Below are 41,363 nucleotides of genomic sequence, written 5' to 3' on the forward strand. Positions count from 1 at the left end.
CCACGAGCTTTCTCAGGTGGGCTTGGGTGGCTCCATCCAGTTTTCGGGCATCAGGTTTTGTCTTCATGCCCATATAACGCACCACGCACTATTTGGTGCACACGTCAGTAAAAGGGGGAGAGGTGCACTGCGTCCCGACCTTTAAGTCGCGCCCCATAGCGGCCATGGAGCACAGGGCCAGCAGTCCTGCAAACAACAATTTCGCCTTCTTCATCGCGTTTCCAATCCTTGATATGTGACTACGTGGCTACAAAACACTTTCCAAAAACCTTCGGCAACGCTCGCTCCGTGGGTTGCCGAACACGTCGGCGGGTGCCCCTCGTTCCTCGATCTTTCCCTTGTGCAGGAATGCGATTTCGGACGAAACCTCGCGCGCGAATGCCATCTCATGAGTGACCATCACCATGGTCCTGCCCTCCTCGGCCAGCAGGCGAATCACCCTCAGCACCTCACCCACGAGTTCGGGGTCGAGCGCGGAAGTGGGCTCGTCGAACAGCAGCAGCTTGGGCTCCATGGCCAAGGCGCGGGCAATCGCGCAGCGCTGCTGCTGCCCGCCCGAGATGTGGGCCGGATAGTGCTGCAGCCGGTCACCCAGTCCGACCTTCGCCAGCAGCGCACCGGCACGCTCCGTCGCCTCTTGGCGCGACAGACCCAGCACCTTCATGGGCGGCATGACCACGTTCTCCAGCACGGTCATGTGGCTCCACAGATTGAAGTTCTGGAACACCATGCCGATGCCCGCGCGCAGTCTGTTCACCTGGCGCTTGCTGGCAGGGCTCGCCTGCCCTGCTGACAACCGGTGCATGCGGATCTCTTCGCCATCGATGGCGACGGTGCCGGCATCGGGAACTTCCAGCAGGTTGAGGCAGCGCAGGAAGGTACTCTTGCCCGAGCCGCTGGCGCCAATGAGAGTGACCACGTCGTGCTCGTGTGCGCACAAATCGATGCCGCGCAAGACATCCAGTGCGCCGAAGCGCTTCTCGATGCCGACGGCGGAGACGATCTCTCTGCCCTGAAGTCGTTGAGGGTTGCTCAAGTGCGTTTCCTTTTTTAAAGTGCGAGCGCGTCAGATACTGCGCAATCTGTTGCCGCAGCGCTGAGTCGCCAGAGGGGCTGGACGTAAAAGGTCCGTTTCCGTTCGAGCGCATCGATCGCGGCGCTACAGATCTCGCCCGGCATCTCGACGTCAGGCTCGCCAAACCAGAGCGGCAAGACGTCCGCACGATCCATGGCGGCGTTGGCGACCTCGCGGATTTTTGAGGATCGGAGTGACTGGACTTCCATTCGCGCTCTGGTCGGCAGCGTGCGGGATGGGACGGTGTATTGCATCCGTACGGGTCTCAGTGTCCGAAGATGTAAGGTTTTGTCGCGATAGACGATGTGACCGAGGCTGATCGCTACCGGCAGCGGAGGGGCTCGACGAGGTCGCCACCTATCGCGGGAGGCAAGTGCAGTTGCTGCGTCTGCGCAGGCCCGACGAACAGCCCGGCCACCGAAGGTGCAATCGCACCGTTCGCCTGCCCCACCAGCATGCACGCCATACCCAGCCGCGCGGCGCCCGCTGCGTCGGTCAGCGGGTTGTCACCGATCACCACGGTGTCTTCGGCGCGCGCACCGATGCAGCGCAGGCCTTCTTCGAACAACAGCGGCTCGGGCTTACCGACCACGCGCCAAGGCTTCACACCGCTGGCCTCGACCACGGCGGCGAGTAGCGCACCGGTCTCGGGCACCACGCGGCCTTCTGGCCCGGGGTGGATGGCATCCACGTTGCTCACGACCAGGCGCGCACCGCGCAGCAGCTCGTTTACCACCACCGCCAGCCGCGCATAGCTGAAATGCATGTCCAGCGCGAGCAATACAAAGTCTGCGCCGGCTTGCACCTGCCGGCAGCCCAGCGAGCGCGCGTAACGTTGCAGAGCCGGGCTCGCGACCAACAGCACGCGTGCGTCCGGGTGCTCGCGCACCAACTGCCGTACGGCCAGTTCGCCAGCCAACACGATGCGCCCGGGTGCTACACGCAACCCTAGTCGGTGCAGGCGTTGCGCCAAGCCCGGCGCGGTGTGCGTGGAGTTGTTCGAGACGATCGCATAGCGCCCTTCGAAATGCGTCAGCAGCTCAACCGCGCCCGCAATGAGATCTTGCTGGCGCACCAGCGTGCCGTCGAGGTCAACCAGCAGGTGGCGGGTACGCGCCAAGCGGGCATCGGCAAGCACGCGACTCGGGCCGTAGTGGCCTGTGGTGGCCCCATGTGGGTGGATGATTTTGCTCATGGCTGCCGATTATATTGAGCACCGCTCAGTGAACTATGAATTTTTCATGAAACGATTTCATTCAGGTGTTCGCCTGGCCGCGTTTTCCTCTATCCTTACCCCTCTTTTTGCTTTTGCCCGCTTTAAGAGACCTTCCATGAACACCCCAACCCGTCGCGATTCCTCTGGTGAATCAGCGAGCACCGTTGACACCGCCTCTGCCGCGACGATCCTGTTGTCCGCGATTCGAAAGGCGCTTGCCGTCGAGGCCGCGGTCGATACCGGCACCATCGAAGACGTCAAGCACATCGTCATCTTGATGCAGGAGAACCGTAGCTTCGACCACTACTTTGGCACCTTGCGCGGCGTGCGCGGCTTCGGCGACCGCTTCCCGATACCGCTGGCCAGCGACAAGCCGGTGTACTACCAGCCCAGTCCCACCGGTGGACCGGATATCCAGCCCTTCCGTCGTGATTCGACAGTCGCCCAGGCACTGATCGGATCGGGCACGCCGCACGCTTTCCCTGACCAGCAAGCGGCGTGGAACCAGGGAAAAATGGACCGCTGGATAGAGTTCAAGAGCCAGGCGACGATGGGCTTTTTCACGCGCGAAGACATTCCGTTCCAGTTCGCGCTGGCCGAAGCCTTCACGGTCTGCGACGGCTATCACTGCTCCATCCTGACCGGCACCGACCCGAACCGCATCATCTTCTGGTCAGGTTCGAACTTCAATCCAGAATTGCGCAAGAAGGGCATCAACAGCACGGACGCCGACTCCGAACCAGTCAACTCACGCTGCTGGCCCAGCCCATACAAGTGGGTCGCTGGCAGGGCGCAGGAGGCGGACGGCTCCGGTCAGAAGGACCCAAGCACGGGCGTCTACAACTACAAGTACGCCGACACCCCCTTCAAGTGGGACACGTTGCCCGACGTTCTGCAAAAAGCTGGCATCAGCTGGCACATCTACCAGAACATGAACAACAATTGGGCAGGTGCCATGAACGGCTGCCTGGCCTTCGAGAGCTTCCGCACCGCGCAGCCGGGCTCGCCGATCTATGAGCACGGTCTGACGGGGGGGCCCGAGATGACCGACGGCGCTGTCAACTTCCTCGCCCAGCTCAAGCAGGACGTGATGAACGGCACGCTTGCGCAGGTCTCGTGGATACTGCCCACACAAGCCCTGGCCGAGCATCCCAGCAGCAGCGAAGGTGTGGCTGGCGCCGCCAACTTCATTTCGGATGTGCTGGGAGCGCTGACGTCCAACCCCGCGGTCTGGAGCAAGACGGCACTGTTCGTGACGTTCGACGAGAACGACGGCTTCTTCGACCACATGGCGATGCCAGCCGTGCCGTCGTACGATGCCAGTGGTAACCTGATGGGCAAGTCCACCGTGCCGCTGGATGGCGAGTACTTCCATGTCGCCGACGGCAGAGAGTATTTCGATCCCAACATCGGTGACGAGCCTTCCGATGTCCCCGTCAGCGATAAGCCGGCTGATGCCTCCGTCGGCAAGGAGCCTTCCGAGGCCCGCGTCGACAGCTACCTGAATGCCACCGATACCACCAGCGGCAGGATCCGCCCGTGGGGGTTGAGCTCCCGAGTGCCGATGTACGTGGTGTCGCCGTGGAGCAAGGGTGGATGGGTCAACTCTCAAGTGTTCGACCACACCTCGATGGGCCAATTTTTGGAGAAGCGTTTTGGCATCACGGTGGATGCCATCAGCCCGTGGCATCGTGCGGTATGCGGCGACCTCACCTCCTGCTTCGACTTCGTCAACCCGAACGATCCGGTCGTGCCCAAGCTGCCTGACATGAGCGACTATCGCGCGATCAACGCAGCGCAAAAGCTCCTGCCCACGGGTCCCGTCACTAACGCGCCCGCCACGCCACAGCCGCTGTTCCAGGAGACCGGCACGCGCCTCTCACGCGCGCTGCCCTACGAACTGCACACTAGCGCGCGCGTGGAGCCCCGCGGCCTGGTATCGCTGACCTTCAGCAACACCGGCGCCCAGGGCGCGGTATTCCACGTCTACGACAAACTGCATCTGGACCGCATTCCACGCCGCTACACCGTGGAAGCTGGCAAACAGCTCTCCGACGACTGGGACGCTGGCGCCACCGACAGCGGCAATTACGAGTTGTGGGTCTACAGCAGCAACGGGTTCGTGCGCAGCTTCAAGGGTGACGCCCTCGCCGCGGACGCCGCGGCCTTCAGGCCCGAGGCGGAGGTCTGCTACGAGCCGTCAACTGGGCAGGTCTGCCTGAAAGTGCGCAACTCCGGCACGGCGGCGGGCACAGTCACGGTAAAGACCAACGCCTACCGCCTCGACGGTCCCTGGTCGTTGGACGTGGCCGCGAGTGGTACCGGCATGCTGCACTGGAACCTGGAAGACAGCGGTCACTGGTACGACTTCACCGTGACCGGCCCGAACTTCGCGCTTCGCTATGCAGGTCGCCTCGAGACGGGTAAGCCCGGCGTGAGCGACCCCGCGATGGCGCTGCACCTCCCCCACGCGTCAGATAGTTTTCGCCCCGATACAAACAAGAATTCGGAAGCGGAGATTCAGGACGAGTGCCTCGATTAAGTACGACCATTCAAGGACAGAACGGCGGTGGAGCGGCTGCCGCAAATGTCCTTGTTGAATGAAAAGGTCTTTCCCGTTACGAACCAGGCACCGCTCATGTGGACGCCTCCCAGATAGCAAGCGGGTTTTGCCTCGGCCGGGCGCAAGTCCGACAAACAGAATCGATGGGCAGTCGCTTTGGCAGAGCGTCGCAGGTATTGGCGCGATCGCTGCTATCGCAACCAGGAACGCTCGCCATGGCATGGGCCATGTTGTAACAAGGCGAGACGTTTCTCATGCCCACGTGAAGACACAGGCTGCGTCGACCACGCGCCAGCCGAGGAGATGCATCGAATCAATTTCCTCCGCCGATTGCTGGCTTGTGTTGATCAAGCAAGGTTGGACCCGCGGGGAAGTGGCCGTTTCCATCGCGGAGGCGTTTGACGACGTCCACGACAATTGAAAGTTTAAAGGTTCCCCCATGTGCGTCTTTCATCAGGGTCCGCGGGCAATGAATCCTGCATCGATCACCGTGTGTAGTCTCGCCAGCCGTCGACGCCGCGTCGCCCAGCTCGTCCCAGCGCCGCAAACGAGCGTTGCTTGTGTCGAACAACATCTCGTAACCTGATTGAGATAAGCTCCTACTCATGAAGCGAAACACCACTCCCAGATCTGTCGACGGAAAGGCTTCGACAGCCGGCGGCAAGACTTCGACGGCGCCTGTTCTTCCCCGTACCGAAGTGCCTGACGGCCAAGTCTCTGCCGTTTTGGCCCGTATCAAGACTCTGTGGCCTTCGCTGGGCCCAGTGGGCCAACGCATCGCCGACTTCATCGTGAAGAATTCGCATGAGGTGGTGTACATGTCGGTCAGCGAAGTGGCTGAGCGCACAGGCTCCAGCGAAGGCAGCATCGTCGGCCTCTGCAAGAACCTGGGCGCCACCGGATTCCAACAGATCAAGATCGCACTGGCGCAGGAGCTGGTGCAGCCGGTGCAGTTCATCCATGAAGACCTGGACCCGCAGGACAACGCCGCGCAGGTGATCCGGAAGATCTTCCAGAGCGACGTCCAGACGCTGCACGACACCGAAGCCACGCTCGACGCGAAGGAGATGGAGCGCGCGGTAAAACTGTTCCGCAAGGCCGAGCGCATCGAGATCTACGGCATCGGTAGCTCGGCCACCATCGCAGAGGACGCGCACTACCGCATGCTGCGCATTGGCTTGAACGTGAAGCTGGCGGTCGATTCGCACGTGCAGGCTATTAGCGCCTCACTCACCGATGCGAAGACGGCGGTGCTCACCATCTCGCATTCGGGCAGCTCGCACGAAACTGTGACTGCCACGCGCCTGGCCAAGGAAGCGGGCGCATCCACGGTGTGCATCACCAACTTTGGCAAGTCGCCGATCCAGGCCTACTCCGACGTGCTGCTGTTCACCATGGCACGCGAGACCAATTTTCGCACCGAGGCGATGACGAGCCGGCTAGCGCAACTGGCAATCATCGATGTGCTGATTGCCTGCCTCGCGCTGTCGGACTATGACACTTCGGTGCGCACGTTGCGCCAGACCTTCGACGTGCTGTCGCTCAAGCGGTACTGAGGGTTCTGAAGCAACGAGAAAATTCGGCAGATTCTGACCACTATAGGTAACGCAGGGAACTGACAAGTTCACTACCTATTCGATCACGCTCACAATCGGCGTGCCAGCGAATGCAGCGTCCCGTAGATGCGAATGCCAGTGTTGAAGGCGTTGGTACCGTCGATCGGGTCGAGCACCCAGACGTACTCGCCTGCGCCGGGATACCACTGCCATGGTATTGGTCGTAGCAGACTTCAACCTGGCGCTCAACTCATCATCGGACACCCTTCGGCTGCTGCCCAGCCGAGTCCTGTCAGGCTTGCCTGGACAGCGAACTTCGACACGGCTCCGACACTGATACCAATGGCCCGGCTGATCTGCCGGTGGGTCACGCCACATGCCCACTTCAGTAGCAGGACTTCCTTCAATTTGCGCATGCTCATCCGAGGTGTCGGCATCAGCCCTTCTCCCGCAAAGAAGGGAGCAGGCAAACGCCGCCGTTGAATAGATGTGCAACACCATCGCCAGGTTAAAACCCGGCTTACCTTCCGGTCCCGTGATCGCTCGTTCCGGCAACGCGTGATCAGCGATCACGATCATTCGGAATCCGTGATCACGTTTGCCGAAATACGCAATCAGATGGCTTGCGCAGCCGAAGTACACGCTCGAACCCCTCCAGAAGACGCCGCAGACTATCGCCTTCCCTCCAACGGGCAAACGCGGCCCAGAGTCGAATGAGATCACATCACAAAAGATTCATCATAGACTGAGATAAGCTCAATATAATCGGCAGGCATGAGCAAAAACATCCACCTACATGGGGCCGCCGCAGGCCACGACAGCCGGAGCCGCGTGGCTACCGATGGATCACCGCTTTGACATCGAGCTCCGCTCACCAGTTTGACCATTCGAAATATGGCCTGAAGCCCCTGCACTGAGAGTGCTGCACAAGACGAATTTGTGATGCCACCGCTCAACGAAGAGCGTCGAGCGTCTCGAATCAAACCAAGTTACAAGAGTTCGTATTCATCTGTCTCATCGATAGATGCTGTGAATGGCAGCACATAGATTGTTTGTAAGGTTGTTACTAAATTCATTTCATATATTTTGGATAACTAAATAACATGAAGGAAAAGAAAAGTTTTGTGGCGCTTGCTGTCATGGGAACACTCTCCAGTGTTTCCCACGCTCAGAGCAGTGTGACGCTGTATGGCATCGTTGATGCTGGACTTCTCTATACGAGCAATGTGAACACTGCGGAGGGTGGGAAGCCTCTCGTACAACTCGCAAATAGCAATTTGAGCGGGTCACGCTGGGGCTTGCAGGGCTCGGAAGATCTGGGAGGGGGGGTGAGCGCCATCTTTCGGCTTGAAAATGGCTTCAGTTTGACCAACGGGACGCTCGCTCAGGGCGGTCGCCTGTTTGGCCGTCAGGCGTACGCCGGGTTTGCCAGCAATGCGTATGGCACCTTGACCATGGGTCGTCAATATAACGCACTCCAGGACTACGTCGCGCCTCTCCAGCTGGTGGGGCCGCTTACCCAGTTTTCGACGCATCCCTATGATAATGATGCCCTGAACAACACCTACCGGACCGACAATACGGTGAAATACGCGACGCCGAAGCTCGCGGGCTTTCAGGCTGAGGCGCTGTACGGTTTTTCGAACTCGACAAACTTCGCGAACAACCGCGCCTATAGCTTCGGTGCCCGCTACAGTAACGGTTCGCTGAATCTCGGGGCGGGTTACGCGCGGTCACAGAATCCGGGTGCGATTGGCGGTGCAATTATCGGAACTCCGTCGTCAACCACGCCGTCGAATCCGCTTCTGAATACATCGCGCGTGGACCAATGGGGCGTGACCGGTACGTATGCGCTGGGGTCATTGACCCTGGGCGTACTTTACAGCGGATCGCTCTTTACCGATTCGTCCTACCCCTTGGCCGCCGCGAGCGGCACCCTTCACTTCCAGAACTACGAAGGCAGTGTTCGCTATCAAGTGACTCCGCAATTGTTGCTGGTTCTGGGTGAGACATACACCAGCGTGCATCAATCCGGCGTATCGGGTCACTATCTGCAAACAAGCACCGGTGCTGACTACTTCCTGTCGAAGAGCACGGATCTCTATCTGAACGCGTTCTATCAGAAGGCATCGTCGAACCTTCATGCGGCGATCGACGGCGCCGGCGGTGCAGCTAGTGGCTCATCACAGACTGTTGTCGTCGCAGGTATTCGCCACAAGTTTTGAGCGATCGCGCGGGTCGTCGCTGGCGAGGCTCGCAGAGTTGGCCGGATCAATCGACTCCGATCTTCGACCTGATACCCGTGGGTCTTCTGAGCGTGAGAGACATGCCTGACTATTCGCGTGAAACTTGCAGTCGTTTCGTCCTTTTTTGCGAAGGAGCGACCGCCAAAGTGGTCGCTGACCAGCGAAACAATTCGGGACATGTATTGAGCGGATCTGGTGCAAATGGGATCGGCGAATCAGTTAGAGTTGTCGGAACAAAACGAACCGATGCTGCACGATGAGCATGCTGAAGAGTCTGGAGGCGTTGTTCGGCGGACGCCATTTTGATCGGGAGATCATCATTCTGTGTGTTCGCTGGTACCTGCGGTACAAGCTCAGTCTACGCGATCTGGTCGAGATGATCGCCGAACGGGGTTTGTCTCTGGCTCACACGACGATCCTGCGCTGGGTGAGGCGTTATACACCCGAGTTTGTCAAACGATGGAACCGCTTTGCTACACCTGCGGGTCGTTCTTGGCGTGTCGACGAGACGTACCTGAAGATTCGTGGCAGGTGGGCCTACCTGTACTGTACGGTGGATCGGGCTGGCCAAACGGTGGACTTCATGCTCAGGGCGAGGCACGATGTGGCCGCAGCCAAAGCCTTTTTCGGCAAGGCCATCAGGCATCAAGGCCAGTCGCCGGAGACCATCATGCTCGATGGGTATGCTGCCTCGCACCGCGCGGTGCGCGAGATGAAGGCTGATGGTCTGCTGCCCGAAGACTCGAAGGTCCGATCGTCAAATATTTAAACAACGTGATCGAACAGGACCATCGCCACATCAAATTCAGAACAAACGTGATGCTCGGCTTCAAACGGTTCAGGAGCGCCGCGACGACGATTTCAGGTATCGAGTTGGCGCACCGCATTCGCAAGAGACAGTTCGATCTCGCGAAGCTCGGCCTGAAGGATGTCGCTGCGCGTTCCGCATGGAATGCTGCCCTATCCAATCGATAAGGTATCCTGTCTATATGGATACTTCTCAACCAGCATACCTATTTGCACCAGAACCCTTCGCTCTACCGCAAACAGCTCGCTGCGCGATTGCGACGTGGCGTGAATTTGTCGAATTCACCCGCAATCCGTCTGCTGCATGAGCGAAGACTTGTCTCACGCCCTTACGCGACGGTCATAACTCAACGTGACAACGCCCGCCCGACGAAGGTGTTCGGACTGCATCGGGCATAAGGTGCGGCGATGGTATTCCGCGAGCCAACTCGAGTAGGCCGCGCTGATGCCGGGCACACCTCGCGCACCGAATGGGGATCTCGGGGCGGTCGATTTCCGGCTCCTGCCACCGCTGCTGCTGCCACGACGGAGGTGCGCGCGAGACATGGAATACTATGCGCCGCCAATCGTTTACGGCTTGCCGCAGTCACGCAGGAACCGTCTCTGCCACGACGCAGCGTCCCGCATGCGGCTTTCATAATGCGTGGTCGTGCGGTGATACTGCCGCCGCGCCTATAAAAGGACTGAAAACATGAACAAAACTCTGTTGTGCATCATGGCTTGCGCTCTGCCAGTCGCGTCGTCATTCGCCGAGACGCCAAAGATTTCGAACGGGATGGTGGTCGACGACGACGGAATGACGCTCTACGCGTTCGACAAGGATACTGTGCCAGGCAAAAGCGCCTGCGTTGGCGCCTGCGCCGCGCTGTGGCCTGCTGCCGTCGCAGATTCATACGACAAGACGAGCGGCGACTGGGGGTTCATCGCTGCCGGTGAGGGCAAGCATCAGTGGACGTACAAGGGACGCCCCCTGTATCGGTTCGCAAATGATAAACAACCCGGCCAAATGAACGGTGACGGATTCAAGGGTATATGGCATATCGTGAAGCCTTGAAACCCGTCCGGGCACTATCTCGCCGGGCTGACCCCCTCTTGTCGGGACGGTCCATGCGGATCGTTATCTCCGCATCGATGTTTAACGGGCTTGTCAGAACACCCTCAGCCCGTTGAACTGCCCGGCAAGCGAAGGCATCAGATCGCCCGCGGTGCGGGCGATCCCGCGTCTGCGATGACGGAATTCTCCCCCGACCCTTCTGCGCTCCGGCGTGGCCACGGCACCCAGGCGACGCGCAGTCGAAGATATGTCGTTGCTTCCGGACAGGACCTGACATTGGGAGAGCCGCGGGTGAGCAACGCACTGGGTCCAGTGAGGGCCCGGTGTCAACCGGGGTAGTTCAATGCCCGTGGTGGCAAACCAGATCATCGACGATCTTCCGCGCAGCGCTATATCCACCCATCAGCGCGTCGGCTTCCGTAGCGACGGGGCGGGTTCTGTCGGGTAGTTCGGGCGCCCCGTTCTGGAACCCGGCTTCTTCTATGCAGACCGTGTCAAAGTGGTGCCCATCAGATCGGAAATGATGGGCATCACTTTGATGTCTCCCTCAGCCACCGTCTATAACTGCCGGCGCCGCTTGCGTTATACATGCCGTACTCATCGTTCCTCTTTTCGGCCAGCGAGTCACAAAATTTTACCAGGTTGGGGGCTTTCACGGCAGCCTCCCGCGAACCAGCGGAGCTCGAGGCGTTATTGACCGAGTATGTACCGAAGCTCACCAAGGCGGCCGACGAATCGGTAGACGCCTATGCCGTGGAAAGCTTCCTGCTGAATTTCGCCACCATCAGTCTGTCAACCGGCGCTGGTCGATATCCTGCACTCCATCTCGTTGCGGACGCTCCGTTATGGCCTGCTGGGACTGGTGGCGGCGCCTCAATCGATTCGCGCATCCTTGAAAGTCTGGCGCGCACTGCAGAAGGCCGCGATCAAGCGGGACGATGACCTACTGCTTGGTCTTGCAGACCTCGCGCCTGGACGAGGCGAGGGATGCGGCCATTCGTGCGATCGCCGTAGAGTCCGCTGACAGTCGACGCGCGCGTGCTTCAAAAACGACGCATGCCAAAGCGGGGGCCGCCCCTGCGGGATGAGCGGCTCCCCACGGCCCCGCACCCGAGTAACCCGCTAACCCCGCTACGCAACGGATCCCCGCCGATTTGCGACATTACTGTAAATGGCGGCAGGCGCGCTGGGCGGACTGACCTTCATCAGGTCTCGAGCCTCACAGTCGCTCGAACACCGCGGCGATACCCTGGCCACCGCCAACGCACATCGTCACGAGCGCGTAGCGGCCGCTGATGCGTTGCAGTTCGTAGATCGCTTTGACGGCGAGAAAAGCGCCTGAGCAGCCGATCGGATGACCCAGTGCGATCGCACCGCCGTTCGGATTGGTCTTATCCATGTCGAATTCAAGTGCACGCGCCACCGCGATGGCCTGCGCGGCGAACGCTTCGTTACTCTCGATCACGTCGATTTGATCGAGACTAACGCCACCTTTTCTGAGTGCCAACTTCGTGGCAGGGATCGGGCCTTCGCCCATGATTTCGTTGGGCACCCCGGCCACCGCGTAGGACACCAGTCGCGCGATCGGCTTGTGGCTGGCGGCGGCCGCAACGGACGCGTCGGCCAGCACGAAAAAGGCTGCGCCATCATTGATACCAGATGCGTTGCCCGCAGTGACGGAGCCGTCCTTCGTGAACGCGGGCTTCATCCTGGCCAGCGTCTCCATCGTCGTACCCGGCTTCACGTGCTCGTCGGTGTCGAATATCACTTCACCCTTCTTCGACTGTTTGACGATGGGGACGATCTGCGATTTGAAGCGCCCTTCGGCAATCGCCTGCGCCGCCCGGCGGTGCGACTCCACCGCCAGCGCATCCTGTTGCTCGCGCGTAATATCCCATTTGGTCGCCAGGTTCTCAGCCGTGATACCCATGTGGCCCACACCGAACGGGTCGGTCAACGTGGCGACCACGGTGTCGATCATTCTGGTGTCGCCCATGCGTGCGCCGCGACGCATTGCTGTGGATAGATAGCCACCGCGGCTCATCACCTCGACCCCTCCGCCGATGCCATAGTCGCAATCGCCGAGCAAGATGTTCTGCGCTGTCGTCACGATGGCCTGCAGACCTGACGAACAAAGACGATTCACCGCCATCGCCACCGAATCCATAGGAAGCCCGGCCTGGATGGCGGCCACCCGTGCCATGTAAGCGAAGCGGGTCTCGGTCGGAATCGTGTTGCCAACGGTCACGTAATTGATCGTCGCCGGGTCGACGCCCGAGCGTGTGACCGCCTCCTTCATGACGGTGCCCGCCAGTTCCACCGGTTCAATGTCGGCGAGAGATCCGCCGAAAGTTCCGATCGCCGACCGGGCCGCACCGAGTACCACGACATCGCGCTTACTCACGATTACTCTCCTTACGGTTGAATGGAAAAAGCTGACCCGTGGACCGATTCAAGCTCGTTTCCCGGGTCGTTTTGGGCAGTGCTGGCACTGTGCCAGCTGACCATGAAAAAGGAGTGGCCGCGGCCAAAGGCATGGGATACATGGGACCATGGCCATGCTGATTTCGTCGCGCCGTTGACGGGCTGAATCTTTCGACGAGCTGATCAGACGTTTGTTCGAAGGGTCTCCTTGACCCAATACCCCCAACTCAGACCGCAGTACCAGTGCTCAGGGTGCCGGCGAGGGCCGGCGCAACTTCCAGTTGCACATCGGACGTTTTGAAACAGTGAAAGGACGGCCGCGCCGGTAGACCGCACACCCGGGTGAACGACGTCCACGGCAACGCCGGCAACCACACCGACGGTGCAGTTAGTGAAAAAGCCCCCAAGAACGATCAGCTTGAACTGTCTATCCGCCGTGTAAGTGCCGCCAAACGCCACCACGAAGATCACCGCTGTGACCAGGCACAGCGCGGGCAGCGCGGGCAGCTTGTTGCGCGGTTGGCGACGGGCCAGGCGTCCCACCACAATGCCCCAGAACGTGAAGCTAAAGGCGCCGACCAATACCACTACCGCCGCCTTGGCCGCAGCCTCCGGACTCATGCCTCGGAAGCGGTTCAGGTAGCCGGGCAGCCACAAGGGCTGTGGTGCAAATTACGAACGCGAGCGAAAAACGGCGTGCTCACCATTGCATCATCTTGCTGAAAGAACGACCTTCCAAACAGCGGGCGCAGTGGTATCTTTGAGGCGCAATTGTGCGAGGTTGAACTGACCTTTGCGAATGCGATGCATCAGCTCGACGCCCGATATCGTAATGGCCGCATTCCTGAAGCGTTTGAAGCCGAGCATTGGATTGATCCTGGACTTGATGTTGCGATGATCCTGCTCGATCAAATTGTTCAAATACTTCGACGATCGCAACGTCGCGTCCGCGGGCAGAAACTGCTGCGCCTTCATTTCGCGCACCGCGCGGTGAGACGCAGCGTAGCCGTCCAGCGTGGTGGTCTTCGGAGCGAGCCCTTGACTCCTGATCGCTTTCGCCAGGAAAGCCTTGGCCGCAGCGACATCGCGCCTGGCGCTGAGCCGGAAGTCGACTGTTTTTCCCGCGCGATCAACTGCACGGTAAAGATAGACCCATTTGCCTCGGACCTTCACATACGTCTCGTCAACTCTCCATGAACGACCAGCGGATCTCGCAAACCGGTCCCAGCGCTTGACGAACTCGGGCGTGAAGCGTTTGACCCAGCGCATGATCGTAGTGTGCGCCAACGACAGCCCGCGCTCGGCCATTATTTCAACGAGGTCTCGAAGGCTGAGCTTGTAACGCAGATACCAACGTACACACAGGACGATGACTTCGCGGTCAAAGTGGCGGCCGTTGAATAGCCTGTCGATGTCTACCAGCGTACTCATAGCCTGCTCGCGCTCGTCAAAACCCGAGCTTAACCTACCAGCGGCTCCGATTTGCATCGGAGCCGTATTTGTGACGTTGCGCGGCGAACCTTACCTGTTGTGGCGCGCCGTCGATCAGCACGGTGCCGCGTGCCCGTATGCGTATGCGTATGCGAGCCAGAAGCGGTGGACACAGATCAGAGCATCGCGTCGTACTGGTGGATCTGCGCCACGAGTCGTTGCAGCAGCCGGTTCGCCGCCGGCGAAAGCTGGCGGCCGACGCGCGTAATCAGGTGAGCCTCGGGACTTTGCAGCATCCGGTTCTCGACCGGGATTGCCGTCAAATGTCCGGCATCCAGTTCGGGAGCGACCGCGATCCGAGTGAGGAACGTGAAGCCGAGATTGTTGACGATGAACAGCTTGAGCATTGCGGCTGAGTTTGTCGTCAGCGCGGGCGTCAGCTTGACGCGGTCGAGCAGCATAGCGGCTTCGATCAGCCGCCGCGTGCCATGCTCCGGATGCATCAGTGCCAGCGAATAGGGAAGCAAGTCGCGCAGCGTGACCGACCGTAACTTGCCGACGAGCGGGAAATCCGTCGAAACGATCGCGTGCATCGGTTGACGCGATTCCGCGCGACTGACGACCTTCGGGTCGGACGATGGGTTGAAGGCGAGCCCAATGTCGGCCTCGTCCTCGGCCACGCGGCGTACCACTTCGTTGGTGCTGCACAGGTCTACCGTGAGCGATATTTCCGGGTAGTTTTCGCAGAACTGCCGAATCGGACCCCCGACCATGGTCGACGCGAAGCCCTCGCCCATGACGACAGTGACCTTGCCGCGGCGCAGTCCGCGCAATTCCTGGATCTTGGAGACGAGATCGGCCTGGTGGGCGCGCTGCTGGGAGAAATACTCGAGCAGCAGCGTGCCCGCCTCCGTCGGTTTGACGCCGCGCTTGTTGCGCTCGATCAGTGACGTGGCGAGTTCCTCCTCGAGCAGCGCGATCTGCCGGCTCACGGCCGAGGGCGCGATGTTCAGGAAGTCGGCCGCCGCGCGCACCGTACCGCAGCGCACCGCTTCGTGCAGATAGGTGATACGGCTCTCGTTGTAGGGGGGTGGCATGCGGTCTTCCCGGACGTGACGCGTGGCCGCCTATTTTGGCATGCTCGCTGGCCTGCCTGTCTCCACGACCCGCCGCGTGCGGCGCATGATTAACGGCACGCCATGTCGAGGGCGAGCGGCCCTCCGATCGGGCCGCCTGTGTTTGCCTCGTCAGGCGCGGTTGAGGGACGACGCGACCGGCCCGGCCATCTGATCGGCGCAGCGGTAGCGCCCGAACGTCAGCGTCAGTCCACAGGCCGCCAGCAGCAGGACCGGCATCAGCCTGAGCGGCCCGTCATAGCTGACGAAGTGATCGAACCAGGTGCCAGTCGTCAGCGGGCCGATGACTGCGCCGAGCCCGTAGCCGGAGTAGGCAAGCCCGTAAAGCGTGCCGAAGGAGCGCAAGCCGAAATACGAGCGCACGAGGTAGGAGATCAGGTCGCCTTCCGCACCGATCGTGACGCCCACCAGCGCGGCGGCCAGCAGCAGTCCCTCGAGGTCGTGCGCGAAACGCAGCAGCCAGAGGCCGGCCGCGCCCGCGACAAAGAAGACGATGGTTACCACGGAGGCATGGACACGATCGAGCAGCACGCCGGTCAGGAGACGCCCGGCCAGCAGGCCGACGCCAAGCATCGAGGCGCCGCGCGCCGCGTCGATGGCATCGAACCCGCGATCGGCGAACATGGCCGGCAATTGTGGGACCAACGCGAGCGTGCATGACGAGCCGATCAGGAAGACAAACCAGATTGCCCAGAAACGGTAGCTGCGCAGGGCTTCTGCCAGCGGAACGCCATCGATGGCTGGTCGCGAAGTCGCGTTGCCGCGGGCCGGTGCATTGCCGCGCTCCCGGATCATCGCGCAGGCGACCAGCGTCAGCGGAATCGAAGCGCCCCCGAGGACGACATATGCAGTACGCCAGCCCGACGTGCTAATGAGATATTGGACAAACTGAGGCACGACCATCGTGCCGAGCCCGAGACCACACATGGCGAGTGCGAGCGCCGTCCCGAGCCTCCGGTCGAACCACTGGGGCAGCACGACGAGGTAGCCGACGACCGAGACCGAGGCGCCGAAAATCCCAACCAGCGCGGATAGTCCCACCCACATCACGGTGCTGCCATTCTGCTGTGACATGCAGGCGAGAGCCACGCCATAGCCGACGCCGAGCACGGTAAGCACGCGCCGGATGCCGAAGCGGTCCATCAGGATGCCGACGAGCGGGCCACCCACTGTCAGGCCGAGTATCGAGGCGGAATAAGACATCGACGCGACCGAACGCCCCCATCCGAACTCCGTGGCCACCTCGCGGATGAACAGGCCGGCCGCCGCGTGGTAGGAAGTCAGTCCGGCAAACATGCCCAGCGCCGCGCCAAAGACGAGCGCGATGTACGTCCACCGGCCCACTGGCCGGCTGTTCTGCAGATTCATGTTGTCTCCTCGCCGCGCAGGCCGCCACCTATCATGGTGGCTGTCCTGTGCACTTGTTCGTAGGTGCAGACAGGCCGGCAGGAGCGCGGCGGCAGCCGCCACGTCCGAACCGGGATGCGGATTTTCGGTTCACGGCCTCCCTGGCGGATGCGCGGACAAGACCAGGTCGGCAGCCTTCTCGCCAATCATGATCGACGCGGCATTGGTATTCGGGGAGCACATCGTCGGCATAACTGAAGAATCTGCCACGCGCAGGCCGCGCACTCCCCTCACGTTCAGTTCCGGGTCGACGACCGCCATCGCGTCGACGCCCATCTTGCAGGTGCCGATCGGATGCCAGCTCGTTTGCCCCGATTTCCGGATGTACTGCAGCAATCCTTCGTCATCCCGCACGTCGATGCCTGGCCGTGTCTCGCGCTCGACGAACGCCGCCATGCCCGGCTGCCGCACGATCGTGCGCGACATGCGGAGGGCGTCGAGCATGGCCTGCCGGTCCATCTCGCAGCTCAGGTAGCGCGGCTCGATGACAGGGTCGTCGAGCGGGTCCGTACTGCGCACATGGAGGTGGCCGCGCGATTCGGGGCGGAGCTGGAAGAAGCCGACGTTGAACCCGGGGAACGCATCGAGCCCGAAGCCTTTGCCGGCGTATCGGTCAGAGCCGCTGATATGGCCAATCTGGATTTTGACGTTCGGCCGGGCATGCTGTGGTCCCGAGCGCGCGAGTGCATGTGCGGTGACGGCGGGCGTGGCCATGATGCCGCGCCGCGTGACCAGGTAGCGGGCGCCCATCAACGCCTGGCGCAGCGGGCTGTACATGACCTCGTTGAGCGTGATTTCGCGTGTGCACTCGAACGTGAGGCGCGACTGGACGTGATCGATCAGGTTCTCGCCGACGCCGGGCAGATGCTGCCGCACCGGGATGCCGAGGGCCTGCAGGCGGCCGGTGTCGCCGATGCCCGACAGCTCCAGCAACTGCGGCGACTTGATCGGCCCCGCGCTGACGATCACTTCCCGCGCCGCCATCGCCCGGCGCGTCTGTCCGCCTTGCAGATAGTCCACGCCGGTCACGCGGTCGCCGTCGAACAGCAGTCGCGTGGCGAGGGCTTCCGTGACGAGGTGCAGGTTGGGCTGGCGCCGCCCGCGCAGGTAGCCCACCGCCGTGCTGCAACGGCGGCCGCCGCCGGTCGAAAGCTGCAGGTAGCTCACGCCTTCGTAGGCCGCGCCGTTGTAGTCGGCGGTGGTCGGAATGCCGGCGCTCTCGCACGCTGCGATGAAGGCGTTGCTGAGCGGGTTCGGATACTGGTCGGCCAGCGATGAGACGTGAATGGGGCCGCTGCGGCCGCGGTAGGCGCCGTCGCCGATGGCGGCCGTTTCCAGGCGACGGAAGTATGGCAGCAGCGACCCGTAGTCCCAACCGCGGTTGCCGAGTTCGGCCCAGTGGTCGAACTCGGCCGGCTCGCCGCGCACGTAGATCATGCCGTTGACCGAACTCGATCCGCCGGGCATGCGGCCGCGCGGCCAGTAGACCGTCTGGTCGGCGAGCCCGCGCTGCGGCTCGGTGTTGAACTTCCACACATACCGGTCATCCTGCAACAGCTTGGCCACACCGATGGGCACCTGCACCCAGAAGTCGCGGTCGCGCGGGGCGCCCGCCTCGAGCAGCAGCACGGAGCCCGCGTTGCGCTCGGCGAGCCTTGTGGCGAGCGTGGCGCCCGACGAGCCGGCGCCAATCACCACGTAGTCGAAAGTTTCAGCGTGTTCCATCTTCGCTATCGCCTCGCTGCGCGTCAGGCACGTCCGACCGTGGGTCTGAACCCAGATGCTCTTGGTCTGCGTGTACTCGTAGAGCGCCTCGATGCCGCTGGTGCGGCCGTAGCCGCTGTTCTTGTAGCCGCCGAACGGCGAGCTGACGTGGACCGAGCGGTAGCCGTTGATCCAGAAGGTGCCGGCATCGACCTGACTCGCCACGCGGTGGGCGCGGGCCACATCGGTCGTCCACACCGCGCCGGCGAGGCCGAATTCGCTGTCGTTGGCGATGGTGATGGCTTCCTCCTCGCTATCGAACGGGATGGCGGTGATGACCGGTCCGAAGATCTCCGTGCGCGCGACCTGCATGGTGTTGGAGACGCCGGTGAACAGCGTCGGCGCGACGAAATAGCCGCCGGCGTCGAAGCTGGCCGAACCGGCGGCGAGCTGCGCGCCCTCCCCGATGCCGATGGCAATCATTCGCTTGATGTGCTCGTACTGGTTGCGGTTGGTGATCGGGCCGATCTCGGTTGACGGCTCGAGGGGGTGCCCCACACGAAGCCCGCGTGCACCCGCGGCCACCTTCTCGACCAGTTGGTCGTACACGCCGCGCTGCACCAGCAGGCGCGAGCCTGCCGTACAACTCTGGCCGCTGCCCGAATACACCGCCGCCTGCGCGCCCAGCGCGGCGGTGTCGAGGCCGGCGTCGTCAAAGACGATGTTGGCCGACTTTCCGCCCAGTTCGAGAATGCAGGGGATAAGGTGCTCCGCGGCGGCTTCCGCAATTCTGGCGCCAGTGGCCGGCGAGCCGATGAACACCACTTTCCTGACGATTGGGTCGGCGATGGCGGCCTGTGCCGTAGTGTGGCCGTAGCCGGCCAAGACGTTGACGAGGCCGACCGGCAGGCCGGCCTGCTCCGCGAGCGCGGCGACCGCGAGTGACGTGAACGGCGTCAATTCCGACGGCTTGAGCAGCGCGGCGTTGCCCGTCGCGACGGTGGGCGCGACCTGCCAGCCGAACGAGAGGATCGGGATATTCCACGGCGTGACGTGGAGGATCGTGCCGAACGGCTCGCGGCGCGTGTAGTTGAGGTGCGTGGTGGGGACGGGGATGACGTTGCCGTAGAACTTGTCCGCCCAGCCGGCGTAGAACTCGAACATCTCGGCGATCATCTCGGCCTCTCGGCGGCTGTCGCGGATCGGCTTGCCGGTCGAGATCGATTCGAGGCGGGCGAGTGCCTCGCCGTTGGCGCGGATCTTCGCCGCCACCGCGAACAAGGTGCGCCCGCGCGCGGCGTGCGTCATGCCCCACCAGATCTTCTGCGCCTCTTGCGCGGCAACACAGGCGAGCGCGACCACGTCGGCTCCGGCGTCGCGATAGGTGATGCTCTCTTCGCCAGTCGCAGGGTCGAACAACTGGATATCGTCGCCGCTGCCCGGAATCAGCGTGCCGCCCACATACGAGCCGATTTCCGTGGCGCCCGGAAAGAACTCGGCAAAAGCCGCCACCAGGAATCCTGCTTTCGATTGTTCCATCGTGAATGCTCCGGTCAGTTGTGTTCGTCCGGGACAGTATGTTTCGAGGGCAAGCCGCGTTCAATGACACGCGATGCGCAATCGTGTTCTGAAAAAGAGAACACGCGCGAAAACGCCCTGTCGGGTTCTGTTGCAATAGCGCAGACTGGTACGCTGGGTGACCGAACAGAATGATGTGAACGACAACGAAAGCGCTGGGTCGTGCGCTAGCCAAAGTGCCAAAGCGGTTGCACTATTTGCTGGAGACAAGAGGCGTTCCGCCGCTGCAAGCGCCCGGTGGGCAAGCGCTAGCGTGTCGACGAAATCTATATGAAGGTTGGCGACCGCGCTTCCGTCTGGATGCGCAGACACCGATCTGGGTTGAGAACGTCGTGATCTCAGACGTTGCGAATATCGTCCACCACAGTGCTACCAAAATCAGGCCTCGCCAGGTAGTCGACGATCTGCCGGGCAACGTTGTCACTGGAAATCAGCATGCCGCTGTCCTTGCGGTCACGAAAGCGTTGCATATGATGAGACTTCGCATTGCGCAGAGTCGCGTGCATGCCCGTGTCAACGGCACCCGGCGCCAGTGCCACGGCGCGCACGGCCCGCTCGGCGGGAGCCTGTGCGTACTCGGAACTCACCGACCGCATGAACATGTCCAATCCTGCCTTGCCAACGCTATAAGCGCTGAGATTGGGGAACGGGTTACGTCCAGAGCCCGACGAAATGGCGAGAACCTTCCGTAGGCATGCGAAGCGCTCCGTTGCCGCGATGAAGGCCGCAGTCATCGTCATCGGCGTGATGAGGTTCGTCAGGAGGTGGGGTAGCAGCGTCGATTCCTCCAGCACGGTGACGGGACCAATGGGTTCAACGATCCCGGCATTCAGGATCAGGGTTGCACTTGCCAGCGGCGCGTCCATGTCGTCGAGCACGCCACGCAACCAACCTGCGGCTGCATCGCTTTGCGAGAGATCTTGTTGATGCCAGGATACTGTCATGCCGCTGGACGCCGCCGACTCCTCCAGATCGGCATTGCGGCTGCGCGAAACACACACCAGTCGGTTTCCCGGCTGAAGGAGTTCGCGCGTCATTGCGGCACCAATGCCGCGAGATGTACCTGTGATGATGATCAGATGCGGCTTTTCTTTCATGATCAGGACTCTGTTTGCCGATAGCGCGCGAGTTCCACTCGGGCGATCGCGTTGCGACGCACTTCGTCGGGCCCGTCCGCGAGCCGCAGCGTGCGCTGATTTGCCCACGCGCAGGCAAGCGAGAAATCGTCCGAAACCCCGGACGCTCCGTGCACCTGAATGTCCCAGTCGATGACCTTCAGTGCCATATGCTGCACGCAATATTGGTCGCGTCTGACGAAGCGACGGCTGGCTCCGTCATCCGAAAGGCAGAACGGATCTCGCCACGCAGGAGCGGTTCAAGTCACTTGTCCTTCTGCGCCTCGCTTGCATAACGCTCGAGCGTTTCCATATTGCCCGTGTCGGGCGCGGAACAGTTGAACACTTCAGGTGACCATGGCACGCGCCCCATGATTTCGCACATCGGCGCATACTCGAGATTGGACAGGCTCTCCGCAGCACGCGGCGAGCGCGGCAGAAACAGATTCCACAAACCCGCTTTCCGTGCGAGCGGCTTTGACTCTTCAATGGCACGCGTCGGCACCCAGGGGTTGCCCGCTTGCCGGTTCGTCCGGATCTCCTCCAGATAGCGGGATTCGCTCGGGTAAATGTATTCATCAAAGAACGCCAGCAGTCGCTCCTGCATCTGTCTCACGTTCGGTGCGCAGTCAAATTGCATGATGTCTCCGTCGTTGCCGGCCTTAGATCGTCAATCCACCGTCGACGACGATGCATTCACCGTTCGTATAACTCGATGCCTCGGACACGAGGTAAAGCACGGTACCCGCCATTTCACCCGGCTCGGCGTGCCGACGCAGAGGAATGCGCCCCATCCAGTCGTCGTAAATCGATTGGGTTTCGAATAGTGCGCCCGCAAATTTCGTTCTGGTCAAACCAGGCAGCAACGCGTTCACGCGTATGCCGAACGGACCGCACTCCTTGGCGAATGCCCTGGTCATGTTGACGACCGCCGCCTTGCTGATCGAATAGATCCCCTGCATGTCACCCGGCTGCAATGCGTTGATCGACGCCGTGTTGACAATCGCACCGCCGCCCTGCTGCCGCATCATCCGCCCTGCCTCCACCGACATGAAGAAGTAGCCGCGAATATTGACCTCGACAGTTTTTTCGAATGCCAAGAGATCCGTGTCCAGAATGTGACCGAAATACGGGTTCGCGGCCGCATTGTTGACCAGAATATCCAGCCGCTTGTGAGCGCCGCGAATGTGTTCGAAGACATGCGCAATATCCTCCATCCTGCCGATATGGCACGCCAGCGCCTCTGCACTTCCGCCCGCCTCGCGAATCCGCGCGCAAACGGCCTGACAGTCCTCGAGCTTGCGGCTTGTGACAATGACATGCGCGCCCTGCTGGGCAAGCAGGCGGGCGATTTCTTCACCGATTCCCCTGCTGGCGCCCGTGACGAGCGCGACCTTTCCGGTCAGATCAAAGAGATTTGTGCTCATTTGGACGCGTACTCCCTAAATGAATTTTGTATGCTGGCTCGATACGAACCGTCGACCCGATCGACTTCTTTCCGCCGGCACCCATGCGTGAACGGTGCATCGTCAAGCGGCGCGATCATCCTTGTTGCTCGAGAACCTCTACCGCCATGCTTGCCAGTGTGTCCGCCATGGCCCCAACCTCGTGTGCATTCGCATGCGATGCGTTGCCGTCCATCGCGCGCTTCTTGACCCCCTGCACGATCGCGGCCAGGCGGAAGAAACTCATCGCCAGATAGAACGACCAGCCGTCAATTGCCGGGATGCCGCGCAACTCGCAATACGTGGCCACGATCTCCTTTTCGTCGGGCAACCCTGACTCAGCCCTGTTCGCGCCTTGCAGTCCCATGATCGGACCGTTTGCGGGCAAGCGAAGGCACATGCAGAAGTAGGCCAGATCGGCAAGCGGATGACCCAGCGTCGAAAGCTCCCAGTCGAGTAGTGCCTTGCTCCGGCATTCATGTGGATCGAAGATGAGATTGTCGATACGAAAATCGCCGTGAACGAGCGATGGGGTAACCTCCTGCGCGGGGCAATGGGCTGGCAGCCATTTGATCAGCATCTCCATCGCTTCGATGCGCTCGGTCCCGGCGGTCCGATAGTGCCGGGTCTAGAGACCAATCTGCCGCTCGAAGTAATTGCCTGCGCGACCAAAGTCCGACAGGCCCGCCGCTTCGACATCCCCATCGTGGAGCGTGGCCATCGCGCGCACGACAGGGTCGTAATACGAACGGCGTTCATCGCGCGCAATTTCCGTTAGCGCGGGGTTCCAGAAAATGCGCCCCTCCTCGAAGCTCATCACGTAGAACATCGCGCCGATCACAGCCCATTCTTCGCACAGGTGCCAGGCGCGGGCTACGGGCACACTGGTGCTGGCCAACTCATCCAGTACCCGGAACTCACGGTCCACCGCGTGAGCCGATTTCAGCAGCGGTCCCGACGGCTGACGGCGCAATACATAGTTCCCATTGACCGCCTTGAGCAGGAAAGTTGGGTTGGATTGACCACCCGCGAACTTGTGCGCCGACACAGGCCCGTTGAAGCCTCGAATCGAGCGTTCGAGATATGGCGTGAGTGCGCCAATATCCATACGAGTCGCATCCATAGTCGTCGTCATTCAGTTCTCCCTGAGCCTGTCGTTGCGTGTATGGTGGGTCGCGCCAGCGACCGGCGCGAGAGGCAAACCCCACTGGAAGGTCGCCTCATGGCTTCGTACTCGCGGCGCTGCCGGCACGTTCACGCGGCCGCCTTCACCATCTCCTCGATCACCTTCTTCGCATCGCCGAACACCATCATGGTCTTGTCCATGTAGAAGAGCTCGTTATCGAGACCGGCGTAGCCCGCCGACATCGACCGCTTGTTGACGATCACCGTGCGTGCCTTGTACGCCTCGATAATCGGCATGCCCGCGATCGGCGACTTCGGATCGTTCTTCGCAGCCGGGTTCACCACGTCGTTCGCGCCGAGCACCAGCACCACATCGACCTGGCCGAATTCGCCGTTGATATCCTCCATTTCATGGACGATCTCGTATGGCACCTCGGCTTCCGCGAGCAGCACGTTCATGTGACCGGGCATGCGGCCAGCAACAGGGTGAATCGCGTACTTCACATTGATGCCCTTGTCGACCAGCTTGTCGGTCAGTTCCTTCAACGCATGTTGAGCACGCGCGACGGCCAGTCCGTAGCCCGGCACGATCACGACGGTTTCGGCGTTGCCGAGCATGAACGACGCGTCCTCCGCCGAGCCCGATTTCACCGGCTTCTGTTCGGCCGCGCCACCCGCGGACGCCGCGCCCGGTTCGGAGCCGAAACCGCCGAGAATCACGTTGAAGAACGAGCGGTTCATCGCCTTGCACATGATGTACGAGAGGATCGCCCCGGAAGAGCCGACCAGCGAACCGGCGATGATCAGCATGGCGTTGTTCAGCGAGAAGCCGATGCCCGCCGCCGCCCAGCCCGAGTACGAGTTCAGCATCGAGACCACCACAGGCATGTCCGCGCCGCCGATCGGAATGATGATCAGCACGCCCAGCGTGAACGCAATCGCCGTCATGATGATGAACGGCAACCACGACTGCGTGACGAAGAAGACCACGCCGAAGCCGATCATCGCGAGCGCGAGCAGCAGGTTGATCAGATGCTGGCCCGCATAGACCACGGGCGCGCCCTGGAACAGCCGGAACTTGTACTTGCCCGAGAGCTTGCCGAAGGCGATCACCGAACCGCTGAACGTGATCGCACCAACGAACGTGCCGATGAACAGTTCGATCCGGTTGCCATAGGGGATGAAGCCCCGCACACCCTCTTCGAGCCCCAGGCCAAACGCAGCCGGTTCCGACACCACCGCATACGCGATACACACGGCGGCCATACCGATCAGCGAGTGCATCGCCGCGACCAGTTCCGGCATCTTCGTCATTTCGACGCGCGCCGCGACGAATGCACCGACCGCACCGCCAACGATCAGCGCGGCGAACACGAGCGCCAACCCGAGCGGGAGGTTCGAGCCAAGCAACTCAGCCTGCTTCGCAATCAGCGCGACGGTCGTCAGAATGGCAATCGCCATGCCGGCCATGCCGAATGCGTTACCGGCCCGCGCGCTCCTCGGATTCGACAGTCCCTTCAACGCCTGGATGAAGCAGACGGAGGCGATCAGATAAAGGAGCGTAACAACGTTCGTGCTCACGAGGTTCAGGCTCATCATGCTGCCTCCTTTGCCTTGCCAGAACCGGCGACCTTTCTCGGTTCCTTCTTCTTGAACATTTCGAGCATCCGCCGAGTGACGAGGAATCCGCCGAACACGTTCACCGCCGCGAGCGCCACGGCAACGGCCCCGAAGAACTTGCCCGTGCCGCCAACAGTCAGGCCCGCCGCGAGCATCGCCCCGACGATGACGATTGCCGAAATCGCGTTGGTCACGGCCATCAGCGGGGTATGCAGTGCCGGCGTCACATTCCAGACCACGTGGTAGCCCACGTAGATCGCCAGCACGAAAATGATCAGGTTGATCACGGTATGGTTGATGACTTCCATCACCCGTCTCCTCTATGGCTTGCGCGTGACTTCGCCGTCACGTGCCAGCAGCGTGGCCGCGACGATGTCGTCAGTGAGATCGATATTGAGCGTGCCGTCTTTCGCGATGATCAGCTTCAGAAAGTCGAGCAGGTTGCGTGCATAAAGCGAAGACGCGTCCGAGGGCACCATCGACGCCAGATTCGAATAGCCGACAATCTGCACGCCGTTCGCGGTGACCACGACCTCGTCCGGCTCGGTGAGCGGGCAGTTGCCGCCCCGGCGCCCGTCGAGGATGGGACCTCGCCCGGCCGCCAGGTCGACGATGACCGAACCCGGCTTCATCGCGTGCACGGTTTCGAAGGAGATCAGCGTCGGCGCAGGACGGCCCGGGATCAGCGCCGTCGTGATGACGACATCGGCCTGTTTCGCCCGCTCGTGAACGAGCGCCGCCTGGCGTTGCAGCCAGCTTTGCGGCATCGGCCGCGCATAGCCGCCGACGCCTTGCGCGGCTTCGCGCTCCTCGTCGGTTTCATAGGGGACGTTGAGGAACTTCGCGCCGAGCGACTCGATCTGTTCCTTCACCGCCGGGCGCACATCCGACGCTTCGATCACGGCGCCAAGACGCTTTGCGGTCGCGATCGCCTGCAAACCCGCGACGCCCGCGCCGAGCACCAGCACACGCGCCGCCTTCACGGTACCGGCTGCCGTCATCAGCATCGGCATGAAGCGCGGATAATGATGCGCGGCAACCAGCACGGCCTTGTAGCCCGCAATGTTGGCCTGCGAAGACAGGACATCGAGGCTTTGCGCGCGCGTCGTGCGTGGCGCGGCCTCGAGCGCGAACGCGGTCACGCCTGCCCGGGCAAGCCGTTGCGCGTTTTCGGCGTCGAACGGATCGAGCATGCCCGCCAGCACCGCGCCGCGCCTCATCAGTGGCAACTCTTCGGCGGTAGGGGACGCGACCTTCAGCACGATCTGTGCGCCGAAAGCCGATGCCGCATCGCCAATCCGCGCGCCGGCGTTCCGGTACGCTTCATCCGTGTAGTGCGCAAATTCGCCGGCGCCTGCCTCGACAATCACCTCATGACCGCGGGCAACCAGTGTCTTGACCGTTTCCGGCGTAGCCGCGACCAACGACTTGCGATCATCCGACTCTGCGGGTACTCCAATCTGCATTTGCAACCTCACATTGCGCATGTCCGCGCGATACGGTTTTCACTCTATCGAGACAGGCACGTTCCCGATCAGAAAAGATGACGGACACCAATCTCCACACCTAACTGGTTCGAGCCGGGATGCGGTGCCGCCGGGACTGCGCTGGATGCCGAGACGGAATAGATACCCTGCTGGCCGCTGTTCTTCATGTACGCGAATACGCCATAGATGGCCGTGCGCTTGCTGAGGTTGTAGTTCGCCCGCAAGGTTCCCATCGTGCCGTGCGCATCGTATCCATCGCTACCGACGTGCGCGACCTGCGCATCGAAGATCCATGCGCTGTACGGCACCGATACGCCCAGATATTCGATGTCGGTTTTGGCCGACCGCGAGTCGCCCTCGATCACCCGGTGCAGCCAACCCGCGCCCACGCGCACCGATTTGATGTCGACATGCGCGGCGAGCTGGTAGCGCCGGTCGGTATCTCCCGACTTCGTGAATGCAATGCCCGCAGCGCCGGGTACGACAGTCACAGGCGTCGCACCGGCCCCGCCACGTTGCTCGTCGTAGGTCGCAGCAACGCCCCATGCGTCGTGGTCATACTTGAGCATGGCCGAAATCGCGCGGCAGGCCAGGAAGTCATTGCCGGACTGTCCCGGGCAGTTCCCTGCCGCGCTTGCGTCGCGGCCGAACGAATAGCTCGTTCCAACAGTGAGGCCTGAAAAGGTGCCCATATACACTACGCTGTTATCGAAGCGCGCAGCGAGCAGATACGGATCGAACGAAGCAAGGCCGCCAAATCCGCCCGCCCCCATGACGTTCGACTCAGCCATTCCCCAGTTCGTCATGCTGTACTGCCGGCCAAACGTAAGTTGTCCCCATGGACCGCTCAAGCCGACGTAGGCCTGCCGGCCGAATAGCCGGCCGCCCTGCTGCAAAGCACCGTTAGCCGCCGAAAAGCCGCTTTCTAATGTGAAGATGGCTTTCATGCCGCCACCGAGATCCTCGGCGCCTTTCAGCCCCCAACGCGAAGGCATGTCGCCACCGCCGACGACCGGCATCCGCACCATAGAGCCGCCGGTTGGCGTAGCGTGTGTGAAGTATTCGACACCCGTATCCACGATGCCGTACAACGTCACCGAGCTTTGTGCGAATGCTGGAGCCGAAACCGTTGCAGCAAGGGCGAGCGCCCCAAGTACCTTTTTCATCAGATCTCCTCTTGTGCCGGGGTATGACAATTGTTCTTATTTAATTAGCAATACTATATTTATTGAACGCGCTACGGCCACCGCGAACCCACGCTGCAGACGTGCTGCAGCGTGATCCCTCAGACCGGCACTTCCCCCTCGAGCGTGATGCGGTTCAGTACGCGCTCTTCTTCGCCGTAGTCATGCACCGCATAATGCATCGTGCAACGGTTGTCCCACATGACGACGTCGCCAACCTGCCACATGTGGCGGTACACGTTGTCCGGAGCGGTCGAATGCCCATAGAGGAAGTCGAGCAGCGGCCGGCTTTCGGCAACGGTCATCCCCTCGATCTGCTTCGCCGTTTCTGGGTGGCCGACATAAAGCGCCTTGCGGTGTGTTTCGGGGTGAGTGCGCACGATCGGATGAACCGCTTCAGGGATCTTGTCGATGTTCCGCATTCGGGCCAGGCGCAAGCCCGCGAATCGAACGCGCAGGCCCTCGAGCATGCGCTGCATGGTCGGAGACAGGCGCTCGTAAGACACGTACTGGTTGCACCACATAGTGTCTCCGCCGTGCGGCACGACCACGGACGAAAGGATCGAGATCTTCGGCGGCACTGCCGTGTAGATCGAATCCGAATGCCACGCTTCCGTCGATGCCGTCTCTTTCGGAATCTTCGTGACCTGGATCAGGCCGGGGAAGCCGGGCACAGCCGGATCGAGCGGGTTGTTCTGGGCGGGGTTGCCCCAGAGCTTCGCAAATTCGACGTGCGCAGCGGGTTGCAGATGCTGTCCACGGAAGACGAGAACGCCGTAGTCGAGAAATGCGCGATGCAGAACGTCGAACGTATCGCGGCTGACCGGCTCATTCAGGTTGACGCCTTCAACCAGCCCTCCGGTCGTGCCGGTCAGCGGAGTAATCCGGATGCTCATCTATGTCTCCTGGGTATTGATGCTATTCGCAACAGTTCATCAAGTTCGTCACGCCACGGTCAGCACGATCTTGCCGACGTGCTGATCGAGCTGCATGTACGCGTGTGCCTCGCCAATTGCATCGATCGCGAAGGTGCGGTCGATCGGCAGCCGGAGGCGACCCGCTTCGAGCGCGGGCAGCAGGTCGCGCGCGCAGGCCTGGATGCATTCGAGCCGCTCCTGCTCGGTGCGCGTGCGGAACGTCACGCCGATCAGCTTCAGGCGCTTGAGCCAGAGCTTGGCCAGGTCGATCTGCGCCATCGGGGAACCGATACGCGCTATCTGAACGAATCGTCCCTGGATCGCGAGGCTGTCTATGTTCGCCTCGAATACCGGACCGCCCACGGTGTCGATGATGAGATCCACGCCGCGCTTGCCGGTAGCAGCCATTACCGCGTCGACCTGCGATTCGCGTGACGAGTCGATGCCGACGTCGACGCCGAACTGGCTCAGTTTGTCGAGCTTCGACGCGGAACGTGACGTCGCGATCACCGGCTTTGCCCCGAGTGCGGCGGCAATCTGGATCGCCGCCATCGCGACCCCACCCGACGCCCCGTTGACGAGGATCGATTCGCCCTCGCGGAGCTGGCCATTGGTCACGACCGCGTCATGCGCCGTGATGAATACATTGGGGAACGCGGCCGCGTCGATCCACGACAGGTTGTGGGGCACGGGCATCAAGGCAAGCGGGTCCGCGACCACGTACTCCGCCTGGCAGTTGCGCCCATGCCCCATCACGCGGTCGCCCTCGCGCCAGAGCGTCACGCCGGCTCCGACCTGGGCCACCTCGCCGGCAAATTCAACGCCTGCGATAATCGCGTTGCCCGAGCGCAGTTCGCCCGCCTGCTTGATCTCGCCGCGATTGAGCCCCGCGGCATGCACCCTGACCAGCACCTGTCCCGAGCCAACTTCCGGCACGGGGATATCCAGAACCTCAACCATGCCGCCCTCGGGTGTCGGTGTCACACGCACTGCTTTCACTGTTCTCTCCTCCTTGAATTGCAACTGGTGCTATGGGATCAACCGGCTTGCGTGACCTTTACGCGGATAGCCGACAATAGTGCGAGCGCACGATCCGCTGCGGCCTGCGCGCCTTGCCAGTTTCCGCGCACGAATGGTGGGCGCAGGTCTTCGATCTCCGAGAGCGCGCGAACCGTCTCGTCTGCAGCGACGCACAGTCGCCGGTATTCGTTCACGGTCAGCAAATAGCTGTGGAAGACATCGGCCGCAGGCTGCGTGACACCCATCCGGTGCAGCGTGGCGTTCAGCCAGTGCGTGCCGGCCAGCATCGCGCCTTCGATCTTCATCTCCCAGTCCTGCACGGTGCACTTCTGTAGCGATCGCTCGATGCGGGTTGCGGCGGCCATGTGCTGTTCAATGTTCATATCCGTTCCCATTCAGACGGTCGTTCAGGAGCCGCAGGCACTGCCCGAGCGCCGCGTCGCATTCCTTCACGATGGTGGCTGTCGGCACCACACCCTCGCGCACGCACGGATCCCGGTACTGCTCGATCGTCTCCATCAAGTGCATCATCGACGTCACATCCTCGGGCACCGGAGTCTCGATCACGGGCCGTCCAACATGCAGTATGTCGCCCACCGACCGGAACGCCGCGCTCAACCCGCCATCGGGTTGCGGAACGAGATAGACACCCGGCTGTGTCGGATACATGTCGTCACTCGCGGTGATGCCGCCATGATGGAGTGCCGCGTTCACCGCGTGGGTGCCGGCCGTCATGCCAGCCCAGAACCACAGTTCGAAGTCCTCTAGCGGATCCAGTCGCCCGCGCAGCGACTCCAGCCTGGCGATCTTCTCAAGGTGGGATTGCACATTCATCGAAATCTGTCCCCTCGCACGTCCGCCCCTGCAAGTGCAGCGGATGGATTGAAAGATAGACGCCGTAAATATCCAAGTCAACACTTCTATATAGGAGTTCAGGAAAATACCTATATAGGAGTTGGCCACACTCTCCTATCCTTGACTCACCGAAAGACGGATTTGCCGTGTCGATTCGCAGACCACCGGTCATCAGCAAATTCACATTGTTTTGTTTAAAGATATATATAGGAGTTGGATGATGCCTCGTGCCATCGTGCTTCACCCCTCGGACAATGTCGCGACACTGCTGGATCCCGGCAAGGAGGGAGATCTCTGCATCCTGCAGGGGGAAGGAACCGGGCAGGTCATGTTGCGGCAGGACGTGCCCTTCGGCCACAAGATCTGCATCGTGCAAACCTCAGCGGGCGACACGGTGCTCAAGTACGGACAGGTGATCGGCACAGCGCGCAAGTCGCTCGCAGTCGGCGAACACGCGCATGTCCACAACATCGATTCCACCCGCGCTCGCGGCGACCTGAACCATACGAGATAGGCAGACGATGAAAACGTTTCTTGGTTACCGCCGCGCGAATGGCGCTGTGGGTGTGCGCAACTGGGTGGCCGTCGTTTCCGTGATGGACAACTGCAACCCGGTGACGCGCACAATTGCGAACGCCGTCGAAGGTACGATTCCCGTCACCACGCTCTTCGTGCGGGGCCAGTTCGGCGCCGACCTTGACTTTGCTTACGAATCGCTTGCCGGCCTTGGCCGCAATCCGAATATCGCCGGTGTGCTGCTGGTGGGACTCGAAGACTCCTCCACCGAAGAAGTGGCCGCCCGCATCCGGAGCACCGGCAAGCCCGTCGAGACCGTTCACCTCCAGCCGCATGGCACCATTCACTGTATCGCGGAAGGCACCCGCAAGGCGATGAAGCTCGCGATCTCGGCCTCGCGCCTCAGGCGCGAGGTGTGCCCGATCTCGGAGCTGACGGTGGGAGTGGAATGCGGCGGCTCGGACACGACTTCCGGACTGAGCTGCAATCCGACCATCGGGCGGATGGCCGACCAGATCATCGCTGGGGGCGGCACCGTGATCATTTCCGAAACCTCGGAGTTCATCGGCGCGGATCATCTGTTCGCCGCCCGCGCAATTGACGACTCGGTCAGGACGGCGTTCGTCGAAGCCGTTCGCAACATGGAGGATCTCGCGCTTGCCCGGGGCGTCGATATGCGCGACTCGCAGCCCTCGCCCGACAACAAGCGCGGCGGTCTGACCACGGTCGAGGAAAAAGCGCTCGGTGCGATGGCCAAGGCTGGTTCGAGCCCGCTCGTCGGGGTGCTCCGCTATGGCCAAGCCCCGCAACGCAAGGGATTGCATTTCATGGATGCGCCGGCCGCGGCGGTCGAGAATCTCACGGGACTTGCCGCCGCCGGCTGCCAGCTCACGTTCTTCGGCACGGGGGTCGGCAACCCGATCGGCAACATGGTGGCGCCCACGGTCAAGGTGTGTGGCAATATCCAGACCTTGCAAACGATGGCCGATAACATCGACTTCGACTCGAGCGGCATCCTTGAAAAAGGCATGTCGATTTCGCAGGTTGGCGACGAGCTGTTCCAGTACGCGATCGATATCGCATCGGGTACGCGTCTCGCAAGTGAAGTGCTGGACGTCAGGGAAACAGCTATCAGCCGTTTTGAACGCAGTCTCTGAGACAAAATGACCAAGCTATCCATGGTGTCGGACGCAATCATCCGGCATATCGAATCCGGAGCACTTCGCGAGGGCGACCGTCTGCCCTCCGAAGGCGAACTGGCTGCAAACCACGGCGTGAGTGTCGGCACCGTACAGAAGGCACTCATGCAACTGGTGCATTCCGGGCTGATCACGCGCGAGCAAGGGCGGGGAACGTTCGTCTCGGGCACGCGTGTGGCGCCCGCCGACGTCCGTTACCTGCGCTTTCGTGACGCCGAGGGCAATGAACTGCCTTCTTACGTCCACGCGCGCGCGGTCAAGCGCCTCAAACGCAAGGGGCCGTGGTCCGACTTCCTGGATGGCGAAGGCTACGTGCGCATCGATCGCGTGATCAGCGTCGGCGGGCGCTTCGACCTGTACAGCGAATTCTGGCTGCGCGAGGAAGACTTCGCCGAACTTGGCGGGGTCGACCGTACCGCGCTGGAAAGGAACCTGCGAGAACTCGTTGCCCAGCGGCTATCACTGCCCACGCAGCGCGTGGACCAGTGGATCCGGTTCGATACGCTGCCCTCGTCTGCCGCCAGGGAACTGAAGCTCGAAAGCGACCAGCCGGGGTTCATCATGGAGCTGCGCGGCTATACGCTGCGCAACCGGCCGCTTTATTACCAGTCGATCTGCTCGGGACCGTTTGCCGAGCGGCTGGTCATCATCCGGGAGAATGGACAATGAATTTGCACCTTCGCCCCGATGCGCTCGCCGAATGGACGGCGGCCGTGTTCGAAACCTGCGATGTGCCGGCGGAGCAGGCCGCCGAGGCCGCAGCGATGCTCGTTCGCAGTGAGCTGCGCGGCTACAGGACACATGGCATGACACGCCTCGCCTCATATGTCGACCGGCTTCAATCGAACGCATTCAATCCGCGGCCGAAGATGACCAGCCGCTCCTTTCCGGGCGGGATCGTTCTGGATGCGGACGGCGCGATGGGGCATGTTGCCGGCCCGCATGCCGTGCGCCTCGGGCTCGAAGCGCTGGAAACCAGCGCTTCGGTGCTGATCGTGTTGCAGTCGTGTGCTCACCTGGGCGCGCTCGGCATCCACACGCTGCTGGCCGCTGAAGGCGGCGCCTTCAGCATGATGGGACAGCACACGCCGCCGGCGCTGGCAATGGAAGGCTTTAGCGGCGGGGCGATCGGACACAATCCGATTGCGTTCGGCTGCCCGGTGCCCGGTGAGGCGCCGATTGTGTTCGACGTGGCGTGCAGCGTGGCGGCCCGTGGGCATATCCTGCTTGCGGCACGCGAAAACAAGCCGATTCCCGAAGGCTGGGCACTCGATGCCGAAGGCCGGCCCACCACCGACGCGAACCGTGCGCTGGACGGATTCCTCGTACCCATGGGCGGCCATAAGGGCATCGGCATTGCGATGATGGTCGAATGCCTCGCCGGTGCGTTAACGGCCACGGCAGCCACGGCGCCCACGCCGCACGTGAAGCGCGGCGACGCGATGCAGGGTGCGTTCCTCTGGCTGGTCAAACCCGATTCCTTTAATGGGCAGCAGGCGTTTAGCGACTACATGCGAAAGTGGACGCAGATTTACCTCGTGGCGGGCGGCGAGGATGCAAGACTGCCCGGCAACCGCGGCGATGCGATGGAACGCGCCGGGCGCAAACAGGGCATCGCACTGCCCGCCCCGATCATCCACGAATTGCAGTCGCTCGGCGAACGGCTACGCATCAGGTTTCCTGACTAGGTTCATCGAATCCAGCGCTGAAGTCTTACTATGCAATTCGATTAGCAATCCAAATTACCTACAGTGGCGAGTGTCAGTCATATGAATGCCCCTCTTACCGAAGCAACCCGAAAGGCCATGGAGGTCGTCACGCTCGACGACAAATATTCACTGGAAACGGGGCGCGCTTTCATGAGCGGCGTTCAGGCGCTCGTGCGACTTCCGCTGATGCAACGCAGGCGCGATGTGCTTGCCGGTCATCAGACCGCTGCATTCATTTCCGGGTATCGCGGCTCGCCGCTGGGCACCTACGACCAGGCGTTGTGGCAGGCGAAAAAGCATCTCGCGGAACAGCATGTCGTGTTCCAGCCCGGCGTGAACGAGGAACTGGGCGTCACCGCTGTCTGGGGCTCGCAGCAAGTCGAGTTTGACCGGGACAACAGGAAATACGATGGCGTGTTCGGCATTTGGTACGGCAAGGGCCCCGGTGTGGACCGCAGCGCGGATGCACTCAAGCATGCCAATCTGGCCGGTACCGCGCCTCTTGGGGGCGTCATCGCGCTGGCCGGAGACGACCATGTCTCCAAAAGCAGCACGCTCGCGCACCAGAGCGACCACACCTTCATCGCCTGTGGCCTCCCGGTGTTCTTCCCCTCCAGCGTGCAGGACATTCTCGACCTTGGCATTCACGCATTTGCGATGAGTCGCTACAGCGGCCTCTGGGCCGGCATGAAGACCGTCCAGGAGGTGGTGGAATCGGGCGCGTCGGTCGAAACCGATTCGCACCGCGTTCGCATCGTTCTGCCCGAGGATTTCGCGATGCCCGACGGTGGCCTGCATATCCGCTGGCCCGACGCCCCGCTCGTCCAGGAAGCGCGGATGATGGAGTACAAGTGGCCGGCCGCCCTTGCCTATATCCGCGCCAACCGTCTGAACCACAATGTCATCGAAGGACCCCACGACCGGCTCGGCATCATCGCGACTGGCAAGGCGTACAGCGACGCGCGCCAGGCGCTGCTGGACCTCGGGCTGGACGACGCGCGGTGCCGCGAACTGGGTATCCGGCTGCACAAGGTCAGCGTGGTATGGCCGCTCGAACCGCAAGGCGTGCGGGAGTTCGTGCGTGGGCTGCGCGAGGTGCTCGTGATCGAGGAAAAACGCCCGCTGGTCGAACAGCAACTGAAGGACGAGCTCTACCATTATCCGGCCGACGCGCGCCCTGTCGTGCTCGGCAAGTATGTCCCCGCTGAAGGTGAGCCCGCAGGCGGCGAATGGAGCCATCGCAGGCCGGGCGACGACTGGCTGCTGCGCGCGAAGGCCGATCTTTCGCCGTCGCTGGTCGCGAAGGCGATCGCGAGCCGCCTGAAAAATCTGGGCGTGCCCGCCGATGTCGCCGCGCGCATGGATAGCCGTCTCGCGGAAATCGACGCGCGGGAACGCGCCACCTCGGATCCGGCCGGCGGCGCTGAACGGCTGCCCTGGTTCTGTCCCGGCTGCCCGCACAACACCAGTACCCACGTGCCGGACGGCTCGCTCGCCACGGCCGGGATCGGATGCCATGGCATGGTGGTGTGGATGGACCGCTCGACCACTTCGTGGTCCCAAATGGGTGGCGAAGGCGTTTCCTGGATGGGCCAGGCGCCATTCACGAAACGCACCCACATGTTCGCGAACATCGGCGACGGCACTTACAATCACTCCGGACTACTTGCCATCCGGCAGTCGATCCACGCGCGCGTGAACATCACCTACAAGGTTCTCTTCAACAGCGCGGTGGCCATGACGGGCGGCCAGCCGGTCGATGGCCAGCTCGACGTGCCGGGCATGACGCGCGAGCTGGCTGCCGAAGGTGCAAAGCGCATCGTCGTGGTGGCCGATGATACGGAGAAGTACACCGGTGTCGCCAACCTTGCGGCAGGCGTCACGGTACGCCACCGGGACGAGCTCGATGCCGTGCAGCGCGAGCTGCGCGAAGTCGAGGGCGCCACCGTCATCATCTACGACCAGGTCTGCGCGACCAGGAAGCGCCGCGAACGCAAGCGCGGCACGATGGCCGATCCGGCGAAACGAGTCATCATCAATGAACCGGTCTGCGAGGGCTGCGGGGACTGCTCGGTTGAAAGCAATTGCGTGGCAGTGCAGCCGCTCGAGACCGACTTCGGCCGCAAGCGCGAGATCAACCAGAACACCTGCAACAAGGACTTCTCGTGCGTGAAGGGGTTCTGCCCGAGCTTCGTCACCGTCGAGGGGGGACAACTCCGGAAGCCCGCGGCCGCACGCAAGGCCGGGCTCGCCGACATGCCGCCGCTGCCCGAGCCGCAACTGCCCGATGCGTCGGTTGCGTCGAGGATCGTGGTGGCCGGCGTGGGCGGAACCGGGGTCGTCACCATCGGCCAGGTGCTCGGCATGGCCGCGCACCTCGAAGGCAAGAGCGTGATCACGCAGGACGCAACCGGCATGGCCCAGATGGGCGGCGCCACCTGGAGCCACATCCAGATTGCCGGTAACGCCAGCGCGCTGCACGCTTCGCGCGTCGACGTGGCGATGGCCGACCTGGTGATCGCTTGCGACACGGTCGTCGGCGCGCAGAAAACGACGCTGTCGACGATGCTGCCGGGCCGCACATATGTCGTGCTGAATAGCCATGCGACGCCCACCGTCGCGTTCGTGCGCAACCCCGACTGGCAGTCGCCAAACGACGAGGCATTGGCGGCAATCTCGTCCGGCGTCGAACGCGACGATCTCGGTGTCTTCGACGCGGAACGGGTCGCCACGCAACTGCTCGGCCAGTCCATTTTTTCGAACCTGATGCTGCTCGGCTATGCGTGGCAAAAGGGGCGCGTGCCGCTGTCGCGCGCCACGCTGATGCGGGCGATCGAGCTGAATGGCGTTCAGGTCGAAAACAACAAGAGCGCTTTCGAATGGGGCCGTCATTGTGCGCACCATCTCGCGAAGGTGCCGGTACAGGCCGCGGATGCACAGGTGATCCAGTTTGCGAGGAAGCCGCCGCTGCGCGACATCATCAGCAAGCGCAGCGAGTTTCTCGCCGGCTATCAGAACCGCGCTTACGCCGATCGCTACGAGGCGTTCGTGGCAAAGGTGCAGGAAGCGGAGTCGCGCCTAGGTAGCCACCGGTTGACCGAATCCGTCGCACGATATCTGTTCAAGCTGATGGCGTACAAGGACGAATACGAGGTGGCGCGCCTGCATACCGATGCAACCTTCGCGAAAAAGGTGGAAAGCATGTTCGAAGGCGACTTCAAGCTGGTTCACCATCTCGCGCCACCGCTCCTTGCAAGGCGCGATGCGAATGGCGACCCCGTCAAGCGGCCGTTTGGCCCGCGTATCCGCAGTGCATTTCGCGTACTCGCCGCGCTGCGCGGCCTGCGCGGGACGTTCCTCGATCCATTCGGCCATACCAGGGAACGCCGGACCGAACGTGAACTCATCGTCGAATACCAGGCCTGTGTCGAGGAAATCCTGAAAACACTCTCGACATCCAACCTGGCGCTCGCACTGGACATCGCGAACCTTCCCGACGGCATCCGGGGTTACGGCCATGTCAAGGCACGCAATCTGGACGCGGTACGCACAAAATGGGCTGGGTTCATGCAGCAATGGCGTGGAGCGAAACCCTCCGCGTCCACGACCGCACCCGCCATCGGCAACGGTGTCGCTCGCTGACGGTACCCCCTATTCGCTTGATGAAAGGACGAGCAGTCCGGCCGGCGGCCCTTACCGGAGCCGCCATCCGGATACTGAAGTACAGCCTCTATCCGCCGCGGAGCAGACAACTACTGGCTTCGCCAACAAAATCAGGAGACACCTCATGTCGAATCACCGTGCCGCCCCCAGCGCTTCTCCCCCCATGGCGTCATCCGCATCGGCATCCAGGCCGCTTTCGAAACCGCTAGTCATCACGGCAATTACCGTGGGCAGCGGCCTCGAACTGTACGACTCGGTTGTCTATAACTTCTTTGCCACACTGATCGGCCCGCTGTATTTCCCCGTCCATGATCGGCTGGGTCAGTTGCTGCTGTCGTTTGCAGCGTTTGGTATCGGTTATGTGATGCGGCCGGTCGGCGGACTGGTCATCGGAGCCTATGCGGACCGCGTCGGGCGCAAGCCGGCCGTCGTGCTGACACTGTGGTTGATGGCGATAAGCGCTGCGCTGCTGGTATTGACGCCCACCTATGCGCAGATCGGTGTCGCTGCCCCGATCCTGATGACAGCCGCCCGGCTGCTTCAGGGCTTTGCCATCGGGGGCGAAATGGGGCCGGCAAGCGCCATGCTTCTCGAATACGCAGACGACAGGTCACGGGGCTTTTACACGAGCTGGCAACCCTTCAGCCAGGGGCTCGCCGCAGTCTTTGCGGCGCTCGTCGCGCTCTCGCTCGCGAACGTCCTGCCGCACGCCACGCTGCTCACCTGGGGTTGGCGCGTGGCTTTTGTGATCGGTGTGCTCGTCGTTCCGGTCAGCGTCATGATCCGCAGTCGTCTCGACGAGACGCTGGTGCCGTCCAAGTGGGGCGACAGCACGGCCGAGACGCACTGGCAACTCGTGACGCGTCATTGGCAAGCGCTGCTGGCAACCGTGCTGCTCATGATCGGCCTCGCCTCCGCGGTACATATTGTCGTTTTTTATTTGCCGAACTACGCCGCGATTCGCCTGCACATTCCGCTCTCGCAGTCAATCTGGGCTGGACTCATTGGGTCGCTGGTACTCATGATTCTCTCCCCGGTCTCGGGCTGGCTCAGTGATCGCATCGGTCGCCGCAGGGTGGTATGGTGGTCGCGCATCGCGATGCTCGTGTTGATCTACCCAGCGTTCCTTGCGATGAACAACGCCCCAACGCTTTCCACCGTGCTGATCGTTGCCGCCGTGCTCGCCGTACCGATGGCGATGACGTCACCCGCCACGCTCGTACTCGTCAGCGAAGTGCTGCCGCAACGCCTGCGCGCAACGGGAGTCTCGGTGAGCTATTACGTTGCCACCGTCATCTTCGGCAGCTTCTCGCAGTTTTTTTCGACGCTGCTGATTCATTTGACCGGCGATGCCAACGCTCCGGCGTTTTACATCATCGGCTGCGGCCTGTTCTCCCTGGGCGGCCTGGCGATGGTCCGGGAAACGCTGGGGCGCCGGCTGAGTTAGGCGGCGGGGGTCTGTCGGGTTGGTGGGGGAGTCGGAGTAGGAATGACAGTCGCCCATCACCCTGCGTCCCTATCGGACCGGGAGGTCTCTGTTCAGCCAAAAATCAGCCCAACTCCAGGCCTCCCTGGTCATCTATTCGTCGAGCTTAAGGAACGATCCGAGTTCCTCATAATTGAGCTGCCACAGGCTGCCGCCCTCCAGCGTCTGGTTATGGAATGAGCGGAACCCGATAAGCTGTTGCGCGCGCGGGCTCAAGGTGCGTGCCATCTCGATCGGAACCTGGAACGGATAGGCCTCTTCCGGCATCAACCAACGGGGGCAGTAGGCCATGGCCAGCTCCCTGCGCGGCTTGTTGCTGACGTTCGCCCCGCCGCCATGGATCACCTTGCCCGAGAAGAAGGCGTCGCCCTTTTCCATCACCGCGGCAATGGTGTCGGCCTGCGTCACCGGCCTCGACCAGTCCTCCCATTTATTGCTGCTCGGGATGACCCGCGTGGCGCCCATCTCCTCTGTGTACTCCGAGGGTGCGATCAGGCAGTTCATCATGATTTCCGGGGCGCTCGCGCCGAATTGCCTGAAGGCCGGGTAGTTGTCGCCGTCCCGATGAAGAAGCTGGACTTTCTCGCCCGGCTGCAGCTCGATGAGCTGGCTGGTGCTGAGCCAGTAGCTGTCGCTGGTTTTCAGCATGAAAGGATCGACGTATTCAAGCAGACGCCGATGATCGAGCAGATGCGCCCTGAAATAGGCACTCCAGTTGACCAGCTGGGTAATCCGCTTCGTCCTCTCCCGGCGAATTCCCGCATGAATTCGTTGCCCTCGATACCCACCTTGTATCCGGGTACCAGGTTGTTGATTTCGGCATTCAGTCCGCCAACCTCATCGCAAAAGAGCCCTTTGATGATGACGCCTCCGTCTCGCTCGACGGCCGTGCGAACCTGCTCGACGGATGCAGATGCAGGCAGGCGCTCAAGATCTCTGTTTACAGTCATTTTTTTCCGTATTTGGGTAGAGGGGGATCCGACGTTCGCCGAAGATCGACCGGTCACGACCGATGTCTCCATGAGCGAGGTTATCGCTCCCTCAACCGTCTCGCTATCCGCTATCGGCAAGCCCTGACCTTCACGCGCGTTACCGAATGCAACTCGCTTGCCGGGCGACTGGCTCGCCTGAACTGCCCGTCACGGCGACATGCAAGGAATCGCCATCGCTGTTCGCGCCGGGCTGCTTGATGCCGCCCGCCGGCTCGATTCGCTCGTACTGCACTGGGGCCGGTAAAGGTCACAGGTTGAAAGACAGGCGGCCCATAAGAAGGCCGCCGTCGCCCATAACGAAACTGGAGACATCAAGATGACAATGCCCGACACAGCGAGCCCGGTGTACGAAGCCGGGGCCGCCATTCCGCGCCGCCGCTGGCTGCGCGTGATCCCGCCACTGCTGCTCGCATGCATCATTTCGTATATGGATCGCGTGAAGATCGCGTTCGCCATGCCGGGCGTGGGTCTGATGTGATGGACGACTCCCGCAACCCAGCGAGGGGTTTATGCCAAAGTGGAGAAGTCGTCCATCACATCAGAACCCTGGCAACTTCGTCCAAAAGGCGGCAAAGCAGTGCCTCATTGCGGAAAGGTCCGTTGCTCATGTGCCCGCAATGGCCGATACCTTCCCGATCGAGTGGAAGGTAATCCTTTCATACGGTAAGCGCTCGAGGCGCGCGTCGCGTACCGTTCCAGTTTACTGAGTGACTTATCGAGTCGTTACTGACGTGTGCACCAAATAGTGCGTGGTGCGTTATATGGGCATGAAGACAAAACCTGATGCCCGAAAACTGGATGGAGCCACCCAAGCCCACCTGAGAAAGCTCGTG

The 41,363-nt window shown here is 61.9% G+C and carries 34 protein-coding genes and 5 pseudogenes; 13 read left to right on the forward strand and 26 right to left on the reverse strand.

The features are described 5' to 3' along the window. Positions 1–247: 247 nt before the first annotated feature. The 3 genes from HV773_RS33710 to HV773_RS33720 all read right to left on the reverse strand — a co-directional run bounded on the left by HV773_RS33710 (position 248) and on the right by HV773_RS33720 (position 2,270). Positions 248–1,036 (reverse strand): ABC transporter ATP-binding protein, encoded by a 789-nt coding sequence (locus HV773_RS33710; RefSeq protein WP_377730405.1) that lies wholly within the window; start codon positions 1,034–1,036, stop codon positions 248–250. 14 nt (positions 1,037–1,050) lie between these two features. Next, positions 1,051–1,284, reverse strand: a complete 234-nt coding sequence (locus HV773_RS33715; RefSeq protein ID WP_175198171.1) for a hypothetical protein — start codon at positions 1,282–1,284, stop codon at positions 1,051–1,053. Between the two features lie 113 nt (positions 1,285–1,397). Continuing rightward, the gene (locus HV773_RS33720; protein ID WP_175198172.1) at positions 1,398–2,270 is read right to left on the reverse strand and encodes an HAD-IIA family hydrolase; all 873 of its coding nucleotides are present in this window, start codon (positions 2,268–2,270) and stop codon (positions 1,398–1,400) included. A gap of 136 nt (positions 2,271–2,406) precedes the next feature. On the opposite strand from HV773_RS33720, the gene HV773_RS33725 reads away from it, so the two are divergent. Together HV773_RS33725 and HV773_RS33730 are read left to right on the forward strand one after the other, a co-directional pair. Then, the gene (locus HV773_RS33725; protein WP_175198173.1) at positions 2,407–4,833 is read left to right on the forward strand and encodes a phosphocholine-specific phospholipase C; all 2,427 of its coding nucleotides are present in this window, start codon (positions 2,407–2,409) and stop codon (positions 4,831–4,833) included. Between the two features lie 719 nt (positions 4,834–5,552). Then, the gene (locus tag HV773_RS33730) at positions 5,553–6,410 is read left to right on the forward strand and encodes a MurR/RpiR family transcriptional regulator (protein WP_281365331.1); all 858 of its coding nucleotides are present in this window, start codon (positions 5,553–5,555) and stop codon (positions 6,408–6,410) included. A 234-nt stretch (positions 6,411–6,644) separates the two neighbouring features. Here HV773_RS33730 and HV773_RS37610 read toward each other — a convergent pair. Further along, positions 6,645–6,847: pseudogene (locus HV773_RS37610) on the reverse strand (IS21 family transposase); the annotation flags it as partial. Between the two features lie 666 nt (positions 6,848–7,513). Between HV773_RS37610 and HV773_RS33745 the strand changes: the two are divergent. From HV773_RS33745 to HV773_RS33760, 4 genes are all read left to right on the forward strand, one after another. After that, positions 7,514–8,635: a porin gene (locus HV773_RS33745; protein WP_175198175.1), complete on the forward strand. Its 1,122-nt coding sequence runs from the start codon at positions 7,514–7,516 to the stop codon at positions 8,633–8,635. A 277-nt stretch (positions 8,636–8,912) separates the two neighbouring features. Further along, positions 8,913–9,631 (forward strand): IS6 family transposase gene (locus tag HV773_RS33750; protein ID WP_246282584.1). Its coding sequence is split into 2 segments (ribosomal slippage): positions 8,913–9,414 and positions 9,414–9,631, totalling 720 coding nucleotides; the frame shifts between segments, so codons are not numbered across the junction. Positions 9,632–10,154: 523 nt separating this feature from the next. Beyond that, positions 10,155–10,517: a COG4315 family predicted lipoprotein gene (locus tag HV773_RS33755; protein WP_175198176.1), complete on the forward strand. Its 363-nt coding sequence runs from the start codon at positions 10,155–10,157 to the stop codon at positions 10,515–10,517. A gap of 588 nt (positions 10,518–11,105) precedes the next feature. Continuing rightward, positions 11,106–11,459 (forward strand): hypothetical protein, encoded by a 354-nt coding sequence (locus HV773_RS33760; RefSeq protein WP_175198177.1) that lies wholly within the window; start codon positions 11,106–11,108, stop codon positions 11,457–11,459. Positions 11,460–11,736: 277 nt separating this feature from the next. Here the strand turns inward: HV773_RS33760 and HV773_RS33765 are convergent, their stop codons facing one another. The 20 genes and pseudogenes from HV773_RS33765 to HV773_RS33860 form a co-directional block, all read right to left on the reverse strand. Next, positions 11,737–12,921, reverse strand: a complete 1,185-nt coding sequence (locus HV773_RS33765; RefSeq protein WP_175198178.1) for an acetyl-CoA C-acyltransferase family protein — start codon at positions 12,919–12,921, stop codon at positions 11,737–11,739. A gap of 203 nt (positions 12,922–13,124) precedes the next feature. Beyond that, the gene (locus tag HV773_RS33770; RefSeq protein WP_217481970.1) at positions 13,125–13,562 is read right to left on the reverse strand and encodes a hypothetical protein; all 438 of its coding nucleotides are present in this window, start codon (positions 13,560–13,562) and stop codon (positions 13,125–13,127) included. Between the two features lie 90 nt (positions 13,563–13,652). After that, the gene (locus HV773_RS33775) at positions 13,653–14,372 is read right to left on the reverse strand and encodes an IS6 family transposase (RefSeq protein WP_175198180.1); all 720 of its coding nucleotides are present in this window, start codon (positions 14,370–14,372) and stop codon (positions 13,653–13,655) included. Between the two features lie 176 nt (positions 14,373–14,548). After that, a complete protein-coding gene (locus HV773_RS33780) occupies positions 14,549–15,469 on the reverse strand; it encodes a LysR family transcriptional regulator (RefSeq protein ID WP_175198181.1) in 921 nt (306 codons plus the stop codon). Positions 15,470–15,619: 150 nt separating this feature from the next. Then, positions 15,620–16,876: an MFS transporter gene (locus HV773_RS33785; protein ID WP_175198182.1), complete on the reverse strand. Its 1,257-nt coding sequence runs from the start codon at positions 16,874–16,876 to the stop codon at positions 15,620–15,622. A 129-nt stretch (positions 16,877–17,005) separates the two neighbouring features. After that, entirely contained in the window at positions 17,006–18,640 is a 1,635-nt protein-coding gene (locus HV773_RS37615) for a GMC family oxidoreductase (RefSeq protein ID WP_175198200.1), read from the reverse strand. 42 nt (positions 18,641–18,682) lie between these two features. Further along, positions 18,683–20,158 (reverse strand): annotated as a pseudogene (locus tag HV773_RS37620) (aldehyde dehydrogenase family protein); the annotation flags it as partial. A gap of 377 nt (positions 20,159–20,535) precedes the next feature. Continuing rightward, complete coding sequence (locus tag HV773_RS33800) at positions 20,536–21,294, reverse strand: SDR family NAD(P)-dependent oxidoreductase (RefSeq protein ID WP_175198183.1); 759 nt, start codon at positions 21,292–21,294, stop codon at positions 20,536–20,538. A 2-nt stretch (positions 21,295–21,296) separates the two neighbouring features. Beyond that, complete coding sequence (locus HV773_RS37625; RefSeq protein ID WP_175198184.1) at positions 21,297–21,482, reverse strand: acyl-CoA dehydrogenase family protein; 186 nt, start codon at positions 21,480–21,482, stop codon at positions 21,297–21,299. Further along, a pseudogene (locus HV773_RS33810) lies at positions 21,482–21,952 on the reverse strand (acyl-CoA dehydrogenase family protein); the annotation flags it as partial. The gene HV773_RS37625 and the pseudogene HV773_RS33810, both read right to left, overlap by 1 nt. Before the next feature lie 22 nt (positions 21,953–21,974). Beyond that, the gene (locus HV773_RS33815) at positions 21,975–22,739 is read right to left on the reverse strand and encodes an SDR family oxidoreductase (protein ID WP_175198185.1); all 765 of its coding nucleotides are present in this window, start codon (positions 22,737–22,739) and stop codon (positions 21,975–21,977) included. Between the two features lie 115 nt (positions 22,740–22,854). Continuing rightward, positions 22,855–23,892 (reverse strand): annotated as a pseudogene (locus HV773_RS33820) (phosphotransferase family protein). 119 nt (positions 23,893–24,011) lie between these two features. Beyond that, positions 24,012–25,463, reverse strand: a complete 1,452-nt coding sequence (locus HV773_RS33825) for an NAD(P)(+) transhydrogenase (Re/Si-specific) subunit beta (RefSeq protein WP_175198201.1) — start codon at positions 25,461–25,463, stop codon at positions 24,012–24,014. A gap of 14 nt (positions 25,464–25,477) precedes the next feature. Further along, positions 25,478–25,810: an NAD(P) transhydrogenase subunit alpha part 2 gene (locus HV773_RS33830; protein WP_175198186.1), complete on the reverse strand. Its 333-nt coding sequence runs from the start codon at positions 25,808–25,810 to the stop codon at positions 25,478–25,480. A gap of 12 nt (positions 25,811–25,822) precedes the next feature. Continuing rightward, positions 25,823–26,968, reverse strand: a complete 1,146-nt coding sequence (locus tag HV773_RS33835) for a Re/Si-specific NAD(P)(+) transhydrogenase subunit alpha (protein ID WP_175198187.1) — start codon at positions 26,966–26,968, stop codon at positions 25,823–25,825. 68 nt (positions 26,969–27,036) lie between these two features. Then, entirely contained in the window at positions 27,037–28,155 is a 1,119-nt protein-coding gene (locus HV773_RS33840) for a porin (protein WP_175198188.1), read from the reverse strand. A 119-nt stretch (positions 28,156–28,274) separates the two neighbouring features. Continuing rightward, the gene (locus HV773_RS33845; RefSeq protein ID WP_175198189.1) at positions 28,275–29,069 is read right to left on the reverse strand and encodes a TauD/TfdA dioxygenase family protein; all 795 of its coding nucleotides are present in this window, start codon (positions 29,067–29,069) and stop codon (positions 28,275–28,277) included. A gap of 48 nt (positions 29,070–29,117) precedes the next feature. Further along, positions 29,118–30,089, reverse strand: a complete 972-nt coding sequence (locus HV773_RS33850) for a quinone oxidoreductase family protein (RefSeq protein ID WP_175198190.1) — start codon at positions 30,087–30,089, stop codon at positions 29,118–29,120. Positions 30,090–30,127: 38 nt separating this feature from the next. Beyond that, on the reverse strand, positions 30,128–30,493 hold the full coding sequence (locus HV773_RS33855; protein ID WP_175198191.1) for a hypothetical protein: 366 nt from the start codon (positions 30,491–30,493) through the stop codon (positions 30,128–30,130). Continuing rightward, the gene (locus HV773_RS33860) at positions 30,483–30,944 is read right to left on the reverse strand and encodes a hypothetical protein (RefSeq protein ID WP_175198192.1); all 462 of its coding nucleotides are present in this window, start codon (positions 30,942–30,944) and stop codon (positions 30,483–30,485) included. Before HV773_RS33860 ends, HV773_RS33855 begins: the two co-directional genes overlap by 11 nt. Before the next feature lie 241 nt (positions 30,945–31,185). On the opposite strand from HV773_RS33860, the gene HV773_RS33865 reads away from it, so the two are divergent. The 6 genes from HV773_RS33865 to HV773_RS33890 all read left to right on the forward strand — a co-directional run bounded on the left by HV773_RS33865 (position 31,186) and on the right by HV773_RS33890 (position 39,499). Beyond that, the gene (locus HV773_RS33865) at positions 31,186–31,479 is read left to right on the forward strand and encodes a UxaA family hydrolase (protein ID WP_175198193.1); all 294 of its coding nucleotides are present in this window, start codon (positions 31,186–31,188) and stop codon (positions 31,477–31,479) included. Positions 31,480–31,486: 7 nt separating this feature from the next. After that, positions 31,487–32,638, forward strand: a complete 1,152-nt coding sequence (locus tag HV773_RS33870) for a UxaA family hydrolase (protein ID WP_175198194.1) — start codon at positions 31,487–31,489, stop codon at positions 32,636–32,638. 6 nt (positions 32,639–32,644) lie between these two features. Next, positions 32,645–33,349 (forward strand): GntR family transcriptional regulator, encoded by a 705-nt coding sequence (locus tag HV773_RS33875; RefSeq protein ID WP_175198195.1) that lies wholly within the window; start codon positions 32,645–32,647, stop codon positions 33,347–33,349. Further along, positions 33,346–34,368, forward strand: coding sequence for an Ldh family oxidoreductase (locus HV773_RS33880; RefSeq protein WP_175198196.1), 1,023 nt, complete (start codon positions 33,346–33,348; stop codon positions 34,366–34,368). Before HV773_RS33875 ends, HV773_RS33880 begins: the two co-directional genes overlap by 4 nt. A gap of 81 nt (positions 34,369–34,449) precedes the next feature. Beyond that, entirely contained in the window at positions 34,450–38,031 is a 3,582-nt protein-coding gene (locus tag HV773_RS33885; protein ID WP_175198197.1) for an indolepyruvate ferredoxin oxidoreductase family protein, read from the forward strand. 145 nt (positions 38,032–38,176) lie between these two features. Next, positions 38,177–39,499: an MFS transporter gene (locus HV773_RS33890; protein ID WP_175198202.1), complete on the forward strand. Its 1,323-nt coding sequence runs from the start codon at positions 38,177–38,179 to the stop codon at positions 39,497–39,499. Between the two features lie 132 nt (positions 39,500–39,631). Here HV773_RS33890 and HV773_RS33895 read toward each other — a convergent pair whose 3' ends face one another. Both HV773_RS33895 and HV773_RS37170 read right to left on the reverse strand, forming a co-directional pair. Next, positions 39,632–40,294: a phytanoyl-CoA dioxygenase family protein gene (locus HV773_RS33895; protein ID WP_343052422.1), complete on the reverse strand. Its 663-nt coding sequence runs from the start codon at positions 40,292–40,294 to the stop codon at positions 39,632–39,634. Next, positions 40,180–40,560: a hypothetical protein gene (locus HV773_RS37170; RefSeq protein ID WP_246282585.1), complete on the reverse strand. Its 381-nt coding sequence runs from the start codon at positions 40,558–40,560 to the stop codon at positions 40,180–40,182. The genes HV773_RS33895 and HV773_RS37170 overlap by 115 nt, the downstream gene beginning before the upstream one ends. A 286-nt stretch (positions 40,561–40,846) precedes the next feature. Here HV773_RS37170 and HV773_RS33900 point away from each other — a divergent pair. Further along, positions 40,847–40,993 (forward strand): annotated as a pseudogene (locus HV773_RS33900) (MFS transporter); the annotation flags it as partial. Positions 40,994–41,363 lie beyond the last annotated feature (370 nt).

This window comes from Paraburkholderia caffeinitolerans (genome assembly GCF_902859945.1).
GTDB classification, from domain to species: domain Bacteria; phylum Pseudomonadota; class Gammaproteobacteria; order Burkholderiales; family Burkholderiaceae; genus Paraburkholderia; species Paraburkholderia caffeinitolerans.

Excerpts from the sequence above, each read along its gene's own strand:
- HV773_RS33890 (WP_175198202.1), top strand. The coding sequence starts at position 38,177 with ATGTCGAATCACCGTGCCGCCCCCAGCGCTTCTCCCCCCATGGCGTCA.
- HV773_RS33760 (WP_175198177.1), top strand. The coding sequence starts at position 11,106 with ATGCCGTACTCATCGTTCCTCTTTTCGGCCAGCGAGTCACAAAATTTT.
- HV773_RS37615 (WP_175198200.1), bottom strand. The coding sequence starts at position 18,640 with ATGGAACACGCTGAAACTTTCGACTACGTGGTGATTGGCGCCGGCTCG.
- HV773_RS33860 (WP_175198192.1), bottom strand. The coding sequence starts at position 30,944 with ATGAATGTGCAATCCCACCTTGAGAAGATCGCCAGGCTGGAGTCGCTG.
- HV773_RS33870 (WP_175198194.1), top strand. The coding sequence starts at position 31,487 with ATGAAAACGTTTCTTGGTTACCGCCGCGCGAATGGCGCTGTGGGTGTG.
- HV773_RS33715 (WP_175198171.1), bottom strand. The coding sequence starts at position 1,284 with ATGGAAGTCCAGTCACTCCGATCCTCAAAAATCCGCGAGGTCGCCAAC.
- HV773_RS33840 (WP_175198188.1), bottom strand. The coding sequence starts at position 28,155 with ATGAAAAAGGTACTTGGGGCGCTCGCCCTTGCTGCAACGGTTTCGGCT.
- HV773_RS33865 (WP_175198193.1), top strand. The coding sequence starts at position 31,186 with ATGCCTCGTGCCATCGTGCTTCACCCCTCGGACAATGTCGCGACACTG.
- HV773_RS33775 (WP_175198180.1), bottom strand. The coding sequence starts at position 14,372 with ATGAGTACGCTGGTAGACATCGACAGGCTATTCAACGGCCGCCACTTT.
- HV773_RS33880 (WP_175198196.1), top strand. The coding sequence starts at position 33,346 with ATGAATTTGCACCTTCGCCCCGATGCGCTCGCCGAATGGACGGCGGCC.
- HV773_RS33885 (WP_175198197.1), top strand. The coding sequence starts at position 34,450 with ATGAATGCCCCTCTTACCGAAGCAACCCGAAAGGCCATGGAGGTCGTC.
- HV773_RS37625 (WP_175198184.1), bottom strand. The coding sequence starts at position 21,482 with ATGGCACTGAAGGTCATCGACTGGGACATTCAGGTGCACGGAGCGTCC.
- HV773_RS33855 (WP_175198191.1), bottom strand. The coding sequence starts at position 30,493 with ATGAACATTGAACAGCACATGGCCGCCGCAACCCGCATCGAGCGATCG.
- HV773_RS33755 (WP_175198176.1), top strand. The coding sequence starts at position 10,155 with ATGAACAAAACTCTGTTGTGCATCATGGCTTGCGCTCTGCCAGTCGCG.
- HV773_RS33845 (WP_175198189.1), bottom strand. The coding sequence starts at position 29,069 with ATGAGCATCCGGATTACTCCGCTGACCGGCACGACCGGAGGGCTGGTT.
- HV773_RS33830 (WP_175198186.1), bottom strand. The coding sequence starts at position 25,810 with ATGGAAGTCATCAACCATACCGTGATCAACCTGATCATTTTCGTGCTG.
- HV773_RS33835 (WP_175198187.1), bottom strand. The coding sequence starts at position 26,968 with ATGCAGATTGGAGTACCCGCAGAGTCGGATGATCGCAAGTCGTTGGTC.
- HV773_RS33720 (WP_175198172.1), bottom strand. The coding sequence starts at position 2,270 with ATGAGCAAAATCATCCACCCACATGGGGCCACCACAGGCCACTACGGC.
- HV773_RS37170 (WP_246282585.1), bottom strand. The coding sequence starts at position 40,560 with ATGGAGACATCGGTCGTGACCGGTCGATCTTCGGCGAACGTCGGATCC.
- HV773_RS33875 (WP_175198195.1), top strand. The coding sequence starts at position 32,645 with ATGACCAAGCTATCCATGGTGTCGGACGCAATCATCCGGCATATCGAA.
- HV773_RS33745 (WP_175198175.1), top strand. The coding sequence starts at position 7,514 with ATGAAGGAAAAGAAAAGTTTTGTGGCGCTTGCTGTCATGGGAACACTC.
- HV773_RS33780 (WP_175198181.1), bottom strand. The coding sequence starts at position 15,469 with ATGCCACCCCCCTACAACGAGAGCCGTATCACCTATCTGCACGAAGCG.
- HV773_RS33800 (WP_175198183.1), bottom strand. The coding sequence starts at position 21,294 with ATGAAAGAAAAGCCGCATCTGATCATCATCACAGGTACATCTCGCGGC.
- HV773_RS33815 (WP_175198185.1), bottom strand. The coding sequence starts at position 22,739 with ATGAGCACAAATCTCTTTGATCTGACCGGAAAGGTCGCGCTCGTCACG.
- HV773_RS33725 (WP_175198173.1), top strand. The coding sequence starts at position 2,407 with ATGAACACCCCAACCCGTCGCGATTCCTCTGGTGAATCAGCGAGCACC.
- HV773_RS33785 (WP_175198182.1), bottom strand. The coding sequence starts at position 16,876 with ATGAATCTGCAGAACAGCCGGCCAGTGGGCCGGTGGACGTACATCGCG.
- HV773_RS33770 (WP_217481970.1), bottom strand. The coding sequence starts at position 13,562 with ATGAGTCCGGAGGCTGCGGCCAAGGCGGCGGTAGTGGTATTGGTCGGC.